Source organism: Algoriphagus antarcticus, from assembly GCF_002150685.1.
GTDB lineage: Bacteria > Bacteroidota > Bacteroidia > Cytophagales > Cyclobacteriaceae > Algoriphagus > Algoriphagus antarcticus.
Genome location: NZ_MSSW01000004.1, coordinates 1 through 57671 on the forward strand (window position 1 = coordinate 1; position 57671 = coordinate 57671).

Genomic DNA, 57671 nt, shown 5'->3' on the forward strand with positions numbered 1-57671 from the left:
TAAGAAGATCAGAGAGAAGCAAGCCGAACTGGATAAGAAGCTCTTGGGCCAATATGCAAAGCTGACCGAGGAGGAAATAAAATCACTTATTGTAGAACACAAATGGATGTCCTATTTGGAGTCTACCATTCAGACCGAAATGCAACGAATTTCCCAACGACTCACGCAACGGATTAAAGAACTTGGTGAGCGCTACGATCAACCGCTTCCGAACTAGTCTGGTGTAGTAAATGAATGGGAGGCCAAAGTGAGTGAGCATCTGGCTAAAATGGGCTATTCATTTTTAGATTTGTTTGAGGTCACAATTTGTGATTTCAAAGTATTTGAAAATTGGAAATCACAAGTTTTGATTTTCAAAAACTTTATTTTTTTGTCGCAAATATCTACTAAATTTGCGACAAAATAGATTGAAAAATAAGTATGGAAAGTGTTGAAAATAAAATTATTAGCTATATAAAAAGAAAGCCTAAGGGTGAACTTTTGTTTGCGGAAGATTTTATTGCTTTTGCTGATACTAAACGAATCAATAAAGCACTTGAGCGACTGCATGATCGAAAACAATTGACCCGTATGGCAATGGGGATTTATACACGTCCGAAGGAAGATCCTGTTGTGGGGAAAGTCCTACCCACGGTAGAGCAAGTGGCTAGAGCCATAGCCAAGCGAGACAAAGCCCGTATCGTACCCACGGGAGCCCAAGCACTTTATCAACTGGGATTGACCAATCAAGTACCTATCAATGTGGTATTCTATACCGATGCATCTGACCGAAAAATCCAGGTCGGAAAGCGAAAAATTACTTTCAAAAAAGGAGCTGCCCGCAATTTATCCTATAAAGGAAAGCTCAGCACACTTGCGATTCAGGCGATGAAGAGCATCGGTAAGGATCAAATCCGACCGGAGGAAATACAGCTGATCCGAAAGCGAATAGAAGAAGAAGATCCTACCCTTTTACAGCATGACTTGCGCCTAGCTCCTGCTTGGATTCGAATTCTCTTACAATCAAAAATGCCTGATCATGACTAAATGTAGATCACATCTGGCCGAGTGGATAGTCTTACCCAACGAGAGTAAAAATGTCATTTTTGAAACAGTGGGAGAGGCAAGTGGAATCTCACCAGAAGCTGCAGAAAAAGACTGGTGGCTAAGTCTTACCTTAGATTTGGTGTTTTCCATGTCATGTGGAGGCTCATTGCTATTCAAAGGAGGGACTTCGCTGAGTAAAGGTTGGGGATTGATCCAGCGCTTTTCCGAAGATATTGATTTGGCATTGGACAGAGAGTTTTTAGGGTTTTCTGGTGACTTGGGTAAAGGCCGACTGGATAAACTTAGAAGACAATCAGTCGCTTATGCACTAGAGGTTTTTGCTCCTGAATTGCAACAAGCTTTTATTGAAGCCGGATTTCCAGAAGTGAAAGTGCTGTCAATAGAGCCCAAAAGCTCTGATAACGATCCCGTCAAAATCGATATTTATTTCCCGAAATTGACCGTTACCGATGGCTACCTCAAGCCAGGTCTGCAGATCGAGCTGGGAGCTAGATCGCTGCGGGACCCTTTTACAAGAGTATCAATTCAATCTCTCGTTGGGGACTATTTCAAAGAGGCTGCCTATTCAGACGAACCTATACAAATCCTGCTGGTGAATCCTGAGCGAACCTTTCTAGAAAAAATCTTCCTACTTCATGAGGAGCATCACCGTCCAAAAGAAAAGCGGAGAATAGAGCGTCTCAGCAGGCATCTGTATGATATTTACCAATTAAGTAAGACCGAATTTGGCGAGAAAGCGCTAGTTGATCGTGAATTTTATCATCAGACCGTAGCACATAGACGGCGCTATTCCAGAATCTCAGGAGTGAACTATGAACTGCATCAGCCAAAGACCATTGGATTTATCCCGCCAGATGATGTAATAAGGGCATGGGAACAAGATTACAAACAAATGCAAGAATCCATGATCTATGGAGATAGTCCATCTTTTACTAAACTGATCGAAGAATTGATAGTACTACAAGCCCAAATCAACACCTTACCATGGAACAACTAACAAAACTCGGCTATAAAAAAACCGAATTGGGATGGATTACCGAGGATTGGGAGGTTCTTGAATTAAAAGATGCAGTATCTTTTTTAGATGGAAAAAGACGTCCAATTAAATCTGAATATCGATTTAGAATGTCAGGTCAATATCCGTACTATGGAGCATCCGGAGACATTGATTATGTTAATGATTTTATTTTCGATGATCATTTAATACTACTTGGTGAAGATGGAGAAAATATATTAAGCAGAAATTCCCCTTTAGTTTTTCAGGTTAAAGGCAAAATTTGGGTAAATAATCATGCCAATGTATTAAAACCAAAAGATGGCTTAGAAAATTTAACTTATCACGAAGTTGCTTTACTATAGACTTTTCCTCTTTTGGAGAAGCCTTTTTTATGCATGAAGTGTAGGCAAAGAAACCATTTTTGTGCAAATCGTGTGCAAATGAAAAAGACACTTACGAGGTATTCATCGTAAGTGTCTGATTACTGAGTGGGCCCACTTGGAATCGAACCAAGCACCTACTGATTATGAGTCAGTTGCTCTAACCGAATGAGCTATAGGCCCTTATTGTTTTTTGAGAGTTAGTTGCTCTAACCTGCCGATCGCTATCGGCCCTGTACTATTAAAACTTCCAGTTTTAGCTTGAATTCGCCGTAAACCTTGGTTTTGGGAGTGCAATGTTACATATTTGAATGCAAATACACAACCCATATTACGAATGAAAAATGCACCCGATGCAGACTTTTTGATTTTTGATTTAGGCAATGTCATTATTGACATTGATTACCATGAAGCTCTGCAACGTATCAAAGCTGAAGTTTCTACTGAGTTTCATGACAAGGTGGATGGCTTTTATCTAACTGATTTTCATAAGGATTATGAGGTAGGAAGAATTGATTCCGGTAAGTTCAGAGAGGAGGTAAGAGGGTACTTTCAGCAGGACTGGAATGACCAAAAAGTGGATGAATTGTGGAACGCTTTGTTGCTAAAAATTCCTACAGAGCGGCTAGAATTAATTTCAAAATTGAGAGAAAATTTTCAGGTGGGCGTATTGAGCAATACCAATTTGATACATATCCATGCCGTAAATAGAATTTTGCAGGAAGATCATGACTTGGATAACTTTGATCCAATCTTTGACTGGGTATTCTTAAGTCATGAAATGGGACTCGCCAAGCCTTCACCTCAGATCTATGAAAAAATGCTTGTTGACCTTGGGACTTCAGGAGATCGTGTGATATTTTTTGATGATCTAATCGCCAATGTGGAAGGCGCTAAAGCAGTAGGAATTCAGGCGGTACACGTGACTGGTCCTGAAGTTATCTTCGATTACTTCAAGAATGTATAGCAAAAAAGAATACCTCCGTCACGGAATTTTATTTCTCGCTACCCTAATTTCTACCACACTGGCTGGGGCAGAGTGGGTTTATCTCAAATCAGTTCTTGGAGAAGGAGAAAGCTTACTAACATGGGAATATTTCTGGAAGTCAATGGCCTTTTCGATTCCTTTTATAGGGATTTTGCTTGTTCACGAACTGGGTCATTTTTTCACAGCTATTTATCATAAGGTAAAGTGTACGCTGCCTTTTTTCATTCCGGGTTGGCTGGGTTTTATAGGTTGGCCGAGTATCGGGACATTTGGAGCTGTGATCCAGATGAAAGGTCTTGTCAATAGCCGCAAGAAGTTCTTCGACATAGGTGTAGCTGGACCTTTGGCTGGCTTCGTAATAGCACTTGGAGTGCTGGTATATGGATTTACTACTTTGCCAGAGTTAGATTATATTCATTCCATACATCCAGAATACGCGGATCCTGATTTTCAAGGGTTCGAAGAGGGCGCTCTTGATTTTGAGTTGGGGAATAATCTACTTTTCTGGGGATTGGGTGAAGTATTCGCAGATCCAGACCGTATGCCAGCTATGTCGGAGGTTATCCATTATCCGTATTTATTTGCAGGCTTTCTTGCGTTGTTTTTCACGGCTTTAAATTTACTTCCAATTGGTCAGTTGGATGGTGGTCATGTCGTTTTTGGGCTATTCCCAAAGCGGCATAAGGAGATCTCTCTGATAGCGTATGTTTTGTTTATAGGGTATGCTGGCATGGGTATGATCAGTCCATATTCGGCTGTGGAGGATCTGATGCTATGGATACCTCTATACCTGGGGTTTCTATTTATCTGCTTTTCTAAGTCAGGTCTTAGTTTGCAGAATAGAATTACGCTGGTTTTAGGTATTGCTGCGATACAATATGCCTTGGCTTTTGTCAAACCTGATTTTGAAGGATATCAGGGATGGTTGTTTTATGGTTTTTTGCTGGGGAGAATAATGGGGTTGAAACACCCTGACGTATCTGGGTATAAAGAATTAGTTGGGAAAAGAAAGCTTCTTGGATGGCTTGCAATCGTGATCTTTATCCTTTGTTTTTCTCCACGTCCATTTATTTTCGCATAGAGAATTATTTGTCAACTAAGCTATCGCATAAGAAGAAGGTGCTAAAACTTGATCCCTAGCTTATTTAGATGGGGTATTGGTAGATGGTTTTTAGGAATCAGACGTTTGTGTTGATCGGTTCAATTGATGGGCAGCAGTCAGGAGATTGCATGTGCGTTGATCCAAGAATGCAGACTTGAACCAAGGGAATGATAAGTGGATAATAACTTCCCCAGTTGTTAAATGAGGTTAGGTGAGACATTCCAACTTTGAGGGTAAAATAACCACATAAAAAAACTCCCCGAAGGGAGTCAGTTATAAATTTCTGTAAGCTAAAATTCCGCCGGTAGTGTTTCGGACTTTCGAAAAGCCCTTAGTTTCTAGGAATTTCTTGGCGTTCATGCTTCTTGCGCCGGAGCGACAGTGTACAATGATTTCTGCGTCTTTGTAATCATCCAATTCGTCTAAACGAGTCGGTAAATCTGCCAATGGGATATTTTTTGCTCCCAGGTTGTCATCTTCGTATTCCCATTCTTCTCGAACGTCAAGAAACACGAATTTTTCATTTTTATCCAATCTGGATTTCAGGTCTTCTACGGTTATATCTTCCATAATATTATTTAACTAAAATTCTATACGACTTTATTCCGGCTTCTGTGGTCAAATTAAGAACATATAATCCTGGCCGCTGTCCATTAAAATTAACAATTTCTCCCTTAGATGAAAGTTGACGCTCAATAAAAATCTCTCTTCCGAAAGAATCAAAGACTCTGGCATCGCTAAAACTTCCTTCTAGATTGAGTAGGGTTTCCACTGGATTTGGATATATCCGAATATTTTCTTCGGGAGCAGCAGCCACCTCAAAAGGAGCATCGATGCTAATGTGTGGCCTGATCATCAGCGATCCGCGAACTTCCTCATTTTGCGTCCAAGCACCTACTACATTGTAAAACAGCATGTCTCCACTATCATTTACCTTGTCCAGTCCCACATGAATGAATTCATTGGTGAACTGTGTGAAGCCTATATAGAAGTCACCATCCACTCTTATGTTAGTGTCTAGAGAATAGTAGAGAAACTCCTGACCCGCTTCTTTCACAGCGATGAGATCTTCTCTGGTGAAAATCGGATCTTCGTCCAAATCTTTCCACACGTTGATATCTATAGCTTGATTGGCTTGATTTGGATTGGTGAAATTGATCGAGATTCCCTTGATATAAACTTCCGATGGAGTTGTGTATTTAACTGCTAATTGCCCGGACCTTTGATTGATACCTGCGGCGTAGTCCGCCGATCCATTGTCGTAGGCGAAAAAGTCGGACAGTGGGAGTGAAGTCCTTACCGTATCATTCAGCTCATAATTTACATTTGAGAAGAAGGTAGTATCTCCAGCTATGACTTCGAAAAGTAATCCATCGCCCGAGGTAATAGAAGATACGATCTCCAAGGTGGTTTCATTCTCAGGCATAGGAATTTCCTCAAATTCTCTACTCTCAAAAATTCTTCGTTCCAGCGCATTTGGAACTGGGTTGAAAGGTGTATTGAGATTGATGGGAGTAGTGGTCATCGTAGAAGAATCAGTGATGGAAATGGAGTATTCCATAGCCCTAAAGCGGTTTTCTAGATTGTAAAATTCATTTTGTATTTTGCTCCAAAGACCGTTTTGGTTGCCTTCTAGCAGTACAAATGGATAGGCGCCGTATTCTCCAATTCTAAGTTCATTCGTTTTGGTAAGACTTCTGTCTTTGTAGTCTATATCAGTGGCTGTTCGACCATCATTTAAGTAGATATAGTCGAGCAACCAGCTGTCAAATGGACCGGATTGTCTGCCTTGGGCAAAGAATCGGAATTGGAAAGCCGAATGCTGCCATGCCGGTAGAATCTTAACGATTTCCTGAGTAAATACTTCAGTGTCTAAACCTACACCACCAAGTTGCGTCCAAATAGTCACCCAACTTCCCTGTGAATTTAGGATTTGTAATGTCAACTGGTCGCTTTCGTCAGGAAGTTCTGCTCTGCCGCCGGCCTGCCAAAAGAAACTCATATAAAGACTTTCGCTGTCTGGGGAATTCAAAGTACTCAAGTCAAATGGTTTTGAAGTGAGGTAGTCAGTTTCACCCTGATCTCCCTCAGAGACCGAATAAGGATTACCGTTTACATCCACGCCATCAAGCAGGATCATTCCAATTGATGGCGCGTTTAGGCCAATCGTTTCAGTATAAGAGGCTCCAGCTAGGCTCCATTTCAGCGTGTCTATACCTTGAGAAAAATCATCCCAAAAAGGGAGGGTGTTACCTTGTAAGATTCGGGAGTTTTGATCTACAAGACTGAGGCTTTTAATCTTTTGATGCTGGATGGGCGCAAACTCCACCAATTGGCCATGAGCCAAAGTCGAGATGAACAGAGCTATGACTAGTCCTGTCATTCGAATGATTTGGAGTGGTTTGAGCATTTAGCTTAAAGGTTATCCTTAGCGATCCAAAGATCGATTAATTCACCGGTTTTCACTTGCTGGGCTGCCGGCGGCGTTTGTCTCAAGACTTGTCCTGCACCTACAGAATCAGTGTCAAGGTAGTATTTATTACCAACTCTGAGGCTAGATCCCAAAATCAGGAATTCTGCATCCACTTCGTCCATACCTTTCAGATCAGGAACTGCAAGGATTTGATTACCCAAGCCATCTCCCACCACCAAATCAATTCTTGCTCCTTTGGGAATTTCAAAACCTTCAGCTACAATCACTCCCCGGTATTTTTGCTCTAGCACCACATTGATTCCGATATCCGGCACATACACGATATCGCCTCTCTCAAGTCCCATATTTGCCAAAATCTCCTGAACATTCTTCAATGGAGTGTTGACTAAATTTGGCATTTTGAGCATAGGAGCATTTTTGGCATTCAAGGTAAGATAAACTGTTTTACCACTTTTCACCTGAGCATTTGCCTCTGGGATTTGCTTCAAAATAGCAAAGGTTTTCAAATCAGTATTAAATCCTGAGTCAAGCGATACTTCGTATTGAAGATCTGCGCGATCCAAAATTTCCACACCCTCGTCATAAGTGTAGCCCGATAAGTCAGGCACAGAGACCGACTGACCATGATTGGTGTACATGGGAAGGTACATTTTCAAAAAAAGGAATCCCAGTAAAACTGATATTCCTATAATCACTAGAAGGTTAATTAATATCTTTTTCAAAAGAGTTGCTGAATGTAAAATCTGAGAAATTTTAATAGTTAAAGATAAGCGGGAAATTCAATCCTAACAACGAAGAAACTTTCTAAAACTGTCGAAATCTATTGGCAAAAAATAAGCCGAAGAGGTTTTCTTCGGCTTATTTTTGATTAATTAATAATCAGCCTTCTCGTTTCCCGTATCGTATTGCTGGAGATTTTGATTATAAATACTCCTTTAGAAAACAGCTGCGTGCTGAAAGAATACGTCTGGTTCAATGTGCCAGGGTATTCTATTTCTTGAACTACAGCTCCAGTGCTTGATATTATTTGAATGGTCACATTCTCAAAATCAGGCAAATTGAATGCAATATTGAATATTTCACGTGCTGGATTTGGGAAGAGCACAGACATTCCAACTGCCGGTATCACAGGATCAGGGTTTGCATTGAGGAAAAGCTCGATATTATCCAGGTAAATAGGAGAGTCTGACGCTTCTCCTTCTTCAACAACAAAGGCAAGTCGTACCTTAGTTTTTCCTGCTCCAGCAAATTCACTTAAATTGATGAATTTGCGTACGTAATCTCCAGCGCTATTGGGATTAGCTTCACCTACTGAGGTGGTAGAAAGTTCAGCTCCGCTGGCAGTCCAAACTTCTGTGTATTCATTTCCTCCATTTGCGCTAGCCAGAACTTTCAGAGTAGTTGAATTACTTACCTGACCTGCTGCCAAATCAAAGAAAATACTAGCTTGGCGACTTACAGAAAGATCAAAAATAGGTGTTCCTAACCAATAGCTCATACCTGCGGCGCTTGTAGCAAGTTGGGCTACATTATTAGGGCCTTCTCCAGCGGATATTGAATTTACAGTCCATGGTTGAGCGTCTGATTCTGGATTGACAGTAAGCCAAGGTGCGAAGGTGCCAGAGTTATTAAAGTTTTGTCTCCAAGGAACTGGAATAGTAGTCGAGTCTTCTAGCACATACCGCGTAAGGCTGTCCGAATTATTTCCATTCTGGTCGAAATTAGGAGCAAAAGCCACGAATTTCAGTTTGTTTTTTCCTTTGGAAGTAGAGTTCTGAGTGCTCACGTTAAAGCTTTCACCTGGCTCTACAGTGATCCCTGTAGCTACAAATGTTTGAGTTGCAGAATTATTAGTGCTTCTGGAAAACAGGAAGGTTGAAAAAGGAAGATTGCCGCTATTGGTTAATTTTACAATCTCAGCTTCATTTGTACCGTTAGAAATAGGAGTTGGAGCTACAATTTCATTCACACTTATATCATAATTAAACTCTTCGTTTGGAAAGATCCTGATATTCTTGATATAAATGTTATTTCCATAAGCATTTTCTGTAATGAATGCTAAGCGAATTGATCCTAAATCGGAAAATTCACCAAGGTTTACGAGTTCCGTTCTGAACTGATTTTGATTTGTTGGGATAAATTCTTCCAACGTAGCAGTAGTTGTTGCTAATTGTTGTCCAGCCTTATTATATGGAGTATTTGAAAGATCATATGTATTTCCGCAATCTTGAGACACTGCTATAATTAATCTGTCTGAAAATCCCGCTTGGTCATACTGTGCATGTGCCAACTCAAAGACAAGCTGTGCATTTGGATATTTTGACAAATCAATAATTGGCGAGGTAAAATAATCTAGCTGACCAGGTGACTCATATTCATAGTGCCGGATATAAACTACATCTTGTGAATTGCCTGAAATAGTTAAGTTTCTTTTTTCCCATGTCACCAAATTATCCGGATTGGTAACCGTCCATGGAGATGGGAAGGTGGTAAGATCTGAAGTATAAGGCAGATTTATTGACTGCTCTTGGATAGGAGATACAGTTTTACTGTTATTGCTGGTGATGGTATCTGGGACGTCATTTGTCTGGGTGATTCGGAATTCTACAGAATTAGTATTAGGTAGAAGATTGAACGCATTAAAGCTTACCACTATACTTTCTCCAGTCTGTAAGTTGAAAGTAAATCGCTTTGATTCTAAGATTGTTCCATTTCTCCTAAGCTCAACACGTCCAGATGTCAGGAGGTTTTCTCCTGCATTCAACAGCTCTACTGATGGATTGATCAACGGGTCACATTCAAAGTTACCTGGCTCTAATACTCTCGCTATTGCCAAATCATTTTCGGCAAGTACAGGTTCTTTGGTTGCTCGGTTGTTGATCAAAGTGACTCTTCTTGGGCTATTGGCTAGTACTATTCCAAATCGCTCCACCTGGCCTTTTGTAAATAAATTCATACAAGCATCAGGCGTATAATCCATATAATTTTGGATCATATCTCTTGAATCGCAACTAAAGCGCGTAGCATTCGGGCTGCATATGCTGTTGGAATTATCCTGCAAAGGTGTGTCTGCTACGAAATCATCCACTCCGCAACCGCCGTCACCCCAAATATGCCGCAATCCAAAAAAATGCCCCACCTCATGTGTAGCTGTTCTGCCTTGGGAGGCTGATATAGCACTTCCACCAACGCCAAAAAATCTAAAATCTAAAACAACTCCATCAGTAATTGATGAAGTAGGTGCACCCGTAAGTCCAGGTAAATCAGAAATAGGAAAAGATGAATAGCCTATGAACGGACTTACTAATGTCGTCACATACATATTCATATATTCGTTTGGATCCCACTGAATGACTTGTCCGATTAAGGTAGCATCTGTATTGGGATCATAGGCAGATTTTGGTCCCACTGTACGGGTGATACCGTCGGTAGGTAGTCCTGAGGGATTTTGCTTGGCAAGGACAAATTCAATGTTGGTAATCCCAGCAAATGGAAGGAATTCTGCAGGAGTATTTACAGCGTCTGGATTTAATCGTTGGAAATCTTCATTAATAATTCTGATCTGCTCCTGAATCTGCGCAGCAGGAACATTTACGCCCTGCCCTTCTGGACCGCCATTATGGATGACATGGACTACCACAGGAATCATGATCGGGTCAGCGTTTGTTTTGGCAAGGATTTGAGGTTGGTAAGTTTTGTCCTCAATTTTGTCATTTATCCATTTTTCAAAAAAAGATTTTGAGCCAAAATAGCCCATTTCTTTTTCTATTTTTTCTGTCACAATCACATGCCCGCACTTTTCTCTGTGTGTATGAGAATTAGTTGAGTTCTGTTGATCTGTGATGTCAAAGGTTTGGAATTGCTGTGCAAAGCCAGATGAAAACACAAAAAACGCTCCTACTAGGAGCATACTGGCTCTGTCAATACTCCGTAAACCTTTTTTCATTCAGATTATATATTAAGCAACAGTTAGGTTAACGGCTTCTACTCGTGTGATTTCTGGAATTGCACGTCTGATAGCTTCTTCTACGCCGGCTTTTAGCGTCATCGTAGACATAGGGCACGTTCCACATGAGCCAAGTAATTCTAGTCTTAATACCTTGTCATCGGTTAGCTCTACGATCCTCACGTTTCCTCCATCTGCTTCCAGATATGGGCGTATAGTATCTAGTGCAAATTCTATTTGTTCTCTTAATTCTGGTCGCATAATTCTTAAGATTTAATTTCTACCACTTCGGTTTTACTCTGAGAGGCATTTCTTATGGCAATTTGTCTAGCTATTTCTTTGGCTAGGTTCATATAAGACTCTTGTGTGATTCCTTCTTTTAAAACAGCTGGGTAGCCTGAATCGCCACTTTCCCTAATACTTTGTACAATTGGGACTTCGCCCAAAAACGGTACATCGTATTTTTCAGCCAACCTTTTTCCACCCTCTTTACCAAATAGGTAATACTTATTATCTGGAAGTTCTTCTGGTGTAAAATAAGCCATATTTTCAATAACACCTAAGATGGGTACGTTAATTTGTGGCTGTCTAAACATCGATAAACCCTTATTAGCATCTGCCAAAGCGACTTTCTGTGGGGTTGTCACGATTACTGCGCCGGTCACTGGGACGGTTTGCACCATGGTCAGGTGAATATCTGAAGTCCCTGGAGGCAAATCAATCAGTAGGTAATCCAGCTCACCCCACTCCACATCACAGATAAATTGCTTAAGCGCTGAGCTAGCCATTGGCCCTCTCCAAACGACAGCGCTATCCGCAGGCGTAAGAAAACCTATTGACATCAGCTTCACTCCGTATTGTTCTATGGGAACGATTATATTCTTATCACCGACTTTTTTCACAGCCGGTTGCTCAGCTTCTACATTGAACATGGTAGGAATAGATGGCCCCGAAATATCTGCATCGATCAACCCAACTTTTGCTCCTGATTTTGCTAGGGAAACAGCCAGATTCACCGCAGTGGTAGATTTTCCCACACCGCCCTTGCCAGAAGCGATGGCGATGATATTTTTCACTTGAGGTAGAATAGGTGCAGCATCTCTAATAGTAGTGACTTGGGAAGTCATAAATAGATCCCACACAGGTTCTTTTCCAAAGTCTTCCTCCAAAACTTCCAAGCAATTATTTTTAATTACTTCTTTCAGTGGACAAGCTGGAGTAGTGAGAACTACATTGAAGCTGACTTTATTACCGTTGATTTCAATTTTCTGTATCATTCCCAAAGTCACCAAATCCTTCTTAAGATCTGGATCCTGTACTCGGGAAAGTGCTTTCAGGATATTATCCTTCGTTAACTGCATGAGGTGATGGTTGTAATTTTTCGCAATTTAGATCTTAATGACTTCTAAATAAAGGACGAAGTAAATGTATTATACATGTGAACTAGGAGAAACTATTTAAAGTTCTCATTTTTTAGATTGAGCGATTAACTTTGCCACATTCATTTTCCTATGGGCATCAGCAAACTTACTACGGACAAGGTCAAAGAACGCATGGACATCGAAGAGGTGATCGGCGATTATTTGCCTATGAAAAAGAAAGGTCAGAATCTCTGGGCCAACTGTCCGTTTCATGGCGAAAAAACTCCTTCATTTTCGATTTCACCGGCAAAGCAAATCTATAAATGCTTTGGCTGTGGTAAAGCTGGCGATCCCATTCAGTTCGTGATGGACATAGAAGGCATAGGCTTTCAGGAAGCGATCAAACACATAGCCGGGAGGTACGGGATAGAAATTCAAGAGGATGAAACGCGCACTCCGGAGCAGAATGAAGCTCAAAATGAGCGGGAAAGTTTATTGATTGTCTTGGGCTTTGCTCGGGACTTTTTCGTCAAAAATCTTCAGACAGAAGAGGGTAAGTCTATTGGTTTGAGTTATTTCAAAGAGCGTGGATTTACCCCAGCTATTATTGAAAAGTTCGATTTGGGATATGCATTGGAAGGCTGGGATAATCTTCTTAAAGCTGCCAAATCAGCTGGCTTTCAAGAGGAGATTCTATTGAAAGCAGGATTGATTCTCCAAAAAGAAGGTGATGCATCACGAGTTTATGATCGTTTTAGAAACCGTGTGATTTTCGCCATTCACAATATCAGTGGAAAACCGCTAGGTTTTGGAGCGCGAATTCTCACCAAAGACAAAAGCCAACCCAAATACATCAACTCCCCGGAGACGCCTGTTTATCACAAAAGTGATGTGCTCTACGGGATGTTTCAGGCGAAAAAAGCAATCAGAGAAAAAGATAATTGCTACCTGGTAGAAGGCTACACCGACGTGGTGAGTTTGCATCTGTCAGGAATAGAAAATGTGGTAGCTTCTTCAGGTACTTCACTGACCGAAGGACAAATCAAGCTGATCAAACGATTTACTGATCAGGTGACGGTGCTTTACGATGGGGATGCTGCGGGTATCAAAGCTTCACTTCGAGGGATAGATCTATTGCTGGAAGGCGGCTTGAATGTGAAAGCTGTAGTTTTTCCAGACGGAGAAGATCCAGATAGTTATTCTCGAAAAGTCGGCTCACAATCATTTCAGGAATACCTGGAGAATAATAGCCGTGACTTCATTGGTTTCAAGATTGGTTTATATAAGGAGGAGTTTACCAAGAACCCGATCCGAAAAGCTGAGATAATTCGTGAGGTGGTGCAAAGTATCGGGAAAATTCCTGATCCGATTATTCGCTCGGTCTATGCAAAGGAAGCATCAGGACTTTTGGGGATTGAAGAGGATATCATCCATGCTGAGCTGAATAAAATCCTGCTGAAAACTCAGAAGGATCGTTATAACAGTCAGAAGGATGATGTTTTTGCCGAGCAGGCAATGGAAGAGCTGATTCCTGATGATACTGCTACTTCTTTCACCGAAATCCTGAGAATTCAAGAACGTGAGATGGTTCGGATTTTAGTGAATTATGGCTGGCAGAAACTTGGCGATGAAGAGATGCATTTGTGCCAATATTTGCTTTCTGAGACAGAGGAGCTTGATTTTACCACACCTATTTACAATAAAATACTGGATCTATATCGTAATAGTCTTGTTCAGGGAGAAATTCCTACTTCAGAATTTTTCATTGGGCTAGGTGATCAGGAAATACAAAAAGAGGTGATAGACCTAGTCACTGTACGCCATGAAGTGTCACATCACTGGGCGGATACGTATCAGATTATCATCAATACTGAATCCGATGACCTTACACTGACAGGCTTTAAATCCATCTTGCGATTAAAGCGAAAAATGGTGCAAAAGCTAATGGAAGAGGCTAAAGAGAAAATAAAAAATGCTGAGTCTGAGCATCTGGATGATGAGAAAGTACATGAGTTTCAGGTGATCTACTTCGAGCTCAAAAAAGTACAGGTAGAAATAGATAAAGAGCTGGGTATCGTGATCGGCTAAAACCAAACTTTATTTGGGTGCAACCTGTTTAGAATCTGAAAGCGTGTAAATTTGCCTTTCAAAATACTAATTCAAACACAAATTTCGTGGAAAAATATATTCTGGATCCAATAGAAGATGCTATTGCGGCAATCAAAAGTGGAGAGGTAATCATCGTGGTAGATGATGAGGATAGAGAAAATGAAGGTGATTTTGTATGTGCAGCCGAGACTGTGACTCCAGAAATTATCAATTTCATGGCTACTCACGGACGTGGGTTGATATGCGCGCCTCTGATAGAAGATCGTTGTGAGAAGCTAGGTTTGGAGTTAATGGTAGGTAATAATACAGCAGCTTTTGAAACTCCTTTTACCGTGTCAGTTGACTTAATCGGGCATGGCTGTACTACCGGGATTTCCACTGCCGATAGAGCCAAAACCATCAAAGCTCTCGTGGACGATTCTATTGACCCAAGTGAATTGGGTAAGCCAGGCCATATTTTTCCGTTAAAAGCCAAAAGAGGCGGAGTACTAAGAAGAGCTGGACATACAGAAGCTGCCATTGATTTGGCGCGACTCGCTGGATTATCACCTGCTGGAGTTTTGGTGGAAATAATGAATGAGAATGGGACGATGGCCCGACTTCCAGATTTGGTAGAAGTGGCCAAAAGGTTTGATCTCAAGTTGATTTCTATCAAAGATTTAATTGCTTACCGATTGAAGCATGAGTCATTGATTCAGCGTGAAATTGGGGTGGATTTACCTACTGACTTTGGAGATTTTGAATTGATTGCCTTTCGTCAGACCAATACACAAGAGCTGCATTTGGCGCTGATCAAAGGGAAATGGGATAAAGATGAACCTATTTTGGTTCGTGTTCACTCTTCCTGTATGACTGGTGATATCTTTGGCTCATGCAGATGTGACTGCGGTCCTCAGCTTCATGGAGCCATGCAGATGGTGCAGAACGAGGGTAAAGGAGTGATCCTCTATATGAATCAAGAAGGCAGAGGAATTGGCCTTATCAATAAATTGAAAGCCTATAAGCTTCAAGAAGAAGGGATGGATACCGTGCAGGCAAATCTTGCATTGGGATTGCCTTCCGATAGTAGAGATTACGGAGTGGGTGCTCAAATCTTAAGAAACCTTGAGGTGAGTAAGCTTCGCCTGATTTCGAATAATCCTCAGAAGCGAGTTGGTTTGCTAGGTTATGGATTGGAAATAGTAGAGCAAGTACCTATAGAAATTGCTCCTAATGTGCACAATGAGAAATATCTCCTAACGAAAAGAGATAAGATGGGCCACAATATTTTGAAGTAAAACTCTGTTCTTAACTTGTTTTTGTTAATTATCACTAATGAGTTTCAACCTGACACTTATTACTGCGTAAATAAAGCCATGATGACAACCATAAGAAAAGCAGTTCTCTCACTTAGCTTACTATTTCTAGGCATATCTACGCTAGTTGCGCAGAATCAATTCCCTTCCCAGGTTTGGCATAAGGGAAATATCCATACTACAGACGGCCAAGTGTATGGAGGTGAGATTAAATACGATCTGGAAAATAATGTCGTACAGCTTCAGGATCAAACAGTAAATACATTCTCCGCTACCAATGTTACCCATTTTGAATTATTTGATGAGGTATATGGTGGGGTTCGCAAGTTTTTTAGCTTGCCTTACGCCCAAGGTACGGACTATGCCACTCCTATCTTTTTTGAAGTATTGACTGAGGGCGAGGATCTCGCCTTACTATGCAGAGAGTACATTGCTACTGATAGTAGAGGTATGGGGGGATTTGGTATGATGGGAGGATATGGAATGAATCCGTTCTACGGACCACAGTCGATGATGGGACATAAATTAGCGTTTAAATATTACTTTTTGAAAAACGGTAAGATTGAACAATACAACCTGAAGAAAAAAGAGCTTTTTGAGATGCTTCCTGGTCACGATGACGAGATCTCACTATTTATGCGTAAAAACCGCTTAGAATATGACAAGAGAGGGGATCTTCTACGCATCACAGCATATTATAACCAGTTGAATTAATACTAAATGTCGAAGCCTTTAATACTCGTCTCCAATGACGATGGGATCACAGCCAAAGGAATACGTGTACTGGTATCTGTCATGAAGAAACTTGGGGATGTGGTGGTAGTAGCTCCAGATAGTCCTCAATCTGGTATGGGACATGCCATTACTATTGGAGAAACACTTCGTCTCGAAGAGGAGGAGATCTTCGAAGGTGTCAAAGCATATAAGTCGAGTGGTACTCCCGCGGATTGTGTAAAGCTGGCAAAGCATTATGTGATGAAGGATAGAAGTCCCGATTTGATCGTCAGCGGAATCAATCATGGTTCCAATACGTCGATTTCTGTGCTATATTCTGGAACTATGTCTGCGGCGATCGAAGGGGCAATGGAAGGTTATCCTTCTATTGGATTTAGTTTGTGTGATTTTTCATCGAAAGCAGACTTTTCACATGTGGAGGAATGGGTAGAGAAGATCGCACGCCAAGTACTCGATAAAGGGATGCCAAAGGGAGTTGCGTTAAATGTGAATTTCCCTCCAAAACAAAATGAGCAAATCAAAGGAATAAAAGTATGTCGTCAAGCTGAAGCCAAATGGCAGGAAGAGTTTGATGAACGCTATGACCCCAACGGTCGGAAATACTTATGGCTAGCTGGCAACTTTGTGAATTTTGATAAAGGAGAAGATAATGACGAATGGGCGATTGCAAACAACTATGTTTCGATAGTTCCTTGTCAATATGATTTGACAGCACATCATGCTATTTCTCAAATTCATAAGGATTGGGATTGGGAAGAGCTTAAAAGGTAGGTTTTTAGAGGATTATTGTTTTTTTAGTGTGGTTAACTGATTTTAGTTATTTTTACCATTTATAAATAGAAAAAACCTTTTGAATCTGAAATTATATATTTTTCTGTTTTTTGCAATGATGGCTTCATTGGCTGCGTTTGCTCAAATCCCAAATATTGATAGCCTCAAAAACGTCCTTCCCACTACCAACGGAGAGGAGAGGTTGACCGTGCTCAACGAATTATCATCCTATTTCCGTGAAGTAGAGCAGCAAGTAGCATTTGACTATGCGGTGGAAGCGGAAAAACTCGCGCAAGCACTCAAGAATAAATCCGGTGAGGCAAAAGCTAAGGAAAATATCGGTTGGATTTATTACCGTCGTGGACAATGGCAGAAGACTTTTGATTACTCTAAAGACGCTTATAATTTAGCAATTGAAGGGAATGATCTGGAGGAAGCTGCAAGGGTGTTGAACAGTATGGGTGCTCTATATTTTGAACAGCAGAATTACCGGATGTCTATAAACCAATTCAAAAAAGCATATCAGATCAGTGAAAAAAATGGGGATCTGTACACTATGATCCGCAGTCTTAATAATGTAGGATTCAATCTCACCTTTCTTAATGAGCTTGATTCTGCTTTAGAATATGCCTATATGGCCATTGAAGCAAATGAAAATGCCGGGTCTCCTTACTTAACAGCCTTCAGCTATCGAATTATTGGAGATGTTTATCTTGCTAAGAATATGCTAGACTCTGCTGAGATTTTGTATGAAAAGTCGATGAAAATGGCTGATAAGCAAGGTATTACTACTTTTCAGGCAAGCATGTTGCACAGGTTAGGTAGATCCTATTTGCTAAATGGCAAACTGGAGAAAGGGAAAACTGCTTTGGAGCGTGGAATAAAAATATCCAAAGAGAATAAGTATCTGGATGAGCTATCCAAAAGCCATAGGTATTTAGCTGAATATTATAGACTGAAAGGTGATATTAATGAAGCCTACAGTCAGCAATCATTGTACCTTACGCTGAATGACTCCTTAGTCAATAAATTAACAAATGATAGGATAGCCTTGCTTCAAGGGATGTTTCAGGAGGATTTGGATCATTCAGAACTCGATTTGCTTATTGCCCAAAATGAAAATCAGGCATCGAAACTGGCATTTAACCGAAGGATTATTTTCGTGATCAGTGTTGCTTCCATCCTTATTTTAGGTCTGGTGATATGGTTGTATTTTCTACACAGAAACGTTAAAAAATTCAATGCTGATTTGATAATGCAAAAGCATCAAATTCGTACTCAAAACCGCGAGCTGGAATCTAAATCTATTCAGTTACAAGCAATTAATCAGACTAAGAATAAGCTCTTTTCTATTCTAGGTCATGATCTAAAAGGTCCAGTAGGGCAAGTGAAGTCTATTTTAGATTTATTGATAGATGGGCATCTGAATCAGGAAGAATTTGATGAATTGATTCAAAATTTGAAAAATGATGTGGACTCGGTGTATTTCACATTGAATAACACATTGAAATGGTCCGTAGCTCAGATGGAAGGGTTTACACTACACAAGGTGAATTTCAACCTTTCTGATGTAGTAAACTCTACTATTAAACTGATCATGCCGCAACTTAAGGAGAAGTCACTTGAAATAGACGATTCATCCTTGTTTGCTGACCTTGAGATATACGCTGATCGGGATTTGATAGAAGTGGTGATCAGGAATATTCTGAATAATGCTGTGAAATATTCAAAGCCAGGAGATGTGATATCTATTTCCGTGGAAATAGATAATGATATGATTATCTGGTGTGTAAAAGACAAAGGAATTGGAATGAATGAAGAGCAAATCAATCAGTTGCTTTCCCCGGATTATATCATAACCAATTCTAAGCCAGGTACCAAAATGGAAAAAGGATCTGGCTTGGGACTTCAGATTTGCAAGGAGTTTACACGAATGAATGGTGGAGAATTAAATATTAAAAGCAAAGAAGGAAAAGGAACAAAAGTTTGTGTTAAAATTCCCGCTAATAAAATTTCTGCCAGTAAGATTCTAGTCAGTAATTGACAAGTGCTCGTAGGCAAGAAAATCTTCTAAGGGGATTAGTTCAGAAATAATTGCCAATTCTTTCATCGTGTTCATGGATTTCTCCAGTTGCTTTCTAGAAATTTCAGCAGCAGTAGCCCAAGATGTTTGTGCAAACCATTCTTTCACATCGCTAGCATTTAGCTCGTAGTTTTCGGAGATTTTTTCAATAGCAGAAGCACTGGTTTGAAGGTTCACTGACTCTCGATAGACCAGGTCTCTTAATCTGAATAGCGCCTCGCCAAATTCTGTCAAGGCTTTTTCAGAGGCAATGATCGCAAAACAAGGCCAAGGACTTTGGACTTCCCCGATACGCTTCATTTGATTAGAATCTACCCATGGCTTGGTCGTGTATTTCTCCCAAAGAAACATCTCAGGCTTTTCGGGAGTCATTGCTTCCAGTGCCCCTGAAAGGTTGTTTATTATTTTAAATTCCAGTTTTTCAGAATTCCAGACTTCTCTTTTAGCAAGTACAAAAGCCATTAAGTGTGAACCTGATCCCATTCTGCTGATCAGAAAAGCTGGATCTTTGATTTCATCCAATGAATTAACTGATGAATCCCCAGCGATATGAATTCCCCAGGTTAGCGGAGATTTTACATGGAAACCAATCATTTTAGACGGGTTTCCCCCTTCGAAATCTTTCAGGAAACTCTCTGTAAGCACAAGTGCGATATCTGTTTTATCTTCACGAAGATCTTTGTTCATCTGACCAGAACCTCTGGATTCATCTGTCCATTGGAGCGTAATGCCATCCTTTTCGAATGGTTGTGCAGAGACTACTTTTTTCCAAGGAAAATTAAAATGCTCAGGAACTCCAGTGATTCTAAGGGTTTTCATGATTAGTGTTTTGACTTGAGCAAAAATAAGAAAGCCAGTCTCAAAAGAAACTGGCTATCCCGAATTTATCCCCAAAAAAGTTAATCGTGTGTTACTTTTCTGTCTGTGATCAGAAGGTTACAGAATCCTGCTATGATGAGCAAGGTGCCTGCAAGTAGCATAGTATTGATCACGGCTTCGCCGAAAATTAGTTTGTAAAGAAAATTGACACCTCCTAAGGCTGCTATGATCTGTGGAATTACAATGAACATATTGAAAATACCCATGTATAACCCCATTTTTTTGGGTTCTACAGAACTGGAAAGCATCGCATAAGGCATAGATAAGATGCTGGCCCATGCGATTCCTACCAAGGCAAAACAAATGTGAAGCATCCATGGCTCTGAGATAAAATAGATTAGGATAAAGCCCAGGCCTCCAATTATCAAACTTCCCATGTGGACTAGTCTTCTGTTGATCTTGACTCGGCTGGAAATGAAGGTTAGAATCAAGGCGTACACCATCGAGATCAGGCCATAGGTTCCAAGGTAATTTCCCACACTATCTGCCGCATTATTGTAAGCAGCCGAACTAGTGTCGGTAGCCCCATAGATATGCTCAGTGATGGCGGGAGTGGCAAAACTCCACATCGTAAAGAAGGCAAACCAAGAGAAAAATTGCACCAAACCTAGCTTTTTCATCACATTGGGCATGGTAGAAATGTTTTGAAATATTTCCTTCATACCTGAAAAAACACCTGCTTTTGCTGCCTTTTCCCGCTCAAATTCTTCCATGTCCTCAGGCGGATATTCTTCTGTTTTTAGAATGGTGTAGAGGATAGAAGAGAAAAGAACAAACGCTCCAATAGCAAAGGCATATTTGACAGAATCAGGCACTATTCCTTCCGGAGCTGTATTTGGCACACCCAGCTGAGTCATCATCCAAGGTAGATTTGAGGCGATCCATGTGCCAATTCCTATGATCAAGGTTTGGACTACAAAACCATAAGAGCGCTGGGAATCTGGAAGTTTATCCGCCACCAAGGCGCGGAATGGTTCCATGCTGACATTGATCGAAGCATCCAAAATCCACAGTGAGCCTGCCGCCATCCAAAGTGCACTGGAATAGGGTGCGAAAAATAAAGCTATTGTGCTGAAAACCGCACCAATAAAAAAGAAGGGCTTGCGTCTTCCGAATTTTGGATGCCAGGTACGGTCGCTTAAATAGCCGATTATCGGCTGCACGAGCAACCCTGTAAGTGGAGCTGCGATCCATAGTAAAGGGATGGCATCTTTGTCGGCACCCAACGTTTGGAAGATTCTGGACATAAATCCACCTTGCAAAGCAAAGCCAAACTGAATACCCAAAAAACCGAAACTCATGTTCCAGATTTGCCAGAAATCTAACTTCTTTTTAATAAGGTTCATTTGGGCGATTTAAATAATGATAGGCTGTGGATGGGTTATACTAAACCGCTGATCTCCATTTTTTTTGACTGGATAGTTATTTCTAGGTACTTCAATTTTGGAATGGATAAATGTGGAAAGCCCAGATCCGGTAAAGGATCAAACTCACTCAATTTATCTAAAAACGCAAAGCTCTTTTGCTTTAAGCTAATAGTTTCCTCATCGTAAATGACCTTATCAGTCGTGAAGCCGTGAAGATATATTCTAAGGGTATCAAAGTGGCTGAAGTAATTTCCTGTCGCTTCGCTGATCATTAGTTTTTGCTCATCTGGAGAGAATGTAAAAATTCGCTCATGATATTCTCCAGACTCAAAATCAAAACTCACTCCGTCGTCCTCGTAGTGGATATATTCACTCCCTTCATTCCCTGCATAGAGGTGGATTCGAAGGATTCCATCATTTTTTGCAGCAGTATGAGCGATGTCATTTTGGAAAGCGAGAATACTGCCTCCTTTGACGAATACAGGGAGATTATTCAAGGGACAATCCTGGTAAATAACCTGACCGCCTTTGGAAGGTTGGTCAGTGAAAAAGTAATACCAATTGCCTTTTGGTAAATATACTTTCGTGATTTCTCTATAGCTTTCTACTGGTGCTATAAGAAAGGAATCGCAGAATAAATATTGGTTTTGATAAGCAGGCAGGAAAACAAGCGGATCATAGGCATAATCTATTGCTAAACTCGCCGCGATAGGTAACCCTGTTTGACTGCTTTGCCGAAATTTGCTATACAAAGTGGGAAGCAATTTGTACCGCAACTTCATATAGGATCTGGAGATTTCTTCCACTTCCTCACCAAATGCCCAGGGCTCAGAGTCATTGCTGTTGATCATGGAATGGGCACGAAACAGAGGTGAAAATGCACCTAAACTCATCCATCTGGCATAAAGCGATTTGGTCGCTTCCCCAGCAAATCCTCCTAAATCATAGCCTGAGAAAGGAATTCCGCTTAGGCCAAGACTATTGACAAGGCGAATACCTGCAAGCATATGCTCTTCTGTGGAGACATTGTCACCTGTCCAGACGGCTGCATAGCGCTGCACTCCCGCAAATCCAGATCTTGTCAGTACAAATGGACGCTGGTTTGGAAGGTTTGCTTCAGAACCTTCTTGAGTGCTTTTGGCCATCTGCATGCCGTAGATATTTCGAGCTTTTCGATGTGAAGCCGTATTTCCGTCATAATCAAACTCGATCAAATTAGGAGTAAACTGCCCCCAAGAAGCGGGCTCGTTCATATCAGTCCAGAATCCATCTACTCCAGCTTCAGTATAAAAAGCCATTTTCTCCATCCACCAAGTACGGGTTTTGGGATTGGTGAAATCGGGAAAAGCACACCAGCCCGGCCAGACCTGTGCTATATATTCTTTTCCATCTGGATAGTTTACAAAAAGACCTTGCGCTTTTCCTTCGTCAAAAGGTATATAACCCGCTTCGGTTTTGATTCCTGGATCCAAAATTACTATGACCCTAAATCCTTTTTCTTTGAGTTTAGAAATAAGACCCCTTGGGTCAGAAAATTTCTCTCCGTCAAAAGTAAACACCTTGTACTCCTCCATGTGATGAATATCCAAATAGATCACATCGGCTGGCATTTCTTTGTCACGGAACGTGTTAGCCAAGGTCAAAACCTCCTTATCCGGATAGTAGGAATACCGACACTGCTGATAACCCAAAGCCCATTTGGGAGGCATTTTCATTGTGCCTGTCAACTCAGCATAGCTGCTGATGATCTGAGAAACACTAGGCTGGTGGATGAAATAATAGTCCATATCTCCATCCTCTGCATTGAAATAAGCGAATCGGTTCGTAGATGCTCCAAAATTGAAAACACTTTTGTGGGTGTTGTCAAGGTAAATACCGTAGGCTTTTTCGTCCAGTAATCCTATGTAAAAGGGAATGCTCGCATACAGCGGATCATCATTTACACCATATCCAAAATAATCTGTATTCCAATTGGTATAAGCTCTTCCAATCCGATTCAAATTTCCGGTTTTTTCCCCTAGACCAATAAATTTTTCACTGGCTTGAATTTCCTTGTAGCAAGTGACTTCTGTGCCTATCCAGGAAATTCCCAGAGAATCATCCTTATTGAGTAGCGCTCCATCTTTATCAAAAAATGAGCAAATTCCATTTTGGAAATCAAACTGTACCTGAATCAGTGAAGTCTGGAGATGAAGTGATTCATCTTTTTCTTTCAGAGAAAATTTAACAGTATTCGCTTCAGCTACTATAGAGTAGGGGTTGGGGTCAAAAGATGAATTTCGAGAAGCCTGAATTCTGATAATACCTTCTCGGATTACGCTGATTTTAACCTGAGCTGTATCACTCTCAGCCAAAAAGCCATCAATGGTTTTTGTCCATTTTTCAATTTTCCCAATAGGAATATAGCGTGAAGAAGAATAAGTATGGGTGAGTGGTTTTAGGGATTGGGTCATGGATAAGTTGTGCTAATATTTTCATAAGCGAGACTAATTTAAAACCAAAACTGAATCATAAAAATCCGAAATTTACTGAAAGCCAAGAATGCAGCTTGCGGAAAAAATACGATGTGCCTTGAATTGAAAATGAGGCCTATTCAAACGTTTGCATTTTTCAGGTAAAAAAGATCTACTTTTTTCCTAAAATCTTTTTGAAGAATCCCTTTCCATCAGTTTTGTCTCCAGAACTAAGGTGCGCTCCATCGTTTCAGGATCAAGTTTTTTCTCAATTATGTCAAGTAACACCTCCGTAGCTCTAGCTCCCATCAAAAATCCAGGCTGCGAAACAGATGAAAGTTGAGGCTGTAGCATGGAGCAAAACTGCCAATCGCTGAAACCAACAATTCCCACTTCCAGAGGAATCTTCAAATCTGCATCCCGGCATGCCATCATGGCCCCAACGGCTCCTATATCATTGCAGCAAAAAAATGCGTCTGGGCGATCTGGAAGGGAAGTTAACACATCTGATACCATTTGCTTGCTTTCCTCCAAGGTGCCCAATGGACATGAAATTATATAGGATGGCTTAGCAGGGATGCCATTTTTCTCCAAAGCATCCTTATAGCCATTTTCTCTGTCAATACTTATTTTTAGTGTTTTCGGGCCAGCAAGGTGGACTATGTTTTTATATCCTTGACTAATCAGATGCGCTGTAGCATCAAAGGAACCCTGGTAATCATCCACCATGACATTGATCGCATTTGGAATAGCAGGAGCGCGGTCAAAAAATACGATGGGGAATCCCTGATCCAATACCCTGGTGAAGTGATCAAAAGTCTTTGTCTCTTTAGAGTAACTTACCAGAATCCCATCGATTTGGTTAGAAAGCATGGTTTCAATACTTGAAATTTCACGCTCTAATTTTTCATTGGATTGAGAAAGAATGACATTGTATCCTCTTGATTGGGCGATTTCCTCTATTCCGCTAATGACTGTGGAGAAAAAAAAGTGTACTACTTCAGGGATGATGACGCCAATGGTGAAAGACCTGCTTTTGCGAAGTGACAATGCAATGGCATTTGGTCTATAATTCATTTTCTCGGCTACTTCCTTTACTTTTCTCTTGGTTTCATTACTGATTCCCGGGTAGTCTTTCAGTGCACGGGAGATGGTCGAAGCTGAGAGATTGAGTTCTCTCGCAATATCTTTTATGGTAGCTTGGCCTATTTTCATAAAATTATATTATTCCTAGAATTCAATTTTCTTTAAAATTTGCAAGATCAGCGGCTAGCAAGCTATTCAATTTTGTAGTGAAAACACTTAAAACATTGTTCTAACCTTTTAGTAAACAAAAATATTTTTTTATGCAAACGTTGACGCAAACGTTTGCAATAAAAAATTAGGTGGTTAAAGCTTCGCTGCTCTTGTATTAGAATATTCTAAGCTTTAAAATTTATCAGAAATACAAAATGTTTGGAGATTGACTCATATTTTGAGAAAAGGTAAATGTAACTATAGCACTGAAAACTTTAATTATTGTATGAAAATTAAATCAAATTTTGAATGCACTTAAAGAAATCGGATGGGTGAACGCATTTATACCAGCGTTATGAATTTGTGAAAATTATGAAAATGTCACTAAGTATACGGCAGACTGGATCTATTTTATCAGATCCTAAAGCAGGATCATCAGTCGTGCTGAATGCAGATGATTAGAGGCTTAGATTCCATTTTAGCTCCTGATTTCTGAAGACAAGGAGAAGTGACATATTTCCTGGAGATGGATGTTGTGGATGCATCTTTTGCTGATGCTGCTGAGTTGGATCTTCTAAATCTAATGTGATAGAGATGCAAACAAGAAGCTAAATGACGTATTAATCGCTAATGGCAATACACTTGAAATCACATCTAATGTAGAGTTTAGAATAAAATCAACCATATTTCAACCATTATATCCGCTTTATGGAGAGACTGTCACACCTTAAAATAAAATATTAACATATCCGCTGTTGTATGTGCCAGGTGATATTATTCTGGGTTCTAAAGCGGGTAATTATATGGTTACATTAGACTTCAATATCCCAAGTGAAGAGTCCTTTACGCTTACCTAAGATTAATTGCCAAAAAATCTTTTTAACTAAGTTAAATTTTTCTGGCTTGGACTTTTACGTTCAACCCAGTCCTTACAAATTAACAGCCATGAAAACTCAACTATCATTTTTAAGCATCCTCCTGCTGTTATTTTGTTCCAATGGGGCATTTTCGCAGGTAAGCACCGAGCCAGCTGTGCCTAATGCTGCAGGAAAAGTGACAATCAGCTACGATGCTACAAAGGGCACAGCTGGATTAAAAGATTGCAATTGTGATATTTACATCCATATCGGAGCAGTGACAGAATCTGCGGCTTCTACTACTTGGTCTATAGTTCCGTTCACATGGGGGACCGCCAACACAAATGCAAAAATGACTAAGGTGGTAGGACAAGCTAATCTTTACACTTATGAATTGACTCCAAATACATTTTTTGACAATCCTAACGGACTGACCATCTACAGGCTGGGAATGGTTTTTAGAAATGCAGATGGCTCCAAAGAAGGTAAGAATAGTAGTGGTGGCGACATTTTCGTGACTCTTGCTCAGGGGTTTCAGGTTGCATTTACCTCACCGGCCTCCTCTTCAGTCTCGCTCGAAGTAGGCGAAAGTTTTACTTTCACAGCTGAAACTTCAGCTCCTTCTGCCGACATCTCTTTAAAGCTAGATGGCGCTCTAGTCAAGAGTGGGACAGCTATTCAATCTCTTTCTTATACATATCTAGCTTCTCAAGCTGGCAATTACAAATTGGTAGCAGATGCATCCAGTGGCTCAAATCAAGATTCCCAAACTGTGGATATTGAGGTTTTTGCTCCATCCACTATTGCAACACTTCCTGCAGGTGCAAAACTTGGCATCAATTACCTGTCTGATACAGAAGTGATTTTGGCACTGAATGCCCCGGGAAAGAAGCTGGTGAATGTGATTGGCGATTTCAATGATTGGACTAAAATGCCATCCTATCAAATGAACAGAACGCCGGATGGCGAGATTTTTTGGTTGAAAATCACAGGACTTACGCCTAAGAAAGAATACATATTTCAATATCTGGTAGATGGAGTGATACGAATAGGTGATCCTTATGCTGACAAAACTTCAGATCCGGATAATGATCAAGAAATCATCAGCCAAGGAAGATATTCTGGACTGAAGCCTTATCCCTCTGGCAAAACCCAGTATCAAGCGACTTACCTCCAGACAGCTCAGAATGACTTTAGCTGGAAAAACACTTCATACGAAAAACCAGAACCGGAAGAGTTGGTGATCTATGAGCTATTAGTACGGGATTTTGATGACAAAAGAAGCTACAAAGCAGTGGAAGATCGACTGGATTATCTCCATGATTTGGGAGTAAATGCGATCGAGCTGATGCCAGTTGGAGAGTTTGAAGGCAATCTTTCCTGGGGCTATAATCCTTCCTTTTTCTTTGCACCAGACAAATATTATGGTACCAAAAATGAGCTAAAACAATTGATAGACGCAGCTCACGGGAAGGGAATAATGATCATCATGGACCTAGTGCTCAATCATGCTTTTGGTCAGAATCCTATGGTGAGACTTTACAATGATGGAGAATTTGGATCACCTACACCGGATAATCCTTGGTTCAATAGAAATGCTACCCATCCCTTCAATGTAGGTTATGATTTCAACCACGAAAGCAACTACACCCAAGCCTTTGTGGATTCAGTGAATAACTACTGGCTGACTGAATACAAAGTTGATGGCATCCGATTCGATCTGAGCAAGGGTTTTACCCAAGTAGTTTCAGGTACTGATGTGGGCAAATGGTCTCAATATGATGCTTCTCGCATTAAGATTTGGAAACATATTTACGATAGAATCAAGACGAATCATCCAGAAACCTATGTGATCTTGGAGCATTTGGCAGACAATAGTGAAGAGAGAGAATTAGCAGACTATGGTCTGATGTTTTGGGGAAATATGAATTTTGATTTCCGTGAGATGGCCAAAGGTCAAAACAGGGATTTCAACTGGGCATATTACGGCTCCCGTGGATGGAAGGAACCGAATTTGGTGGCTTATCAGGAAAGCCATGACGAGGAGCGGGTAATGTGGGAAACTTTGACATATGGTGCGACTTCTCCTATAAATCTCAAGCAATTGGAAAATGCTGTCAATAGAAATCAACTCTTAACAGCGTTTTATTTTGGAATTCCGGGGGCAAAAATGATCTGGCAATTTGGTGAGTTTGGCTATGATCAGGAGCTGAATAATGACCGTCTTGGAATCAAACCTACCAAATGGCAGTACCTGGACGATCCACAGCGGCAGCGACTATTTCAGCTGTACCAAGAAATGATCGATTTGAAAGCTCAGCATTCAGTATTCAGCGACCCCGACAAAACTACTATGACACTGAGCGGAACTGTCAAATCCATTATCCTTGAAAGCGAGTCTATAGATGTTGTCATGCATGGGAATTTTGGCCTTTCAACTGCAGCAAATGTCCCCGTAAGTTTCCCGAAAACTGGCACTTGGTACAATTACTTCACCGGAGAGGAATTGGTGGTGAGCAGCAACACGGTGAATTTCAGTTTCAGATCGAGTGAGTTTTATCTTTTCACCGACAAGAAATTGGAAAAGCCGCTGGAAGGTATACTTCAGATGGATTTTGTGACAGAAATCCCTAAGGAAATTGTTCCAGATGATGCTTTTATTATCTATCCCATTCCCACTCAAGGGCGATTAACAATACAGCTTCCTATCGAAATGAGGGGGGCAAATTATCGCATAATAGATATGACCGGAAGGATATTGAAGGAGGGGAATTCCGCAAATGGAAGTGAAATTTTAGAATTGGATGTAAGGAATATTCAGGCAGGGATTTATATCTTTGAAGCTTACGACACGAAAAGAGTGCTTTTTAAGCGCTTTATTAAGAATTAATCAAATCTATATACCTATGAAATTTAAACCTGGAGTAAAATACGGTGAAGAGCTCAGAGATCTTTATGCTTACGCAAAAGAGAATGAGTTCGCTATGCCGGCAGTGAATGTGATCAACACCAACTCGGTGAATGCAGTCTTGGAAACAGCCAAGAAGCTGAATTCGCCAGTCATCATCCAGTTCTCAAATGGTGGAGCACAATTTTTTGCTGGAAAATCTCTAGCTAACGACAAACAGCAGGCAAGTATCGCTGGTGGCATCTCTGGTGCGCATCATGTGCACTTAATGGCTGAAGCATACGGAGTTCCGGTTATTTTGCACACAGATCACGCTGCTAAGAAATTATTGCCTTGGATCGACGGACTTTTGGATGCTGGTAAGGCATATTATGCTACGCACAAAAGACCATTGTATAGCTCACACATGCTGGATCTTTCTGAAGAGCCATTGGAAGAAAACGTGGAGATCTCCTGCAACTACTTCAAGGAATTTGAAAAGCTAGAAATGGCTATCGAAATAGAACTTGGCGTGACAGGCGGTGAGGAAGATGGCGTGGATAACACGGATATCGATTCTTCTAAGCTTTATACTCAGCCTGAGGAAGTGGCTTATGCTTATGAGCACTTGAAAGAAATCGGTGATCTATTTACCATTGCTGCTGCTTTCGGTAACGTTCACGGAGTGTACAAGCCAGGAAACGTAAGCTTGAAGCCAATCATCTTGAAGAACTCTCAGGATTTCATCAAAGAAAAACATGGTTTGACAGGAAAGCCGTTGAACTTCGTGTTTCACGGTGGGTCTGGATCTACCGTAGAGGAGATCAGAGAAGCCAATAGCTACGGATCTATCAAGATGAATATCGATACGGATATGCAATGGGCATTCTGGGAAGGTATCTTGAATAACTACAAGAAGAATGAGGCATACCTACAGACTCAACTAGGTAGTCCAAAAGGAACTGATAGCCCTAATAAGAAATATTACGATCCAAGAAACTGGTTGCGCAAAGGCGAAGAGAACTTCGTGAAGCGTCTTGAGCTTGCATTTGACATGCTTAATGCTGTAAACAGAAATTAATTTACACTACCACCATTGAAGAAAAAGTCACTTAAGCAGGTGACTTTTTCTTTTCCATACCAATTCTAATTTTATGAAAAACCTTCAATTAGTTGCGATATCAAGTTTGGCTATACTTTCCGCTTGTGAATTTGGTAATTCACCCGAAGTGAAAAATTATTGGCCACAAGCAGGAGTGACATATGAGATTTTTGTGCAGTCGTTCTATGACAGTAATGGAGACGGGATTGGTGATCTGAATGGTGTGACCCAAAAGCTGGACTATGTAAATGAATTAGGAGCGAATGCGATTTGGTTTATGCCTCTTATGTCTTCTCCCAGCTATCATAAATATGATGTGACTGACTACAAAGCCATTCATCCGGATTATGGGACGATGGAAGATTTCAAAAATCTAATCGCAGAAGCTCACAAGCGAGACATCAAAATTGTGATCGATCTCATCATCAATCACACCAGCAATGAGCATCCCTGGTTTTTGGAAGCTAAAAAAGGGCGGGAAAATCCATACCGTGATTACTATGTTTGGGCACAAAAAGATACCATTGCTGATTTTCTAAACAAGAAAGTAATCACACTTGACAGTGACAATATCCAGCAGTGGCATGACCCGGGAATGGGTGAGGATTTTTACTATGGTTTTTTCTATGGGGGGATGCCGGATTTGAATTTTGATAACCCAAAAGTTCGCCAAGAGATCTACGATATAGGGAGGTTTTGGCTGGAGGAATTTGGAGTAGATGGTTTTCGCTTGGATGCAGCAAAGCATATTTTTCCAGATGACCGACCATTGGATAATCATGATTTCTGGAAGGAGTTCCGTGCAGAAATGGAGAGCATCAAATCAGACGTTTACTTAGTAGGAGAGGTGTATGACAAAAAGGAAATTGTCGCTCCCTATTTACCCGGTTTACCTGCACTTTTCAATTTTGATTTTCACTATACCCTAATCAAGGCGTTGAATCAGGAAGATGGTATGCTTCTGGTGACTAAGCAGAAAGAAATCATCGACTTCTATCAGGGAATCACCCCGACTTTCATAGATGCCACCATTTCTTCCAACCATGATCAGCCGCGCTTGCTCAATGAGCTGGGTTCGGATCCTCAGCGGTATAAGCAAGCTAGTGCAATTCTCCTGACGATGCCGGGAGCACCGTATATCTATTATGGAGAGGAAATCGGGATGCTTGGACTCAAGCCAGATGAGCATATCCGTGAGCCTTTTCTTTGGGATGTGGCCGAAAAAGACAGTGCACGTACCCAATGGATAGAAGCGAAATATTCCACTGATGGCACGGTGACGCCGCTTGCCTTACAACGCGATAATCCGGATAGTTTTTTCAATCATTACAAAACCCTGATCAATCTCAGAAATTCTTATCCGGCCTTGGCAATTGGTTCGCTGGAATTGTTATCAGAAACCTATCCAAAACCTATTATGGTCTATCTCAGAAAAAGTGGCGAGCAAGAGCTGGTTGTTTTTCATAATGTAGGATCAGAGGCAGTGGAGATCAATATTCCCGCAGGTTTTGAAAAAGAAGTTTTTTCAATGGGAGAAGTGGAGTCCAATCAAAATAAAATTACACTTGGTAAAAATTCTAGTGTAGTACTGGGGAAGTAAAGAATATGAGAATAGGTTGCCATGCTCTCGTCATCGATTTTATATATCCCCGCCCCGATAGCTATACTGGGGTACCGGGGGCTATTCATGGTTTGACCACTTCGTGGTTTTCGGTTTAACTGGGCAATCGCACCTTTGATTCTCTTTTTTCCCCAAGGCAAGAAAATTTCAATCTATAATTCTGAAATGCCAGCCCGCCGTGGCGGGGATCGAACCATAAATAACTTGTCCGCTAAGCCACGGCGCACAGGCGCGGCGGAGCCATGGGTGCAACCCTTGGAAAAGATCGTTGTGCTGAAGAGAAAGTAGACACGATAAGAGGATGATAACCGAAAAGACCTTCGAACCCTGATATTTCATCAGGATTCAAAGGTCATAAGCGTCAAAAAGTAAAAACCTTCGAGGTTTTGAAAACCTCAAAGGTTAAATAGTAATTAGGTTGATAGGATTTTTGCTACACGGAAATCATCCTCATCCACTGTCTTATCATCGACGATGGCTTTTTTGATCGGGGTATATACTACTTTGTTATTGATCAATCCTGCCATCACATCGTATTTGCCCTGAAGCAGACCTTCTACGGCTGCTACGCCTAGTTTGGAAGCAAGTAGACGGTCGAAAGAACTTGGAGACCCGCCGCGTTGCAGGTGTCCTAGAATAGTTACTTTTATATCGTAGTAAGGAAGGTGCTTTTTCACCAATGCAGCGATTTCTGTGGCCCCACCACTTTTTCCTCCTTCCGCCACTATCACGATATTGGAAGCTTTTTTCGCTTTGGTTCTGATTCTCAGCTTATCTACCAAATGCTCAATTGGCATTTTTTTCTCAGGAATCAAGATAGCCGCTGCGGCACTTCCTATCCCTGCATTGATTGCAATAAATCCCGCATCTCTGCCCATTACTTCCACGAAGAAAAGTCTATCATGTGAAGTGGCTGTGTCACGGATCTTGTCGATGGCCTCGATGGCGGTATTACAAGCCGTATCAAAACCGATGGTAGAATCTGTGCCGGAAAGGTCATTGTCAATTGTCCCGGGAAGTCCTATAGCCGGAATTCCAAATTCCTTGTAGAATAAGTGAGCTCCAGTCAAAGAACCATCTCCTCCGATCACTACTATGGCATCTATACCATGAGATATAAGGTTTTTATAGGCAGTTTGACGACCCTCAGTAGTACGGAATTCTGCACTTCTGGCAGACTTCAGGAAAGTACCACCACGCTCAAGTACATGGGTGATATGTTTGGATTCCAATTTTTTGATATCGTTTTGGATCATACCCTCATATCCACGGTAGATTCCATACATTTCTATATCATAGTACAATCCTGCTCGGACTACGGCACGGATCGCAGCGTTCATGCCTGGGGAGTCACCTCCGGAAGTAAGAACACCAATTTTTTTAATGGTTTTAGGTTCCATTTTTAGGTTTGAGTAAAGGCTTTAAACATAAGTGCGGCCGAAGCCGGGTTGGTTGCCAATGGGATATTGTGTACATCACATATCCTCATCAGCATCTGCACATCCGGTTCATGCGGATGCTTGTCAAGAGGGTCTCGAAAGAAAACAACCATTGCGAGTTCTTTCTGTGCTGCCATAGCCGCAATCTGAGCATCACCCCCAATTGGCCCTGAGAGTAATTTTTGAACTTCAAATCCTGCTTTTTCGATATGTGAACCTGTAGTGCCAGTTGCTACCAAGTCCACATCTGCTTGGAGAAGTCTTTCGCGGAATCCACTTAAAAAATGAACCATGTCAGCTTTTTTGCCATCATGGGCTATAAGAGCAATTTTCATCTGGTATAGGGTAATAGGTTCGTGTCAAAGTTAGGAAAAATTCTTTCCCTGAAGCCTCGGCATTGTTTATTTAAAGGTGTCTTAGTGTCTAGTTCAAATTAATTTCTCCAAATAGAAAAGGAAAGTATATTCCAGTGCCATTTCTTTGAGAGAATTAAATCTTCCTGAAGCGCCTCCGTGTCCTGCATCCATATTGGTGTGGAGGAAAAGAAGTTTAGAATCAGTTTTCAGTTCTCTTAGTTTTGCCACCCATTTGGTAGGCTCCCAATACTGAACTTGGCTATCATGCAGTCCGGAAGTGATCAGTAGATTTGGATAGTCTTTGGCTTCCACATTGTCATAGGGAGAATAGGACAGCATGTATTCGTAATACTCTTTATCCTTAGGATTGCCCCATTCCTGAAATTCTCCTGTCGTCAGCGGAATACTTTCATCCAGCATGGTAGTCACCACATCGACAAAGGGTACTGCTGCAATCAGTCCATTGAATAAATCCGGACGTAAGTTCATGACAGCTCCCATTAATAATCCTCCAGCACTTCCTCCCATGGCATATAGATGCTCGGGCGAAGTGTATTTTTCACCGATCAGATGCTCTGCACAGGTAATGTAATCGGTGAAGGTGTTACGCTTTTTCAGCATTTTCCCATCCTCGTACCATATTCTGCCAAGGTCTTCGCCGCCACGGATATGTGCTATCGCAAAGACGAATCCTCTGTCCAATAAGCTCAAACGACTGCTGGAGAAATACGCATCCATACTGAAGCCATACGATCCATAGGAATAGAGTAGGAGGGGATTGGATCCGTCTGGTGAAAATTTATCGATTTTGTAAACCAACGAAATTGGCACCATCAGTCCGTCAGCAGCTTTCGACCAAATTCTGGCAGAAGTATAGTCCGAAGCATCATAGCCACCCACGATTTCCTGCTGCTTGAGCAAGGTTTTCTCTTTGGTCACCATGTGGTAGTCAAAAGTACTTGCAGGAGTCACTAGGGAGTTGTATCCAAAGCGTAAAATCGAAGTGTCAAACTCCGGATTGGTGCTGATCCAAGCAGTGTAGGTTTCATCGTCAAATTCCAAGGAATGTCCAGCCGTGCCATCCCAAGGTTTGATATTGATTTTGCAGAGTCCATTTGCTCTCTCTTGTACGACCAGGAAGTTGGAGAAAATATCAAAATCCTCAAGTAAAACCGTATCTCTATGAGGAATTACATCTTCCCAGTTCTCTAATTGAGGAGTTGAAATTGGAGCTTTTACCAGTTTGAAATTCTGAGCCTCCAGATTCGTTCTGATCCAGAAGTGATCCTGATAATGATCTGCCGCATATTCCAAATGAGGAAGTCTAGCCTGAAGTAGTGTAAATTCTCCTGTAGGATTAGATGCATCCAAGAATCTCATTTCCGAAGAAATAGTGCTTTCAGAATGTACTAGAATATATTTTTCAGATTTGGTTTTATGAACGACACAGGAGAATTCTTCATCTTTTTCCTCATAGATCAAGAGGTCATTGGCTGTGGAAGTACCCAATCTGTGAGAATAGATCTGATAGGAGCGAAGGGTGTCAGGATCTTGCTTGGAGTAAAAAAGCGTTTGATTATCTGTAGCCCAGGCAAAATTCCCTGTGATAGCAGGTATGTGATCTGCGAGGATCTCACCAGTCTCTAGGTCTTTGAAGTGAATCTCGTAGATTCTTCTTCCGACTTCGTCCGCTGCGAAAGCAAGCGTTTTCAGATCTGAAGTGGCAGCGGTGCCTCCTACTTGGTAATAGGATTTCCCATCTGCAAGCAAATTTACATCAAGAAATATCTCTTCTGCTGCATCCAAACTACCTTTTTTGCGACAATACAAAGGATATTCTCCACCCGTTTCGTATTTGACATACCAGTAATAGCCGGATTTTAGATATGGAACACTTTCGTCGTCTTCTTTGATTCTGCCTTTCATTTCCTGAAATAGTTTCTCCTGAAATTCTTCAGTGGATTTCAAACTCGTTTTCAGGTATTCATTCTCAGCATTTAGGTAGGCGATGACCTCGGGGTTTTCCCGGTCGCGCATCCAATAATAATTGTCAGTGCGCTGATGACCATGTGTTTCTAAGAGCTGAGCTATCTTTTTGGCTTTAGGTGCCTGCATTGTTGAGTATTTAAGCTTGCAATGTTAAGGAAAAATCTGGGCGTAGAGTTCTGCTTTTTACAGGTAATAATTATCCAATTGCAGTTTTACCTAACTAAATCAAGGTGCAAATAGTTGTGTGTGTTGGAAGGAATGATTTTTTTTAAAATATTCAGTAAATAATTCAACCATTAACCAAAAACTTATGGGATTTCTGAAAGAGTTTAAAGAGTTTGCCATCAAAGGCAATGTAATTGATCTGGCTGTAGCTGTGATTATTGGTGGAGCCTTCGGCAAAATTGTTTCCTCCTTTGTAAAAGACGTGGTAATGCCTCCTATAGGGATGTTGCTAGGTGGGATGGAATTCACTGATTTGGCGATTGTGTTACAAGAAAATAGTATAGGGCCAGCTGGGGAAGAACAAGGGCCTGTGCTACTTAATTACGGTATTTTTATTCAGAATGTAGTTGATTTTGTGATCATTGCAGTTGTTATTTTCATAGCTGTTAAAGCGCTGAATAGCTTAAAGAAGAAAGAAGCAGTAGCTCCAACTCCTCCGCCTCCAGCACTCACCAAATCGGAAGTTTTGCTAGAAGAAATTAGAGATCTTTTGAAAAAATAAAGAAATAAAAAAAGCGGCACAGGCCGCTTTTTTTATTTCTTATCATCATCCCTTCGTCTTTGGTATATGTGTCTGGCAAATTCCCTAGACAATCCATTAAGCTGGATGATTTGATTGTAGCTTATTACATTGGATAGATCCTTGACAAACATCTCTTCGTCTATGATCATTTTTCTTTCTATTTCGAATTTTCTGGTGATTCTTGATTTTGCTTCTTCTTCTGATAATTGAGCATCTTTTACTCTGCCCAGCATAGACATTTCTTTGAGGTTTTTTTCCCTTGCATCATTGTAGACGTTGAAAATCGGCCAGAATTTCTGTGCCTGCTCTGGTTTTAGATCCAATCTAGTAGTGATAAAAGCTACTCTTGCCGCTTCTAATTTTTCACGGTCATATCTTTCTTCTGTTCGTTGGGCTACGGTAGTCCCGATCGCCACAAAAAACAGGAGCGCTATAAGTGTATATTTTTTCATAATGGATACCAGTTTTGATCATTTTCATTCACCACATCTACTTCGTACATCATTTCTTCTGCAATGATTTGATCCAGGATTTCTTCGGGGTTATCTACCATACTGAGCACGTCCTCAGCAGTCCAGTATTGACTTTCAATGTAGAGATCGACCTCTTCATCCATAGATAGTGTCTCAAACTGTGTATCGGAAGCATTGTACTGCCAGATTCCCAAACTTACCACCAGTATAGCCGCAGCTGCAGCATATTTCATCCAGTAGATAGATCTTTGAGGCTTGATCTTATCCATTATGTCTTCTGGAAGATGATCGAAATAATCGTCCGGAGCTTTGAAATCCTGAATTTTCGGAAGTTTTTGCATGGTATAAGTTTAGACTTGGTAGATGGACAATAGTTTATTCTTTGGATAAGGAATGTTCAATTTTTTTCACAGCATGGTGATAACTGGCCTTGAGCGCGCCTACGCTGGTACCGGTAATTTCAGACATTTGCTCATAGGTAAGTTCTTCCTGATATTTCAGATGGAACACGAGTCTTTGTTTATCGGGCAATGTCAGCAAAGCTTTTTGGAGTAAACGCTGAATTTCGTCTCCATCTATATTTCCTGGTTGGTCTATGTATGATTCCATTTTCTCCCGATGATCGTCAATAGAAAAGAAGTATCGTTTTTTCTTCTTTTCCAGGAAACTCAGAGATTCATTAGTCGCAATTCTATATAGCCAGGTGAAAAGACTGGATTGCCCTTGAAACTTGTCGATGTATTGATGCGCCTTGATGAACGTGTTTTGGGTGATGTCATCCGCATCTTCATGAATCAAAACCATTCGCCTGATGACATGATATACTCGCTTTTGGTAAGCCAGGATTAGCTGCCTGAAACCCATGTCCCTGGTTTTGGGATCTTGGATGAGTTGGAGGATTTCCTGATCACCGTTTTTCTTCATTCGCCTTTTAGACCCAATTTATAGAAAAGGGTTTATAGGGTGAGGAAAAAAGACCTCTTAAGTCTTGATTTTCAGTTGAAAAAATAATTCTTGAAAATAGTTGACTGTTAGATTTCGAGGATGTAATCTAGAATTCCTGCATTCTTGCCTTTTGGTCTTGTTACCAAAAGCGGAATGCTATCATTGTACTGAATCAATCGCTCAGCCATGCTACCTATGAAAAGCGCAGTGGCGGCGGTACGTCCTTTTGCTCCTATGATAATTCCATCTGCACCGATTTCTTTGGCCTTAGCTACTATCTCCTCTACTGGGTCATCGTTCAGATCTTGGGTATAGACAGGGGTGATTTTATTCCCTTTGGTGTCTATTTTACGGATGAATTTTTTGTAATTAATCTCCGCATGCATACGCATGATCTGGGTAAATTCCTCGTAACTCTTTCCTGTGTAGTGATAACCGGATGGAACGGTGAAGACATTCTGGCAAACAATTTCAAGTCCGCCATGCTTTTCAGCAATCATGATAGCCTCTTCCATGGCATCTTTGGAGTAATCAGAAAAATCACTTGGTACCAATAAGCGTTGCATTTTGGTCTCAGAGCCTTCCGGCACAATGAGTAGCGAGCAGCTAGCCCGTCTGGCGAGTCTTGAAGAAGCAACTCCAGTACCGGGAAGGTGTACTTTTCTACCAATGAGGATCATATCGGCAGATTTCTCCTCGGCAAGCTTCAATATTTTTTTGGACAGAGAACCTTCTTTTACGATGTAGTTCAAAGAAATTCCTTTCGGATTATTGAAGTGCTCTTTGACTGTCAATTCCATGGCCTCCTGTCTTTCATTGACCATGTTTTCCACTAAGTTCGGAAATTCCTCCAGCACCTCTTTTGGGATGCTGAGGTTCTTAATCACATTTACGAAGTAGATTTTTTTGGTTTGATTGACCTGAGCAATAAATGCTGCATGCTGAACCAGAGTTTGATCCAATGAAGTTTGATCTAAGCAAACGACCATTTTTTTAATCAAATACATAAAGCGCCAACGGTTTTAGGAATTCAAATTTACAAGTAAAAGCAGTAAAAATTTTGATAGTAGGTGAAATATAATTTCGAATAAATCTATTTTTCATCTTATCAAAGGTTTTAACGGTTTGAATTATGGATTGATCTGAAATAATATTCTGATATAAGCTCTTGAAGTCCACGGTTTTTCGTTGTCTTCTCATTGCATTATCGGAATCATCCTGCGAATTCGCCAACCTGTCGTGTAATAAATCGTATATTTGCACTGTCCGGGTCGCCGACATGTTCAAACTTCACAAATTACAAATTTACCGAGTGAAGCTCTTCCCAAAAACAGGCCTCATCCCGATCCTTATCGGGACCTCGCCCTTCAAAAGGCAGGATAACAGTGGAAGTTTGCGGTTAACAGGCAGCTCAAATCTTGTCAAGTAGGAGGTTTGCAACACTCTAAGACCCGGATTTTTTTATTCTATTTTTTACCCATTCCCATTCTTCCGTACCCACACCCAGCAATCTTGAGAAAAACAGGTAGGTACCAAATACCAAAAGGCTGGTAACAAGAATATTTGGAAGTGGTGAAAGAGAAAAGAAATTAAGGTAGCCAGGAGTGAAAGCCATAAATCCTACGAAGATTATCTTCACCGTTTCTGTAGAAAAGGGATCGAAACCCAGTTTGATTTTGAGGAATAAATATTTCACCAGATTGAATAAAAACATTACGGCAACAGAAGCCATTGCAGCCCCATCGATTCCATAAATGGGGATAAGCAGGTAATTCAATCCAATTATTAAAATACTCATTCCGATAGTAGCGATCAGATTAAAGCGGTAATGCTTGGAGAAAACTAGAATTTCGCCGTTTACTGAGAACATTACATCGAAGAGTTTTCCCAGTCCTATCAAGATGACCACATGCTTGCCAGCCTCGTAGATTTCACGATTGGGGATGAAGTAATACAAGGCATCTAGGTTTGACCAGAGTCCTATAAAAAGGAGTAAACAGATATAAAGTTGACGATTAGAAATCTGCTTATATAGCCTGTTGATTTCCTCATGATTTCCTTTTGCAAAGTGATCTGCTATGACGGGCATCACCACTTGTGAAATCGCTCTTCTTGGCAATTCTATCACTAGCGCCATGCTAAAAGCAATCGTGTAAATAGCATTTGCTTCAAGACTGATCATGGAGCTCACCATGATACTGTCGATCTTCATGATCAAGGTCGAAGCTGCTGTAGCTAGGAAGGTAATCAAGCTGAACTGGATGAAAGATGTTCGAAAACCTTTTGGGAAGTTATTCCAGCGGAAATCAAATTTTAAGACTCCTAGCCAAAGCAAATAGACCAAAACTCCCAGCAAAGCGAATCCATACACTGCTATTAACCCCTGCATTACCTGAGGGAAAGTGATCCACTGAAGCAAATAAGATCCGACCAGAATGCCTGTGAGTAAGCGAAGAAATACTTCTCGGACGAGGGTAGGCACGGCTACTTTCAAAAACGATCGGCTATACGCATCTAGAACGCTACTCAATAAAGCGAATAAGGTGATCAGCAGAACTACCCCAAAAAAGTCAATCACTTCAGGTGAATTGACCGCAAATAGATCGATGATTTGATTTTTGAATCCTAAGAAAATTGTGCTCACTAAAGCAAAACCTGCAAGAGATAAGACCAGGCCGTAACTCAAAAATGCAGATTGGTTGGATTTGAGTTGAGGGAAAAAGCGTGTGATGCCATGACCAACTCCCAATTGCGCGAAAGGAACGAATAGTAGTCCTAGATCTTGAATCGTACGGAAAGTGCCTAACTGAGATGCGTCTAGTGCATAAGGGTAAAGCCAAAGTACATTGACATAACCTATGACAACTCCCAGGTATGAAAAAATGGTGGTTTGAATGCTCTGCTTGGCTACTTTGCCCATGAGCTTAAAAGTATCAAAAAACTAGTAATAAGAAATTATTAAAATTGGAATTCAGGGTTTGGCACATTTGTCACAGCCAGCTTCGGACTTTGATTTGAAGAAAAATTTTTTCACCAAATAAGCCAATGCTGCTAAAACGATTAATCCAACTAGAATTTCCTGCCACATAATTTTTACGATAAAATTTGATAGACCAGAAGCGCAGAAACATATGCTAACGCTGTCATGTACACTGTCTGAATCAACGGCCATTTCCAGCCTTTAGTTTCCCTATAGACTACAGCAAGCGTACTCATACACTGCATGGCAAACGCATAAAACACCATAAGAGAAAATGCCGTGGCTGTATTATAGACTTTGTCTCCTGTGATAGGATTGATTTGCTGATTGAGTTTCTCCCGAATCGTGAGTTCGTCTTCCGTATCTGAACCTATGCTATATATTGTAGCTATCGTAGATACGAAAACTTCCCGAGCTGCAAATGAAGCTATCAACGCAATTCCTATTTTCCAGTCGTAGCCCAAAGGTCTGATCACTGGCTCGATTGATCTCCCCATGATTCCAATAAATGAGTTTTCCAGTAGAAGGGAAGAAGTCTCATTTACGATAACAGGGATTTCCTCGGGAGAAGCTTGAGCAAGTTTCACTTCACTTTCTGCTCTGATAGCATCCATTCTCTCAGGTGGGCCATAGGAAGCCAATACCCATAGGATAACTGAAATGGCAAGGATCACTTTTCCTGCTTCGAAGACGAATGTTTTGGACTTGTTGTACATGGTCATCAAAACATCCAGCCATCGTGGGGCACGGTAGGTAGGTAGCTCCACCATGAGGAAGCTTTTCTCCTCGGTTTTCAAAATGCTTTTTAGCAGTAGTGCCGTGAATAATACACCGATTACACCTAATAAATAAAGCGAAAGCAGCGTAAGTGCTTGTAGGTTCACAAAGCCAAATATTCTCTCATTTGGAACGACTAATCCAATCAGAATCACATATACTGGCAAACGTGCTGAGCAACTCATCAGAGGAGTTACCATGATGGTGATGATTTTTTCCTTCCAATTTCCAATATTTCTGGCAGCCATCACACCCGGAATCGCACATGCCACACCGGAAACAAGCGGAACAATACTTTTGCCATGCAGCCCGAAGGGACGCATCCAACGATCCATCAGAAACACAACTCTTGACATGTAACCAGTATCTTCCAAAATTGCCAGAAATCCAAAAAGCATAGCAATCTGAGGTATGAAAATCACCACACCACCAATTCCCGGGATAATACCTTCAGATATCAAATCGGAAAAGGGTCCGTCTGGCAGGGCATCGGAAACCCACCCTGCAAACTCAGCAAAGAATCCATCAATCAGATCCATCGGAACGGATGCCCATGCAAAAATTGCCTGAAATATAATAAGGAGAATACCTCCAAAAATCAGATATCCGAAAACAGGGTGCAGGAAGATTTTATCTATTCCCGACTCCTGTTTTACATCTGGTGTTTTTATGACAGCTTTTTCAACTATCGAAGTGATTTTTCTATACCGGATCTTTGTTTCCTCAAGCTGAGCTTTATCCAAGTCAAAGTTGCTTTCAGCTAGCTTAGTCTTTATCCAGTTTCGATCCTCTAAAGAAAATGTTTTGTCTTTTTCTCCAAATCGAAGCATCTGGTAAGCTTGATATGAATTGGAAAGCTGGAATTTATCTTTTACTTCATCAAGCAAACTAGCATCAACTACCTCCTCGACGTTGATGAAAGATGATTTTTTACTGAAATTTTGTTGGTGAATTAACTCACGAATTTGATCCAATCCTTTCTCTCCTCTGGCATCAGTGCTCAAAATTGGGACGCCTAGTGCTTTGAATATTTCAAAGCTTTTGATCGCGATATTCTTTCTGGTGGCTATATCAGCCATGTTTAGTACTAGGGCCAGATTAAGTCCCAAATCTATCAGCTGAGTCGCCAAAAACAGACCACGGGAAAGCTGACAAGAATCGATTACCATTAAGACGAATTCGGGTCGTTCCTCATCGCTCAGCTGATTCAATACGCGGTGAGCAATGACTTCGTCTTCAGAATTTGGATAAAGACTATAAGTGCCAGGAAGATCAATGATTTCATAACTGCTTCCGTGGTATTGCATCCATCCCGTCTTTTTATCAACTGTTACGCCAGGATAGTTACCGATTTTTTGGTTCAGTCCAGTGAGTTGGTTGAAGATGGTAGATTTTCCAACGTTCGGATTTCCTATGATGGCAACCTTTGGTGATTTGACTAGGGAAGGCGTAGTGGACTCAGGCATGAAATTCAGAGCAATTGTACTTCAATGAGAGAAGCTTCGTTTTTTCGTAAGGCAAGAATGGTTTCATCAAGTTTGAAAGCCATAGGGCCTCCCAATGGGGCAGAATGATGGAGAGTGATCGTTTTTCCGGGTAAAAACCCAAGTTCCATCAAGTTGATTTTCAACGGAGAATCTAAGATTTCTTGGATAATTGCTGCGCGGGTGACAGGTATTGAATCAGCTTTTATGAACATATAGTTATACTGGTCTTTTGACCTAATGCAAAAATAGAACTATTTGGAATGAATCTAAAGAAAAATAAAGAAGATTTTTGTCATGTTTTACCTTTATGCCGGTTAACGTATAAAAAGTTTCTCTCCATTGAAGTTAAACTCTTCCTCAGTATCTAAAACTAGCTGAATATTAAACTTCAATTTTAATTCAGTTTTCGGCTCGTTTAACCAGCCTATTTTTAAATTCTCGTATTGGTAAATCCTAAATCTTCCATCCAAAAATGTTGTTATCGGCGACAGCGAATAGCTGGAATTCCTTTTAATACCAAAGTATTCGCTGATGTCTTGTCCAATCGAAAGAATTGATCCATCTGACATTTGAACCTCTTCGATATTAACTATTTTAATCGAGGTTAATTGCTGAACTGCATAGGGTGGAATCGGATCACACGCGAATGCGACTCCCGGTATTGAAATTTTACTCCCTACTGTTTGAGACAGATAGTTTGTGTCTCCTACAAATATGCCTTTGAAAATCTGGTTAAAGGGGTAGGAAACATCCGAATCCTGCTCCTGTCCATTATCATCGATTGTTTGAACATCAAATGACAAAACTTCAAAACGCTTAATTGGAGGAGAACCATCACAGCCACAGGAATTTCTGCAAAATATGTCACAGCCAATTGGCAAAAAAGCAAAAAATGTGAGGAGTGAAAGTGTAGCAATTGTTCTTTTGAAGTGTGATCTCATTACTAAAAATAGTTCGATTCTTTCAATATTATCGCATTTCAGATTTGAAATCGGAAACATGGTTGTACTCAAAAAACCAAGATTTTTAATAAATACCTGCATGCAGATCCTTGATTGAGTTTGAGAAAGTCATTGGCAAATGTGTATAGAATTTTGGGGTAATAGTTCAGAAATATTATGAAGCAGTAGTTTTAATGAACAATGAGATTAGGGGTTTCAAATTGATTACTGTAAAGTATAGTCTTTGGTTTAAATTGAATGGGTAAATAATACTAAAATAGTAATTGTAATTATTGGATTTTCAAAGATTTAGATTAGGCGCTCCTAGTATTCCATTCATTATTTTTCATAACTTGACTTAGCTTTTTTTAGGCAGAAACTTGTTTTTGGGGTTGATTTTTATTTGTAGCCGAGGGTAGCAGTTTTTGAGGTAAAAAAGCATCACTGTTCTATAAACTTTTTACCATGGAAAAAGATCAACTTGAATCGTTATTGGCCAATATTTTTGGGCACCTGAATGCAGACAAAGCAGCGGAAAAGAAACAATGGGAGGAAGGAGTCCCTCTATTGGCGAGGTCGCTGCTTATACAGGATAGTTCTGAAATCAAATCAGAGTCACTCAGCTTCGAGCGATCTGAATTTTTCTTCCAAGATAGAATCCCGAAGAAAAAAATTGAACTTATCCGCAGAGAAGCAGAAAAAGCTAATGTCAAGGAATCTACAACTACTCCTCTGAAAGAATCTATTGAACCCGTTGTAAAAAGACCCTCAATTAAAGATTCAATTAAGGCCACCGATAGAAAATCTACCAAAGTAGAAGAGCCTGAATTGAAAGCCTTTGTTCGTGAAGTACCAATTAGAAGTACTCAGATTCGTGCCAGTGTCCCCGCATGGGCGGCTGGAGCCAAAGTGGAAAAATCAATTGGGCCTTTTACAAAAACCGACGGGAGGATTATTATAATTGATTTTTTCAGAGTGACAAAATTGATTGGTATATACCAGCAAAACAGTAATCTCCCTGTCCTTTTATTTAAAGCCTCCCTCGTAGAGCCTAAAATTAAGCAGATCAAATCTCCTCCAATTGAAGTGGCTAAAATCTATGATGTTGCCGCAGGTAGCTTTTATATCCGAGCGGATATGCTTGCATCAAATGCTCCAAACAATAGATATGCGGGACTGAAAGTCAAGGACGGTAAAATCCAATTGAGTATAAATCCATCGCTCCAGGGAGGAAAACTTGTCTTAGCGCCTAACACCTCCGTCCAAGTACAACTGGAGGTGGACCAAAGCCCAGATGCATTAGATTCCAAAAAGTCACATGGAAAAGATGCTTTCGAGGCAAAAGTTCAAAATCCAGAAAGCTTGAAGTTTTCATTCTCAGGAATTTCAAAGGCTCAAATCTCGGAAAGTGGTTCCGCACAATGGACTGTTTATGACCAAAAGGCATCCTTCAACCGACTTAATAAAGCGCCGACTTACAATAGTCAATTATCCAGATTATTGATTCCTTATGCCTGTTCAGTGGCAGAGTTTGCTCCTAAAAAGCAAGCAAGCCCAATGGTCGAAATTCAAGAATCAGCTCCTGTTAGCAATTCCTGGTGGGCAATCCCAGCAGCACTATTGGATGTAAATGCACCTTTGGAAGTAGCAGGATCTGGAGGGATACTTCAGGAGTTAAAGGCTGGATTGAAGTTCAGGTGGAAAGGTCTTCAGGGCAAAAACCTAAAATTGGAGAAGCCACAGATCCTTGTTGAAAATGGAAGGATCGGGATTACCGACATGATCTCTAATGGAGAAGGCGCGTATCAGGAAATCGATCATTGGAAAGACGATCTAAATGCGTATGGAACCTCCGTTTCATTAGCCCTTAACAAGTCTGCAGTGTTTATGTACAACTCACTAGCAGAAGGAACGGAGATGCTGGTTGCTTTGGCAAACACTCAAATCAAAGTTGATAGACCGTTGCAAGTCAATGGCTTTCCTGTTTCTGTAAAAACTAAGAATTCAGCATTGGTAATGGCTGGCACGGATGACAAAAATTTGATTTATATACTGGATGACAATATTCTGTGGGACAATAAGCTACCATTTGATAAAGTGCCTAGTTTCAAAAGTATTGCGATAGCTCTTGAAAATGCACTTTTTACTCTTTCGCCAGTAAATGGTGCGCTAGTTTTTGGAGAATGTAATAAAGATTGGAGTAGGATTATTAAAAGTCAAACATTCCTGGTTTTTGGTATGCTCAGTTACATGCCAACTCTTCCGGATCCTTATGTGGCGAATCTCGGGATTCTTAGCAAGCAATTTGGAAGAAAGACTAGAGGGATGGAAGGAATCCAAAGTTGGTTGATTTGCCAAATTTCCCAAGAGCCTGTAAATGAAAAAGAAGATAAAGTTCAGGTTAATTTTCATTTTGGACCTGGTAATACTACTACTACAAATCCTTCAGTAGCAAGCGAAGCACCTTCTCCAAGTCTTATGGCGGTGAATCAACTGAAATCGTCTGATATCAGGCTGGAGACATTAAAATCGACGGCAGTAGGCAGAGGCAATGCTTTGCCCAATTATGACGAGCAACTTCAGCCTTTTACTAGGCCATATGAAATGGATTACTTTGCCTTGATGGATGTGAGCTCCAATGCCAATCAACTGGGAGTCAGTTTAGGTATATCCAGAGGAGATCGGGTGACCACAGGTTTTGCAAGAGCGGTGAATGAGTCAGAAGCAACTATTTCGCAGACAGATGGACAATTGATTTCTGTGGAGGGAATGGAAGTAATGGCACAAGGTGCGATGACTCGTTTATTTATGATGCCACAGGTAGCCTGGGAACCAGTCTTTAACTTGACTCCTCCTGGCTTGAACAAACCCGGAGATCCGCCTGTTTTTTTTAACTACTATGCCAATGATGGAGGCCCTACTAGATTGATAAATAAGCATCAGGAAAGAATTGCAATTTCTCCCAAACCTCTTGTAGATTTTATTTTGGAGAAATATGAGCAGAAACAAACTCCTGTATCTGCATTATTTACACTTCCTTTTGGTCTTAGGGCGACGGCGGAGCTTTCGCATACTAACAGCAGGGAAACCATTAAACCTCAACTAAGTCAAGTTCGTCCGAATTTCCCCAATGATATGCGGGGAGGTATTCAGATACGAGCCACTGCCGGAAACTATGGAAAGAAATTTAATGATGAGCCCAAAAAGAACGATTTGCCCATGTTTGCTGGCTTCACAGTTCAGCTTGCAAATGTGCTAGGAGCTAATGGAATTGCAACAGGATCAAGTACACTGGGTGATAGTGTGACGCGCATTTTCAACGGGGAGTTTTTCGTAGATGCATTAAATCCTACTGTATTGCGAGAAAGGGGAGTACCACTAAGTAAGATTGATTTTACTGGCTATGGAGCAAGTACTTTCAGTAACTGGCTAAGTCCTTCAGCTGCAATCGCTCAAACAAGTCAGGCAAGATTTGATATCATGCTCGGTCGTACAGGACATGAAGTTATTCAAGTCAAAAGCATTGTATATCCTTGGGGAATTCGTGTGGTTCGAACAATTACAATTTTTAGGACGAGTTCTGGATTTGTTTATAGAACTGACAGCGGCTGGCAACCAGAATCTGATGGTATTTTTGATTTCCGGTACAAGTACATTGACAAAACGGTGGCGGGTAATCCCGAAGTAGAAGAGTCACCATTTGAACTACACCCAGGGACTTTACGAGGTTTATTTAATATCACAAATATTCAGGAAGATGGAACGGTAGCTGATTTTGATTCTATAAATACTATAGGCCAAAATGCAAACTATATCAATGAAAATGGTGAAAAGGTAAAGAACCTAGGGGCACAATTTAATCAGGCAGTGAAATGCGTAGCCGTTTATTTTGATGCAGATATTGCTGTAGAAAATCTAGTCAAGGGACATAAAAGCGGAAGAACTCCAGCTAAGAAGATTCTTGGCTATGTGCAATTATCTCCTCCTGGTGTTCCACTTACCCCAGCGCAATTGAAATCCTTGTTAATGCTTCAAGGAGGTTTAATAGGCGGGAATATTAATTGCGAAATGGATGTGAGTGCGTCTGGTCAGCGGATGCAGATCAATCGATTCGATATTTCTCATTCTGAAAAACCAGGAAATCCATCAAGTGAACCAATTTTCGTAGCAGCGACTCGTGGATCAGTTTTACTTCCTAAGGATGGAAGCTGGAGCATGGTTCAGCATGAAACAGGAAGTGGAGAAGTCACGCCTCTTCCACCGCATATTCCGATCCCTTTGATTCGTATAGGGGAATGGCAAAAGGAAATCGTTGTCAAAGCATCAGATGTGACGAATAATCTGGTTCGTTTGGCTCACCCATTGGAAATCCTCAGAAATCCAGAAGTAGATACAATCAATTATGGATTCCTGCAAAGTACGGCTACACAAAAAGCACTTTTCCTAACGCCTAGCTTTAAAAAGGGAATTGGCAAACTATTGAGTAAGACTCCACCGATTTTCTCTGATGCGTATAAACTCATGAACGGAAGCAGCATATTTCCTAATGTAGGAGATGCCTATTCCAACTTCGGAAAAGCAATCGCTTTATTAAATGGAATAGATGAAGATGGAAATAATGTAGCGGCATTTATAGAAAATACAGCTACTGATGGTGGTAGGAAAGTGTTGGAGCTAATGGAGATAACTGCTAAAGAAGAGGCTGGGAAAATCGTAGATAAAGGTTTTAAGCTTCTTTCAGGTGAAGCAAATAGCGTGTTGAATAAGGCGCTGGCATTTGATATTCCCAATTTCGATCCCCTATATCTAGTCGATATGGATGCTTTGAAAATCTATATTGAGTATAAGGCTGAGCAAACAAAAAACGGCTCCAAGCAATATGTGGATTCCAAGCTCAATTTTGATGTGGATTCATTTGCCACAGACCTAGCCGACACTTGGAAAAGCAAAGTCAATAATGTGGCTATGGTGGTTGATTTGGGTTCGTTTGATCGGCTTATGACTATCAAAGGAAACTTTGATGCAGCGAAAGGAAAAGAGTCTGGATATGCAGGCGATAAGGATAGCCCGGGCCCTCTGGATGGAATACCACTTCCTGAAGTAGAATTTAGTGATGCTTTAGAACCTGTAATTGAATTATTGCAGATGCTAGCAGCACTTAGTACCGGAGATTATGGAGCTGTGATGAGGAAAGGTCTTCAAATAGCGATGAGCAATGCAGGAGAGATTTGGGAGTATAAGTTTGAAGCCACCAAAGAAATCCCGCTGATCCGCTTCCCACCAGAAGATTCTGTTTACAACTCACCTCAATGTCCACTGAGACTAGAAGCTGGACTTTCTTTGGGTGTATATTTTAATGCAGCATTGAAGGTAACCTCAGATCCTTCGCAACTTTTGCCGACGGCTGGTGGATTTGTCCAATTCAACGGAGGACTAGAAGTGATGTGTGTGACAGTAGGTGCAGCCACGATATATGCAGTAGGATCAGTAGAAGTTAAGATCGCTTGCGATACGAAGATTGGTCCTAGCCTGATGTTGAAGTTTGGCTTTGGTGCCAATATTTCTGTAGGATTACCTGTAGTGGGTAATGTGAGTGTCACTTATATGGTAGGCTGCGAAATGTATGCAGATGCAGATATCATTGAGATCACAGCATTCATGTTATTCAAAGGACATGCAAATCTACTTGGCGGCATTGTCAGTGTTACGATTTACATAGAAGCGAGTGGTACTGTGAAAAGAATAGCTAGCGAAGACAGGACGGATTGCACAGCTTCAGTGACTTTCGGATTGGATATCAGCATTTGCTTTATTATCAATATCAGCTTTGAAGAGACCTGGCAAGAAAGCCGTCAGATAGCTTAATTTTTTACCTCAAAAAACAAATTATGGAACCTAGAAGATTAATTTCCTTAATGACTTTTCCTCAGCGTTTTGATGGAAATATATTGACGGTTAACATCGTGGTGGTGCCACGAAATGCAAATCCGTTTTCAGATTGGCCGACAGGTCTGCCTAATCCCACTAATGTTCCGGGATTTGCAAATTTACAACCTGAATTTAGTATTTCTATAGTTACAGGAACAGATGATTTCCCCCTTAGTAATGCGACAGCCCCTAGCAGGATTCCGATTGTAAGATCTGTTACTATCATACCAGCCACCGATAAAGCAGCGATAATTCAGAAAGTAGCAGATGCAATGCCGCTTCCGATTACTGATAATTCGGATAAGCTGCCCGACCCTGTGCCAGTGGAGAAAAGCATTAAAAAATACTTGCCAAAATCTTACTTGGAGAGTTTTAATTTTACACAACCCAGACATCCGAATGCAGTCACAGATGACGCGTATCACTGTGCTGTCCGAGACAAAATACCTACGATAAATTATCAGCCTCGAAGCAGCTTGAGCTGGGGTAAAGTTTTTGCGAATATCCTGCGACAACCGTTATTGGCAAAAGCTTGCGGAATGATCTATGAAGTTCAAATGGAAGTTGAAGCTGGCTGGTTTGAAGAGGGAGGATATCTGTATGCGGATATTATAAATGATCCATATGCTATTGCGCAAGCGGGTTTACTGGAAAATTCGAATGGACCACTAATAAAGAGATATGCTGCTAAGATTCCAGCATTGACCCAAGGAACAGCCAGACCTGTATTTGCTCCTGTTTTATTCCCGGTACTTTATAAGAAAGTATCTGATCCGAGTGAGCCGGTTCCTTTGGGGCCTTGGGACGAGCTATTTATGGAAGCGCAAACTTACAATGATGGATTTGCTAAAATAGTGCATGCCAATCAGCCAGTGAGTGGTAATTTGTTGGAAGAAAGTCAAGATGAATTACCTCCACAATCTGATGCAGGTATTCGCTTAGGTTGGGACGATGAGCAAATACTGGTTTGGTACTTGCGCCAGATGATCGAAAACCCTTCTGACCCTGGCTCCTTAAGCAGGATCGATGCTCCATTAGGAGTAATGGGCTATCATATTGACGTCAGACAAGTTGCTGTGGGAAATCTATGGGAAAGTCTGAACAGCATTGAGATCAATGAGTCTGAAAATATGTTTTCCGGACAATTGGACTCTAGCAGCACAGAATTGCCTTATCAGGTCTATCCAAATAAAATCAGTGGCCCCAATAGCGATCATTACTGGTTGCCGATGTATTATGCTCATTGGATAGGAAAGAGTTTAGTGACTGAGGATCAAGATGCACTGGAAATCTATAGAAACCACGAGGACAATGGGGGACAGCAAAATGAATTGCAGGATAAAAGAGTCGCTCAGAATAGAGCACTAATCCCTTCTCAGCTAACAACGGAACTTCGGTATGGGAATTCTTATGAGTTTAGAATCCGGATGACTGATATTTCTGGTGGAGGGCCAAATTTGGATGATGCTCCCTTAAATGCAGCAGCCAGTCCTGAAACAAGTGTTTCGTTCAAAAGGTATGTGAATCCAGGAATGCTTCGCATTGAAAAGCCAGTCGAAATTAGGAGTAATCTACGAACCTACTTTAATGCTACGAATGATGAAGAAACTCAATTTGATTCAAATCCAAGTTTCGTAATTCAGAGACCTTTATTGGAGTATCCAGCAGTGGTGTTTACAAATAAATACCAAAGCATAGGTCAGGATCCAATTCAGCTGTTGAAGGAATTAACATTTCAGGCGGATGGCTTGAAACCTGCATTAGCAGATCCCGATGTTCAGCAGGTCAAGATACGGGTAGAGGTGAAGTCACTTCGGATGGATACTCAATTGAGTCAAAATGGAAGAGATAGTTTTATCACGCTATATCAGACCACTAGAACATTTCCTACAGATTTTGATGGTGTTCTGAATGTTCCGATAGAGTTTATTGATGTTCCTGTCTTGAATATAGGTGAGCAAGCAAATCCATTTTTGAATGAGGAATTGCTGATTGATGCTATTAATGAGATGGAGCAGTTGATATTGCCCACTGGAAGACATATTAGAATATCATTGCGAGGAGAAGCCAGCTCTGATGGAGCACCCGAGAGTTATTTTGGTTTTATTAATGATAGCGAAGACAAGGATAGCAGATTCGGGAAAGTTCAACAATTCATGTTCTATAAGGAGCCATCAAATGAATTGGATTTATTGCAGCCTTTCGAGGCAATTCAACCTGTGCAGGCACTTTTTCTAAAACCTGATAGTGTACCAGCAATTAAAGGGAACATCTTTTCATCGCTTTTACGAAGAGATTCTGAGGAGCAGCAATCAGGTGTCGTAGAGCGTCTAGCCAATGCACTTGGATTGGAGGCAAAAGGTTTAACCTTGGTTGCTCCGAAAGGAGAGCGAGTTGCTTTTGGTTGCAATTCAAGAATCAGGCATTCTTTAGCGCCAGATGGCAGTTCTATCACTTTTGCTACCCAGGCAGATCTCTATAATCATTGGATTGCTACGTTGAGCTATAAAGTCAATCGAGACTGGGCATGGGATACGTTGAATGACGTTGCCTTTGAAATTGAAAGGGAATTTAATTTTCGAAAAGATAAAAATTCAGAAATTAGAAAAAATACTTATTTAGGAGATATTGAATTGAAGCATACTGTTTCTTTTGAGGCGTTGCAGGCGGATCGTTTTGATCGGGTAAATCGAAATTACACTAGGATCATATATATAGATGCTTTGGATCCTAAAAATGAACTGAAACAAAGTAATGGAGATTTAAAATTTCCGGACGAACTCTGGGCTGAGTATAAAATCAAGCCTAAAACTAAGGAAGGCCACGCCAGCGCTGCAACATTGGAAACAGACCGACTGACACTTCCAACCGTTCTTGCGCCAATTCAAATTCCTAAATTAGTCAGTGTTGGAATTGCCTTTTCTCCCTATGAGAGAACTGATGATTATAGTTCCTCAGAAGCTAGAAAGCGCTATTTATGGGTAGAGTTTGATCAGCCAATAGACAATCCGGATGATACCTATTTTTGCAGGATGCTAGGAAATGCTCCTGATCAGTTAATTGCTATAAATGATGGGGAGCAGTTTATTCCCCCAGAAGAAGCTCCAATCAGCTTAGATCCAGAAATCACCAGACAGATCACTCCAGGTCAAAGTGATGATAAAGCTGGAATAGGAGCAATGCAGCCAATGATACAAGCGACTGATAGTGATCGGCATTATATGATGCCTATTCCTCCGGGATTACATGCAGAAAGTGCTGAGATGTTTAGCTTCTTTACTTATGAATTCAGAGTGGGGCATGGGCAATGGCCTGATCGGGAGGATAATCTTTGGTCTACAGCCCAAGGTCGATTTGGAAGACCTTTGAGAGTAACGGGAATTCAGCATCCAGCACCTACATTACTTTGCTCTCTCAATAGGAATGAGAATCATTTGTACGTAAGTGCATCCTATGCAAAGGCTGTACATAATGGTAAAAATGTGACCTCCAAACCGCCAAGAACTAGTCTTTGGACATTAGTCTATGCCCAAGTTTTTCAAGCAGACGGAAGAGATCATCGAAATATTTTGTTAGGCGAGATAGAAATGAAGATAGGAGTGAGAGTAAACACGGAGCCTGAGCGTCTAAAGAAAATTAATGCTTTGACTCAGCAGGTATATTTCAAACCTACAATCGGAGATTACACAACAGGAAGTATAAAATTGAACCCAGCGGTTTTGAAATTAGGTAATCTTGTAGCAAGTATAAAAGATGAGCAACCTGTAGCCACAGCAGTAGTGACTTCCGAGGACATTGCTGAGAAATTGATTTCTTTTGGATTGCCAGAAGACAGTCCTCTCAGTGTTTTGGTGGTTGAGGTTTTTGGAAATATCACTAATATTCATGACCATATGTATGATTATAGAAATACCAATGTGAATGGAGTATCTGATCGAATGGCTGAAGGATTAAAATCTAAAAGAGCAGAAGTGAATCTCATGTCAGACATTCGCCCATTGAGTAAAGGATTAGGGCATTTTAGGATTTTGAGAACCTCACCGCTAACCAAGGTACCGTTCGTCTGCTGCCCCACATGTGAATAAGTGCAAAACTGGAATACAACAAATGCCTTTCAAATCACTTGAAAGGCATTTTTTATGAAAGTCGATTAACCGCGTTGATCAGGGTGGTTCGACATGCCTGTCCGGCGACCTAATGGCCCACGAAACGTTATTCGTTAGATATTCAAGTTTTTAAATTATGTAGTGTTCTTTTAGAATCAAAATCCTAAAAGCCCAAGCTAAAATTGCCAAGCTCTAGGGGTAGAGATCACAGGGATTTCATCCAAAGCAGAGTTGAAGGCTGCCTTTATTACTAAGGCGAAAACTTTGCGGTTCTCTCGTATTATATCCAAAGTAGAGTTGAAGGCTGCGTGGTAGGCAAGGAGCGAAATAGAACTTTCACTCTCGTTTGTTTATTCTCATGAAATGAATATTTTTTTTGAACTAAATTTATTGTGTAATTGTGATATAAATCACTCGGAGAAATTTCGTAGATTCTTAGATTCGCCATCTTTTCAACACATCATGACAACAGAAGAATTAAAGGAAGCATTACCTTTTTTTACAGATCCTGAACTATTAAAGCAGATCTTGGCAAAGGGTCAACTCATGAATTTAAAGGCTGGAAAAGTACTGATGGAGCCCGGGCAATTTGTTAAGATGGTTCCAATAGTCTTGGACGGGTTCATCAAGATATCTCGAATGGACGATGAAGGCAGAGAGTTGTTTTTGTATTTTCTGGATGCGGGAGAGACATGTGCTTTATCATTGACATGCTGCTCCTCTTCTAAGCCTAGTGAGATTAAAGCAGTGGTGGAAGAGGATGCCACTATTATCGGCATACCCATCAATGTAATTGACCAATTTTCTAATGACTTTAAGGAATGGAAAGATTTTGTGGCGAATACCTACCAAAACCGTTTTCAGGAAATGCTGGTTGCGCTTGATGCAGTAGCCTTCAAACGTATGGATGAGCGATTGATGAGATACATTGTGACGAAAATGAAGCAGCTTAAGACAAATGAACTTCATACCACACATCAAGAAATTGCAAATGAACTGACCACCTCAAGAGAAGTTGTATCTCGACTTTTGAAGCAATTAGAGAAAAAGAAATGGATAGAGCTTGGAAGAAATGTGATCTATATCCGTGATGATTTTGAAGAATTGATCAGTAAATAATCAAGGCATTACCAGCAGTGGGACTTTTGAGTGAAACACCATCTGGATGGTTTGACTTCGGTTGAGAACTTGCTCCCAAAGGTTTTTGTGTTGGTGGCACATTACTAAAATCACATTTTCATTTTCTTCCAAAAATTGGTCTAATCCTTCTACTGGAGTTTTAGCATAAAAAGTATGAATTTTCACGGGCAATCCAGGGTAATGTGAAATCACGAACTCCTCCAGCTTTTGGATTCCTGGCTCCTCCTTTAAGTCAGAAGCTGTTTGCACATGGACGAATTCCATTCCGCGTTCCCACCTTATACTCATATCAATGACCCAGTCGATGAATTTTTCTTCATGACTGGAGAACTCTAATGCTAAGGCCACTTTTCTTATTTCCGAAGCAGTTGATTCAGCAGGTACGACCAGAACAGGTACAGAGGTTTCCTTGATTACATTGATAGTAGTACTGCCTATAAGTGCTGCCTTGATACCACTTGCGCCTTGAGTTCCCATTACTATTAAGGTGGCATCACTGTCTTTTGCAATCCTGGCTATCGAAATAGAAGCAGTACCTTCTTTGATGATTTTTGTAAACTTTAGATTTGAGTCTTGATATTTCGCCAAGGTGTTTTGCATTAGTGAACTAGCGTCTCTATGCAAGCTTTCTATTGCAATAGAAGCTTGAGAAGCAAAATCGAAAACTGCCTCTATTACATGAACTAAAATTATTTCACTATCTTTTTTCCCGGCAAGGGCTACAGCAAAATTTAATGCGTTGATGGAATTTTCTGAAAAGTCAACAGGAATAATTATCTTCATAGCCTTAGGATTACTTGCATTAATTTAGACAATTGTAGAAGAATAGTCAGCTATTCTGTTTTTATATTAGGAATAAGTAATGGATCCACGATTGCTCAATTTTTTTTTAAAATTGATGCAAGGACATTTTGCCTCAAGGCAATAAGTGTAACATTTGTCACTTCTAAGTTTAGATATCACGGGTACTTTTGTGAGATCAAATTAGAAAATTTTGAAATGGAAATTATAGTACTAGTAGGATATGCAGCTGCGGTAATTATTGGGGTTAGTTTGGGGCTTATCGGCGGTGGAGGCTCTATATTGACAGTTCCGGTACTCGTTTACATTTTGGGTATTGACCCGGTATTGGCGACAGCCTATTCACTATTTGTAGTGGGTAGTACCTCTCTTGTAGGTTCTTTTACCTATATGAAGAAGCAACTGGTGGATTATAAGACCGCTTTAGTATTTGCAATCCCTTCCTTTATTGCAGTTTTTCTAACTAGGAAATTTATCGTCCCGGCTCTTCCTGATCCATTGCTTGTATTGGGAGGTACTGAGATTACCAAAGGCCTTGGCATCATGGTGTTCTTTGCTTTAATAATGCTTGCAGCCTCCTATTCTATGATCAAGGGAAATGGGGGAGATAGTTCGGACGAGGAGAGTAAAGTTCAGTTTAATATTCCTTTAATCGCAGTGGAGGGCATCGTAGTAGGGTTGGTTACAGGTATTGTAGGTGCAGGTGGTGGTTTTTTGATTATTCCAGCACTCGTGCTTCTAGCAAAACTGCCGATGAAAATGGCCGTAGGTACCTCACTTTTGATCATTGCTGCTAAATCATTAATCGGATTTTTAGGTGATATTTCCAATCAAACGATCGATTGGAAAATGTTACTGATTTTTACCGGGCTATCTATAGTTGGGATATTTATCGGTAGTTCCTTGTCCAAAAAAATAAATGAAAAGGCACTCAAAAAAGGCTTTGGATGGTTTGTGCTGATTATGGGGATTTACATTATTGCCAAAGAGCTAACGTCAATGTAGTAATTTGTTCAGTATGTTATTTGGACTACCCCGACGGTAATGGACTTAGGTTAAGGATTCTAAATTGCATATAAATGATAAAAAGGGATCAGTTTTGAGCTGATCCCTTTTTGTAGTAAAAATGGTCAACCTCTATAGACCATTATATACCACGTAAGCCAAATTGCCAAAGGAATATAATAGCTCACAAATACCGCTATAGTACATTCCGCAAAAGGTCGGCGACTGATCATGTGAAATCCATATAGCCAGACAATTCCGTAGATAATCTCGAAAATGTTCATAGTGGATAAAGCATAGTGATATTGAGCTGCTACATTATCTGCACCGACCAAGGAGAGTAATGAAAGAGCTCTATATTCATCGATTTCTGTATAAGTAACGCCAGTCTGAGGAGCAATATAAACTAGGAGTCGAACCAATTCTGGGAAAATAAACACCACTTCCGCAATAAGGGCAAACTGCCATAACTCTTTATAAGGCACTTTGTAACCTATAAGAAAAGCTCCTAGCCAAAAGAGAAAGGCGATTACAGTGAATTTCCAAAGTAAAGCAAGAGGAGTCCAGAGATAATTCAAGGCATTGAAAATATGAAAAATCATGAAGTCACCTCTGGCTTCCAAATTATTGTAATCTGGAATGGCTTCAAGTATAAGTGTATTGGTCAGAAACCTGATCAGCAAAAATAAGAAGACGAGTACTAAAAAATAAATCCTCTTATCGAAATCAATTAGTTCTTTCAGACGTTGTCCTTCTGGAGTTAAAGTTTTAGCCATTTTTAAGATGAATCTGTGTCAAATCTAAAATTTTGTTTGGGAATACATCTAATTTTGAAGTCTAAATAGAAAGAAATATATGTTAACACGAATCGCGATGATTCTAAGTATTTGGTTAGCTGCGCTTGGT

Annotated in this window: 44 protein-coding genes and 1 tRNA gene (1 of these 45 running past the window's edge); 20 read left to right on the top strand and 25 right to left on the bottom strand. The window is 40.7% G+C overall.

The features are described 5' to 3' along the window. The 4 genes from BVH04_RS25355 to BVH04_RS03020 all read left to right on the top strand — a co-directional run. On the top strand, positions 1-217 hold a 217-nt coding region (locus tag BVH04_RS25355; RefSeq protein ID WP_205635782.1), incomplete at its 5' end, for a hypothetical protein. A gap of 203 nt (positions 218-420) precedes the next feature. Then, on the top strand, positions 421-1026 hold the full coding sequence (locus tag BVH04_RS03010; RefSeq protein WP_086539855.1) for a DUF6088 family protein: 606 nt from the start codon (positions 421-423) through the stop codon (positions 1024-1026). Next, on the top strand, positions 1019-2044 hold the full coding sequence (locus BVH04_RS03015) for a nucleotidyl transferase AbiEii/AbiGii toxin family protein (protein ID WP_240510815.1): 1026 nt from the start codon (positions 1019-1021) through the stop codon (positions 2042-2044). Before BVH04_RS03010 ends, BVH04_RS03015 begins: the two co-directional genes overlap by 8 nt. Further along, entirely contained in the window at positions 2032-2406 is a 375-nt protein-coding gene (locus BVH04_RS03020) for a restriction endonuclease subunit S (RefSeq protein ID WP_086539856.1), read from the top strand. Before BVH04_RS03015 ends, BVH04_RS03020 begins: the two co-directional genes overlap by 13 nt. Before the next feature lie 127 nt (positions 2407-2533). Here the strand turns inward: BVH04_RS03020 and BVH04_RS03025 are convergent. Continuing rightward, positions 2534-2607: transfer RNA gene (locus BVH04_RS03025), tRNA-Ile, on the bottom strand. Between the two features lie 154 nt (positions 2608-2761). Here BVH04_RS03025 and BVH04_RS03030 point away from each other — a divergent pair. Further along, positions 2762-3391, top strand: a complete 630-nt coding sequence (locus tag BVH04_RS03030) for an HAD family hydrolase (protein ID WP_086539857.1) — start codon at positions 2762-2764, stop codon at positions 3389-3391. Next, positions 3384-4493 (top strand): site-2 protease family protein, encoded by a 1110-nt coding sequence (locus BVH04_RS03035; protein ID WP_086539858.1) that lies wholly within the window; start codon positions 3384-3386, stop codon positions 4491-4493. The genes BVH04_RS03030 and BVH04_RS03035 overlap by 8 nt, the downstream gene beginning before the upstream one ends. Positions 4494-4787: 294 nt before the next feature. Here BVH04_RS03035 and BVH04_RS03040 read toward each other — a convergent pair whose 3' ends face one another. From BVH04_RS03040 to BVH04_RS03065, 6 genes are all read right to left on the bottom strand, one after another. Next, positions 4788-5084 (bottom strand): rhodanese-like domain-containing protein, encoded by a 297-nt coding sequence (locus BVH04_RS03040; protein WP_086539859.1) that lies wholly within the window; start codon positions 5082-5084, stop codon positions 4788-4790. A gap of 4 nt (positions 5085-5088) precedes the next feature. After that, positions 5089-6924 carry a T9SS type A sorting domain-containing protein gene (locus BVH04_RS03045; protein WP_086539860.1) on the bottom strand — a complete coding sequence of 612 codons (1836 nt, stop codon included), beginning with the start codon at positions 6922-6924 and terminating at the stop codon, positions 5089-5091. Between the two features lie 5 nt (positions 6925-6929). Further along, the gene (locus BVH04_RS03050) at positions 6930-7586 is read right to left on the bottom strand and encodes a PASTA domain-containing protein (protein WP_240510816.1); all 657 of its coding nucleotides are present in this window, start codon (positions 7584-7586) and stop codon (positions 6930-6932) included. A gap of 230 nt (positions 7587-7816) precedes the next feature. Further along, positions 7817-10894, bottom strand: coding sequence for a M43 family zinc metalloprotease (locus BVH04_RS03055; RefSeq protein WP_240510817.1), 3078 nt, complete (start codon positions 10892-10894; stop codon positions 7817-7819). Positions 10895-10906: 12 nt separating this feature from the next. Continuing rightward, positions 10907-11155, bottom strand: a complete 249-nt coding sequence (locus BVH04_RS03060; protein ID WP_086539863.1) for a NifU family protein — start codon at positions 11153-11155, stop codon at positions 10907-10909. Between the two features lie 5 nt (positions 11156-11160). Beyond that, positions 11161-12255: an Mrp/NBP35 family ATP-binding protein gene (locus BVH04_RS03065; RefSeq protein ID WP_086539864.1), complete on the bottom strand. Its 1095-nt coding sequence runs from the start codon at positions 12253-12255 to the stop codon at positions 11161-11163. A gap of 150 nt (positions 12256-12405) precedes the next feature. Between BVH04_RS03065 and dnaG the strand changes: the two genes are divergently transcribed. The 5 genes from dnaG (at position 12406) to BVH04_RS03090 (ending at position 19209) form a co-directional block, all read left to right on the top strand. Further along, on the top strand, positions 12406-14343 hold the full coding sequence (gene dnaG / locus BVH04_RS03070) for a DNA primase (protein WP_086539865.1): 1938 nt from the start codon (positions 12406-12408) through the stop codon (positions 14341-14343). 86 nt (positions 14344-14429) lie between these two features. Then, positions 14430-15641 carry a bifunctional 3,4-dihydroxy-2-butanone-4-phosphate synthase/GTP cyclohydrolase II gene (locus tag BVH04_RS03075; RefSeq protein WP_086539866.1) on the top strand — a complete coding sequence of 404 codons (1212 nt, stop codon included), beginning with the start codon at positions 14430-14432 and terminating at the stop codon, positions 15639-15641. A 78-nt stretch (positions 15642-15719) separates the two neighbouring features. Further along, the gene (locus BVH04_RS03080; RefSeq protein WP_086539948.1) at positions 15720-16373 is read left to right on the top strand and encodes a hypothetical protein; all 654 of its coding nucleotides are present in this window, start codon (positions 15720-15722) and stop codon (positions 16371-16373) included. A 6-nt stretch (positions 16374-16379) separates the two neighbouring features. Beyond that, a complete protein-coding gene (gene surE, locus BVH04_RS03085; RefSeq protein ID WP_086539867.1) occupies positions 16380-17165 on the top strand; it encodes a 5'/3'-nucleotidase SurE in 786 nt (261 codons plus the stop codon). A 79-nt stretch (positions 17166-17244) separates the two neighbouring features. Then, the gene (locus BVH04_RS03090; protein ID WP_140160507.1) at positions 17245-19209 is read left to right on the top strand and encodes a tetratricopeptide repeat-containing sensor histidine kinase; all 1965 of its coding nucleotides are present in this window, start codon (positions 17245-17247) and stop codon (positions 19207-19209) included. On the opposite strand, the gene BVH04_RS03095 is transcribed toward BVH04_RS03090, so the two are convergent. The 4 genes from BVH04_RS03095 to BVH04_RS03110 form a co-directional block, all read right to left on the bottom strand. After that, positions 19195-20067: a type 2 periplasmic-binding domain-containing protein gene (locus BVH04_RS03095; RefSeq protein ID WP_086539869.1), complete on the bottom strand. Its 873-nt coding sequence runs from the start codon at positions 20065-20067 to the stop codon at positions 19195-19197. The genes BVH04_RS03090 and BVH04_RS03095 overlap by 15 nt on opposite strands. An 80-nt stretch (positions 20068-20147) precedes the next feature. Then, positions 20148-21473, bottom strand: coding sequence for an MFS transporter (locus tag BVH04_RS03100; protein ID WP_240510818.1), 1326 nt, complete (start codon positions 21471-21473; stop codon positions 20148-20150). Between the two features lie 35 nt (positions 21474-21508). Then, positions 21509-23947: a glycoside hydrolase family 31 protein gene (locus BVH04_RS03105; RefSeq protein ID WP_086539870.1), complete on the bottom strand. Its 2439-nt coding sequence runs from the start codon at positions 23945-23947 to the stop codon at positions 21509-21511. Positions 23948-24130: 183 nt separating this feature from the next. Next, complete coding sequence (locus BVH04_RS03110; RefSeq protein WP_086539871.1) at positions 24131-25162, bottom strand: LacI family DNA-binding transcriptional regulator; 1032 nt, start codon at positions 25160-25162, stop codon at positions 24131-24133. 966 nt (positions 25163-26128) lie between these two features. On the opposite strand from BVH04_RS03110, the gene BVH04_RS03115 reads away from it, so the two are divergent. The 3 genes from BVH04_RS03115 to BVH04_RS03125 all read left to right on the top strand — a co-directional run bounded on the left by BVH04_RS03115 (position 26129) and on the right by BVH04_RS03125 (position 31629). Further along, positions 26129-28930 carry an alpha-amylase family glycosyl hydrolase gene (locus tag BVH04_RS03115; RefSeq protein ID WP_086539872.1) on the top strand — a complete coding sequence of 934 codons (2802 nt, stop codon included), beginning with the start codon at positions 26129-26131 and terminating at the stop codon, positions 28928-28930. Between the two features lie 16 nt (positions 28931-28946). After that, entirely contained in the window at positions 28947-30008 is a 1062-nt protein-coding gene (gene fbaA / locus BVH04_RS03120; protein ID WP_086539873.1) for a class II fructose-bisphosphate aldolase, read from the top strand. A gap of 73 nt (positions 30009-30081) precedes the next feature. Beyond that, positions 30082-31629, top strand: a complete 1548-nt coding sequence (locus BVH04_RS03125; protein WP_086539874.1) for an alpha-amylase family glycosyl hydrolase — start codon at positions 30082-30084, stop codon at positions 31627-31629. Between the two features lie 434 nt (positions 31630-32063). On the opposite strand, the gene pfkA is transcribed toward BVH04_RS03125, so the two are convergent. The 3 genes from pfkA to BVH04_RS03140 all read right to left on the bottom strand — a co-directional run bounded on the left by pfkA (position 32064) and on the right by BVH04_RS03140 (position 35560). After that, complete coding sequence (gene pfkA / locus BVH04_RS03130) at positions 32064-33050, bottom strand: 6-phosphofructokinase (protein ID WP_086539875.1); 987 nt, start codon at positions 33048-33050, stop codon at positions 32064-32066. 2 nt (positions 33051-33052) lie between these two features. After that, entirely contained in the window at positions 33053-33424 is a 372-nt protein-coding gene (locus tag BVH04_RS03135; protein ID WP_086539876.1) for a methylglyoxal synthase, read from the bottom strand. A 93-nt stretch (positions 33425-33517) separates the two neighbouring features. Next, complete coding sequence (locus BVH04_RS03140) at positions 33518-35560, bottom strand: S9 family peptidase (RefSeq protein ID WP_086539877.1); 2043 nt, start codon at positions 35558-35560, stop codon at positions 33518-33520. Between the two features lie 184 nt (positions 35561-35744). Between BVH04_RS03140 and mscL the strand changes: the two genes are divergently transcribed. Then, entirely contained in the window at positions 35745-36161 is a 417-nt protein-coding gene (gene mscL, locus BVH04_RS03145) for a large-conductance mechanosensitive channel protein MscL (RefSeq protein WP_086539878.1), read from the top strand. Between the two features lie 32 nt (positions 36162-36193). On the opposite strand, the gene BVH04_RS03150 is transcribed toward mscL, so the two are convergent. The 9 genes from BVH04_RS03150 to BVH04_RS03195 form a co-directional block, all read right to left on the bottom strand. Then, entirely contained in the window at positions 36194-36634 is a 441-nt protein-coding gene (locus BVH04_RS03150; protein ID WP_086539879.1) for a hypothetical protein, read from the bottom strand. Continuing rightward, positions 36631-36996 (bottom strand): hypothetical protein, encoded by a 366-nt coding sequence (locus BVH04_RS03155; RefSeq protein WP_086539880.1) that lies wholly within the window; start codon positions 36994-36996, stop codon positions 36631-36633. Before BVH04_RS03155 ends, BVH04_RS03150 begins: the two co-directional genes overlap by 4 nt. A gap of 34 nt (positions 36997-37030) precedes the next feature. Further along, positions 37031-37579 carry an RNA polymerase sigma factor gene (locus BVH04_RS03160; protein ID WP_086539881.1) on the bottom strand — a complete coding sequence of 183 codons (549 nt, stop codon included), beginning with the start codon at positions 37577-37579 and terminating at the stop codon, positions 37031-37033. Between the two features lie 107 nt (positions 37580-37686). After that, the gene (locus BVH04_RS03165) at positions 37687-38607 is read right to left on the bottom strand and encodes a universal stress protein (RefSeq protein ID WP_086539882.1); all 921 of its coding nucleotides are present in this window, start codon (positions 38605-38607) and stop codon (positions 37687-37689) included. Positions 38608-39044: 437 nt separating this feature from the next. Then, positions 39045-40520, bottom strand: coding sequence for a lipopolysaccharide biosynthesis protein (locus BVH04_RS03175; protein WP_086539884.1), 1476 nt, complete (start codon positions 40518-40520; stop codon positions 39045-39047). A 51-nt stretch (positions 40521-40571) separates the two neighbouring features. Beyond that, complete coding sequence (locus BVH04_RS26570; protein WP_086539885.1) at positions 40572-40772, bottom strand: FeoB-associated Cys-rich membrane protein; 201 nt, start codon at positions 40770-40772, stop codon at positions 40572-40574. Continuing rightward, positions 40694-42823, bottom strand: a complete 2130-nt coding sequence (gene feoB / locus BVH04_RS03185; RefSeq protein WP_086539886.1) for a ferrous iron transport protein B — start codon at positions 42821-42823, stop codon at positions 40694-40696. Before feoB ends, BVH04_RS26570 begins: the two co-directional genes overlap by 79 nt. Positions 42824-42828: 5 nt before the next feature. After that, the gene (locus BVH04_RS03190) at positions 42829-43056 is read right to left on the bottom strand and encodes a FeoA family protein (RefSeq protein WP_086539887.1); all 228 of its coding nucleotides are present in this window, start codon (positions 43054-43056) and stop codon (positions 42829-42831) included. A 102-nt stretch (positions 43057-43158) separates the two neighbouring features. Continuing rightward, positions 43159-43785, bottom strand: coding sequence for a hypothetical protein (locus tag BVH04_RS03195; protein WP_140160508.1), 627 nt, complete (start codon positions 43783-43785; stop codon positions 43159-43161). Positions 43786-44250: 465 nt separating this feature from the next. Here BVH04_RS03195 and BVH04_RS03200 point away from each other — a divergent pair, with 465 nt between their 5' ends. The 3 genes from BVH04_RS03200 to BVH04_RS03210 all read left to right on the top strand — a co-directional run bounded on the left by BVH04_RS03200 (position 44251) and on the right by BVH04_RS03210 (position 54938). Then, on the top strand, positions 44251-49650 hold the full coding sequence (locus BVH04_RS03200) for a hypothetical protein (RefSeq protein ID WP_086539889.1): 5400 nt from the start codon (positions 44251-44253) through the stop codon (positions 49648-49650). 23 nt (positions 49651-49673) lie between these two features. Continuing rightward, a complete protein-coding gene (locus BVH04_RS03205; RefSeq protein WP_116116474.1) occupies positions 49674-53798 on the top strand; it encodes a hypothetical protein in 4125 nt (1374 codons plus the stop codon). A gap of 483 nt (positions 53799-54281) precedes the next feature. After that, the gene (locus BVH04_RS03210; protein ID WP_086539891.1) at positions 54282-54938 is read left to right on the top strand and encodes a Crp/Fnr family transcriptional regulator; all 657 of its coding nucleotides are present in this window, start codon (positions 54282-54284) and stop codon (positions 54936-54938) included. Here the strand turns inward: BVH04_RS03210 and BVH04_RS03215 are convergent, their stop codons facing one another. Beyond that, positions 54939-55742, bottom strand: a complete 804-nt coding sequence (locus tag BVH04_RS03215) for a universal stress protein (protein ID WP_086539892.1) — start codon at positions 55740-55742, stop codon at positions 54939-54941. 216 nt (positions 55743-55958) lie between these two features. On the opposite strand from BVH04_RS03215, the gene BVH04_RS03220 reads away from it, so the two are divergent. Beyond that, positions 55959-56765 (top strand): sulfite exporter TauE/SafE family protein, encoded by an 807-nt coding sequence (locus tag BVH04_RS03220; RefSeq protein ID WP_086539893.1) that lies wholly within the window; start codon positions 55959-55961, stop codon positions 56763-56765. A gap of 125 nt (positions 56766-56890) precedes the next feature. Here the strand turns inward: BVH04_RS03220 and BVH04_RS03225 are convergent, their stop codons facing one another. Continuing rightward, the gene (locus BVH04_RS03225) at positions 56891-57541 is read right to left on the bottom strand and encodes a sulfate ABC transporter permease (protein ID WP_086539894.1); all 651 of its coding nucleotides are present in this window, start codon (positions 57539-57541) and stop codon (positions 56891-56893) included. Positions 57542-57620: 79 nt separating this feature from the next. Between BVH04_RS03225 and BVH04_RS03230 the strand changes: the two genes are divergently transcribed. Beyond that, on the top strand, positions 57621-57671 hold the start of the coding sequence (locus BVH04_RS03230; RefSeq protein WP_086539895.1) for a tetratricopeptide repeat protein. The gene runs 1143 nt beyond the window's last position; 51 of the gene's 1194 nt are visible here — the first part of the coding sequence; the start codon lies at positions 57621-57623; its stop codon lies beyond the right edge, outside the window.

Bases quoted from the DNA above. Each gene is read 5' to 3' on its own strand.
- BVH04_RS03010 (WP_086539855.1), top strand. From the start codon at position 421: ATGGAAAGTGTTGAAAATAAAATTATTAGCTATATAAAAAGAAAGCCT.
- BVH04_RS03015 (WP_240510815.1), top strand. From the start codon at position 1,019: ATGACTAAATGTAGATCACATCTGGCCGAGTGGATAGTCTTACCCAAC.
- BVH04_RS03020 (WP_086539856.1), top strand. From the start codon at position 2,032: ATGGAACAACTAACAAAACTCGGCTATAAAAAAACCGAATTGGGATGG.
- BVH04_RS03030 (WP_086539857.1), top strand. From the start codon at position 2,762: ATGAAAAATGCACCCGATGCAGACTTTTTGATTTTTGATTTAGGCAAT.
- BVH04_RS03035 (WP_086539858.1), top strand. From the start codon at position 3,384: ATGTATAGCAAAAAAGAATACCTCCGTCACGGAATTTTATTTCTCGCT.
- BVH04_RS03040 (WP_086539859.1), bottom strand. From the start codon at position 5,084: ATGGAAGATATAACCGTAGAAGACCTGAAATCCAGATTGGATAAAAAT.
- BVH04_RS03045 (WP_086539860.1), bottom strand. From the start codon at position 6,924: ATGCTCAAACCACTCCAAATCATTCGAATGACAGGACTAGTCATAGCT.
- BVH04_RS03050 (WP_240510816.1), bottom strand. From the start codon at position 7,586: ATGTACACCAATCATGGTCAGTCGGTCTCTGTGCCTGACTTATCGGGC.
- BVH04_RS03055 (WP_240510817.1), bottom strand. From the start codon at position 10,894: ATGAAAAAAGGTTTACGGAGTATTGACAGAGCCAGTATGCTCCTAGTA.
- BVH04_RS03060 (WP_086539863.1), bottom strand. From the start codon at position 11,155: ATGCGACCAGAATTAAGAGAACAAATAGAATTTGCACTAGATACTATA.
- BVH04_RS03065 (WP_086539864.1), bottom strand. From the start codon at position 12,255: ATGCAGTTAACGAAGGATAATATCCTGAAAGCACTTTCCCGAGTACAG.
- dnaG (WP_086539865.1), top strand. From the start codon at position 12,406: ATGGGCATCAGCAAACTTACTACGGACAAGGTCAAAGAACGCATGGAC.
- BVH04_RS03080 (WP_086539948.1), top strand. From the start codon at position 15,720: ATGATGACAACCATAAGAAAAGCAGTTCTCTCACTTAGCTTACTATTT.
- surE (WP_086539867.1), top strand. From the start codon at position 16,380: ATGTCGAAGCCTTTAATACTCGTCTCCAATGACGATGGGATCACAGCC.
- BVH04_RS03095 (WP_086539869.1), bottom strand. From the start codon at position 20,067: ATGAAAACCCTTAGAATCACTGGAGTTCCTGAGCATTTTAATTTTCCT.
- BVH04_RS03100 (WP_240510818.1), bottom strand. From the start codon at position 21,473: ATGAACCTTATTAAAAAGAAGTTAGATTTCTGGCAAATCTGGAACATG.
- BVH04_RS03105 (WP_086539870.1), bottom strand. From the start codon at position 23,947: ATGACCCAATCCCTAAAACCACTCACCCATACTTATTCTTCTTCACGC.
- BVH04_RS03110 (WP_086539871.1), bottom strand. From the start codon at position 25,162: ATGAAAATAGGCCAAGCTACCATAAAAGATATTGCGAGAGAACTCAAT.
- BVH04_RS03115 (WP_086539872.1), top strand. From the start codon at position 26,129: ATGAAAACTCAACTATCATTTTTAAGCATCCTCCTGCTGTTATTTTGT.
- fbaA (WP_086539873.1), top strand. From the start codon at position 28,947: ATGAAATTTAAACCTGGAGTAAAATACGGTGAAGAGCTCAGAGATCTT.
- BVH04_RS03125 (WP_086539874.1), top strand. From the start codon at position 30,082: ATGAAAAACCTTCAATTAGTTGCGATATCAAGTTTGGCTATACTTTCC.
- pfkA (WP_086539875.1), bottom strand. From the start codon at position 33,050: ATGGAACCTAAAACCATTAAAAAAATTGGTGTTCTTACTTCCGGAGGT.
- BVH04_RS03135 (WP_086539876.1), bottom strand. From the start codon at position 33,424: ATGAAAATTGCTCTTATAGCCCATGATGGCAAAAAAGCTGACATGGTT.
- BVH04_RS03140 (WP_086539877.1), bottom strand. From the start codon at position 35,560: ATGCAGGCACCTAAAGCCAAAAAGATAGCTCAGCTCTTAGAAACACAT.
- mscL (WP_086539878.1), top strand. From the start codon at position 35,745: ATGGGATTTCTGAAAGAGTTTAAAGAGTTTGCCATCAAAGGCAATGTA.
- BVH04_RS03150 (WP_086539879.1), bottom strand. From the start codon at position 36,634: ATGAAAAAATATACACTTATAGCGCTCCTGTTTTTTGTGGCGATCGGG.
- BVH04_RS03155 (WP_086539880.1), bottom strand. From the start codon at position 36,996: ATGCAAAAACTTCCGAAAATTCAGGATTTCAAAGCTCCGGACGATTAT.
- BVH04_RS03160 (WP_086539881.1), bottom strand. From the start codon at position 37,579: ATGAAGAAAAACGGTGATCAGGAAATCCTCCAACTCATCCAAGATCCC.
- BVH04_RS03165 (WP_086539882.1), bottom strand. From the start codon at position 38,607: ATGTATTTGATTAAAAAAATGGTCGTTTGCTTAGATCAAACTTCATTG.
- BVH04_RS03175 (WP_086539884.1), bottom strand. From the start codon at position 40,520: ATGGGCAAAGTAGCCAAGCAGAGCATTCAAACCACCATTTTTTCATAC.
- BVH04_RS26570 (WP_086539885.1), bottom strand. From the start codon at position 40,772: ATGGCCGTTGATTCAGACAGTGTACATGACAGCGTTAGCATATGTTTC.
- feoB (WP_086539886.1), bottom strand. From the start codon at position 42,823: ATGCCTGAGTCCACTACGCCTTCCCTAGTCAAATCACCAAAGGTTGCC.
- BVH04_RS03190 (WP_086539887.1), bottom strand. From the start codon at position 43,056: ATGTTCATAAAAGCTGATTCAATACCTGTCACCCGCGCAGCAATTATC.
- BVH04_RS03195 (WP_140160508.1), bottom strand. From the start codon at position 43,785: ATGAGATCACACTTCAAAAGAACAATTGCTACACTTTCACTCCTCACA.
- BVH04_RS03200 (WP_086539889.1), top strand. From the start codon at position 44,251: ATGGAAAAAGATCAACTTGAATCGTTATTGGCCAATATTTTTGGGCAC.
- BVH04_RS03205 (WP_116116474.1), top strand. From the start codon at position 49,674: ATGGAACCTAGAAGATTAATTTCCTTAATGACTTTTCCTCAGCGTTTT.
- BVH04_RS03210 (WP_086539891.1), top strand. From the start codon at position 54,282: ATGACAACAGAAGAATTAAAGGAAGCATTACCTTTTTTTACAGATCCT.
- BVH04_RS03215 (WP_086539892.1), bottom strand. From the start codon at position 55,742: ATGAAGATAATTATTCCTGTTGACTTTTCAGAAAATTCCATCAACGCA.
- BVH04_RS03220 (WP_086539893.1), top strand. From the start codon at position 55,959: ATGGAAATTATAGTACTAGTAGGATATGCAGCTGCGGTAATTATTGGG.
- BVH04_RS03225 (WP_086539894.1), bottom strand. From the start codon at position 57,541: ATGGCTAAAACTTTAACTCCAGAAGGACAACGTCTGAAAGAACTAATT.